Genomic DNA, 55,718 nt, shown 5'->3' on the forward strand with positions numbered 1-55,718 from the left:
CCTAAATAATATTTAGAACGAACTATATCTGGCGTAAACAAAACTTCAAAACCTTCTTCGCGTAGTAAATCTAGCGTATAAGTTATTAAAGCTAGTTCTAACATTGCGCCTTCATTTTTTAAATAGAAAAATTGGCTACCGGCAACTTTGGCGCCCGCTTCAAAATCTACCATGCCCAAACTTTCAGCCAACTCTAAATGGTCTTTGGGTTTAAAAGAAAATTCTGGAATATTGCCAACAGCTCTTATTTCTTTATTGCCCTTATCGCCCACGCCTTCTGGAACTTCATCAAATGCGGGGTTTGGTATTTGCGAAAATTTTTCCGCAAGATCACTGGCTACAACATCTAATTCTTTTTCCTTAACTTTTATTTTTTCTTTTAAGCTTCTGCCCTTTTCTCTATCTTCTTCGGAGGTCTCTTGACCTAAAGCAGATATTTCTTTAGCCATACGCCTAATCTCTTCGGTTTCCTGTATAAGAGCGCGGCGACGCTTATCGATTTCTAAAATTTCATCAACATCAATTTTATAACCCTTTCTGCGAATGGCTTCTTTAATATAGTCTGGTTTTTCTCGTAATAACTTAATGTCTATCATATTATTTTTTCATAAACGCTTGCTCTCCGAAGCTAATGCCCTACTACGCTCCTCCTTCGCCAAGGCTACGGAAGGACACGGTAAAGCTTCGCAGGGCTCTCCTTCGCTATTGTATTAAATATCTTTATTTTTGGGGCGAAGGAGAGGGAATAATATCACATCTCTAATATTGGTATGTTCACCTATTATCATAGCTAACCTGTCGATACCAATACCCAAACCAGCCGCTGGGGGCATCCCATATTCTAACGCTTCCAAAAAATTCTCGTCTAGGCGTGTAACTTCTTTATTGCCACCTCTGAAAGCCTGTTCTTGGCGTTCCATTTGTTCGCGCTGTATTAAAGGATCATTCATTTCCGAAAAACCTTTAACAACTTCCGAACCATTTAAAACCAATTGAAAGCTTTCGGTTAATTTTGGATCGCCTTCTTTTAATTTAGCCAGAGGCATTATGCTTTCTGGATAATGCGTAATAAACATCGGGCCTGCTATTTTGGCTCTAACTTCTTTTTTATAAAATTCGTCTAATTCGGACGGATCAACCTCGGTATATTTTTTGCCAGTTTTTTCTTTAAATATTTTAGAAAAATCTTTAGTTTGCCATTGGCCCTTTATCCATTTTTTAAGAAGCTTTTGAGTAAACTTCATTAAACCTTTGTAATCTTGGTAGGCCCAATAAAGTTCTAACATAGTAAACTCTGGATTATGTACTGGGCTTATGCCTTCGTTTCTAAAACATCGGCCTATTTCGAATATTTTTTCAAAACCCCCCACCAATAAGCGCTTTAAATAAAGTTCGGGCGCCACGCGTAAATATAAATCTATATCTAGCGCGTTTAAATGAGTTTTAAATGGTTCGGCCAAAGCGCCACCAGCCAATGGTTGCAACATCGGAGTTTCTACTTCCATAAAGCCTGCTTTGGCTAAAAACTTTCTGATATCGCTTATTAGTTGCGAACGATTTTTAAAAGATGCCTTAACGCCTTTGTTTAGAATTAAATCTATATAACGATGGCGCATTCTTTCTTCTATATCTTTTAAGCCAAACCATTCTTCGGGCAGTGGACGCAAGGTTTTTACCACAATTTTAAAGCTATCAACTTCTAAAGTTTTGGTGTCTTGCTTAGTTTTAAATAATTTGCCGCCAACTTCTATAAAATCGCCCACATCGGTAGTGGTTTCGAATAATTTAAAAACTTCCTCGCCTAAGCGATCTTTCTGTAAAAAAACCTGCACTTCGCCGGTATTATCTTCTAAATCTAAAAAAGCCGATCCGCCGTGTAAGCGCATAGCTTTAATACGCCCGGCCAAAAATACAGGTGTGGCCGAAGCTATTAAAGAATCAAAATTTTCGTGAATATAAGAATTCGTATAATCCTTACGCACCCGAGCGGGATAAGGGTATTTACCCGCGTCTTTTAGAGCTTTAAGTTTGGATATTCTAGTATCCCTAAGTTCATCTAATGATGCCATTAATGTATTTTAGCTTTTAAAGCAACTTGGGTCAAAGTCATTTAAACAAAAAGACCGAGGAAAGTTATTCTTTCCTCGGTCAAAACTCTATATCCTCCTCGGTTTGTTCTGAGAAGGGTTATCGGTCATGGTGTTCTGGGTAAGTTCTCCCTCTGGCGGACGCAGTGAAGGATCAATGTGAGACAAACTCGCACGAAGCGAGTTCAACTCCCCAATCGAAAGCGGCCGTTGCATTTCTCTGCTCCCGAATATGCTGTTATCCATATAGCCTTCTCCCCAGAAGGTTGAGTGGAATTGATAAAAGAACACTAGCCAAGCTAGTTTTTATATTATACAAAATCCATTTAAAAAGACAAATTTAACAAATCCTCACTTTATCGCTAAGATTTTATATTTTAGCTTACCCATTGGCGTTACAGCTTCAACCTCTTCGCCGGGTAATCTAAAAAGAAACGCTTTACCTAACGGCGATTCGTTGGATATTTTATTTTGCATAGGGTCGGCACCATTCGAACCCACAATAGTATAAATTATTTTATCGCCTTTTTCGTTTTTGACTTCTATAGTATCGCCTACTTCTATGGCAACCCTAGCTCCCGCCTTGTTTTTGTTTTCATCTATAATAACCGAAGTTTTTACCAATTCTTCTAGTTCTCTTATTCTGCCTTCATTAAAAGCTTGAGCTTCGCGAGATTCTAAATATTCGGCGTTTTCGGAAAGATCTCCCAACGACTTAGCTTCTTCGATACGTTCTGCAATTTCGTGGCGTTTAACTGTTTTTAATTCGTGTAATTCTTCTTTAAATGTATCTAAATCGGCTTGAGAAATATATTTTTGCATATTTGTCTGTGAGCGTAGCGAATAGCTACAAATATGCAACCCCGCTCCAATTTTGCCGTGATAATTTGTTTGATCTTAAAAAAATAACAAAGTTGATCTAATTTCTGTGAAGCGCGTGTGCGAATAGCACATGCCTTGATGGGCGAAGCGCTTCGCCATAAACTATTTTGCAAAATTGGCGTGGGGTTGCTTACATTTATTTATTAATAAAACACCAATGTGATTGGTGTTAGTTTTTAAATTTAGTTGAATACTTAAATAATTTTGCTACATTAGAAAAAAGCCGAGCTACCGTAATTGGGCCTACGCCACCCGGAACTGGAGTAATTAACGAAATTTTGTCTTTCACAGAGTCTAAGTCTACATCACCTACTATCTTTCCGTCAACCCCGCCCTTGCCTGCAAGGGCGGGGTCAAGGATGGAAAACCCAGCATCTATAACTACGGCACCGCTTTTTAGCATATCCCCCTTTATTAAATTTGCCTCACCCACAGCGCTTATAACAATATCCGAACCCAAAGAAATTTGTTTAACCTGCTCTTTTGGCGTATTTTTATCTATGATAGATACTGTTGCACCTTCCTTTATAAGCATCGGCACTAAAAACCTGCCCACGAGCCTGCCGTAGCCAAGTAAAGCTATTTTTTTGCCAGACAAACTAATATTTTCCTCTTTTAAAATATCTAAAATAGCTTCAGCTGTTGGCGGGTTAACTAAAGAATGCTCATTAAAAAACATACCCACCGATCTATCAGAAAGCAGATCGGGATCTTTCTCTGGCGGTATAACATTTAAAATAGAGGTGTTAATTTCGGCAGGTAATGGCATCTGAACCACCACAGCCGAAACATTTTCCATTTTTACTATTTTATTTAAATATACCCTAGCTTTTGAAAAATCATCTTTAGAATAATGATAATGCTTAAAACCAAAACCTAAACTTTCGGCGGTTTTTCTTTTTTGAATTATATAAGAAGAATTATCTTTTTTGGCACCAAAACTAACCACAGCCACGCTTGGTTTTTGTGGCCATAAATTAGTTTCTTTTTTAATTTCTTCTAAAATTTTATTGGCTAATTGCCTACCATCAAAAATCACAATAGCTTTTAGCTTATAGCTTATAGCTTATTAGGTAAATTCCTAAAAAGCTAATAACCTAGAAAGCTAGTTACCTAGTTAAATACCATTCTAACACTTCTCGCGCTATTGGTGCTGCTATATTCGAACCCTCGCCACCGTTTTCTACTAAAACTATTAAAACAATTTCTGGGTTTTCGTATGGCGCAAAAACAGAAAACCAAGCATGCGTATTATTACCCACACCGGTTTGAGCTGTGCCTGTTTTGCCACCTGCACTGCCTGGTAAAGATGAAAGAGCTTACCCGAACCCGAAACAATTGTTTCATGCATGGCCTTACGAATTATTTCTAAAGATTCTTGATCTACAAAATTTTTGCTTAAAACTTCGGGCTCAATATTTTTTATAACCTTGCCCGAAGCATCTGTTACATTCTTAACCACTCTTGGTTTAAATAAAGTACCATGGTTTGCGATGGCCGAAGTAGCGAGAGACAATTGCACAGGGGTTGTCTGCACAAAACCTTGCCCAATAGACATATTATAAGTATCGCCCGAAAACCAACCTTCACGCTTGTTTAAACGTTTCCAGTTTGGCGTAGGAATAAAACCATCGGCCTCACCCGGCAAATCTATTTCTGTTAATTTTGAAAAACCAAATTTTTTATAATATTCCGCCAGTTTTTCTGGCCCTAAACCCGGAATATCACCATAACCACCGCCCACAGTATAAAAAAAGATGTTAGAAGACATGGCAATCGCCTTATAAACATCCACTAGGCCCAAAACTTTCCAGCCTTTAAATATTTGGTTGCCTACCGTTATAAAACCTTTATCATTTATTAAAGTTTTATCGCTAACAATTTTTTCTTGAAGCGCGCCTATGCCAATAAATGGCTTAATGGTAGAACCCGGCGGGTAAACTCCGCCAATGGCACGGTTAAACATGGGCTGGCTATTACTTTCAAAAAGATTTTTAAAAGTTTCTAGGCTTAAACGTGTTGTAAAAACATTGCTATCGAATAAGGGAAAACTTTGTAAAGCCAATACTCCACCGCCCCTTGGATCGATTGCAATTGCAGCGCCCCTACCTAAACCAATAGCATTTAAATGCCTAGCCATAATCTCCGTTAACTTGGCTTGTAAATCGGCATCTAAAAATAAATTTAAATTATTACCCGCCACAGCTTGCCTACTGCCCACCACCCTACCGATGCCACCCTGGGCATAGCTTTCTAACATCGTTACGCCGTTTTGGCCTCTTAAATAATTTTCGTACTGAAGTTCTGCGCCATCTTTGCCAATAACATCTGTTAACAAAAAATCATTTTGTTTTTTGATATCCTTTTCCGTAACTCGGCCGGTATAACCTAAAACATGACTAAACACTCCTCGGTCTTCGTATTCTCTTTTAAAATTTTCTTCCAAGCGGAAACCCGGCAAGTTTTCTATTTGGCTTTTAAAAGCTAAAAGTTCGTTATGATCCAAATCTTCTAAAACTAGCACCGGGCGAAAAGAAAATCTATTTATATCTTGATATTGTTCTTTTATGGCATCGGGCGATTGTTGCAAAAGCTCGCTTAAAATTTTTACTATTTTTTCTTGAGCTTCCTTGTTTCTAGGTAGCTCGGCCGGAATCATCACCAAGTTAAAAGACAAAACATTTTTTACCAAGGTTTTACCCTTAGCATCGTAAATTATGCCCCGAGGCGCCCGATCCCAAATTTCTTTTATATAGTTAGCTTTAGCTAGCGCGGTATATTCTTTATTTTTAAAAATAACTATATACAGATTTCTAAATAAAACCACACCAAAAATAAGCAGAAGGACCAAACCCAATTTTTTTATGGCTGAATCCGAAATGGTTTTAGAAATTCTGTTCTCCCACTTAAAGCTATTTTCGGCCAGCTGATGTTTATCAAAAAAAATCTCATCTATTTCTAAATGGTCTAGGTTTTTTATTCTTTTTTTTCTAAACATTATTAAAATCTTTAGCTAAAAATTTATTAAATAAAAAACTGCTGGCGGCCGATGTAAATATTAAAAGCACTATTGGGCCAATTCTATTTACGCCTTCGCTTATATTACCCAAGCCCAGCGCCCAATTTAAAGAAAATATAGTTAAATAAAAAACTAAAATCCCGAACCCAGAAAATACTAAAGTTTGCCAAGCCGAGCGGTGGAAGAAATTGGTAAGAAACCATCTTTCAAAAACCAGCATCAACATTAAAGCTATAAATATTATACCTAAGTTAAAAGGGGTGGTAATTCGTATATATATTAAAGAAAAAAGAAAAAGAATTTTTAAGTGTTTAGTTGGCAAAAATAAAAAGCCGAAAGGTAAAATGGTAAAAAATAGGTTAGGGATTAAGCTTGCGCCCAAAAACCAAGGCAAAATTGCCAGATCCAACAAAACCCCAATAACTAAAGTAAGGTAATACCACTTCATTGTTAGTTATTATTGAATATACTTAGTTAAAATACAAATGCTATAATTAAGCTTAGATGAAAAAGGACTTTTGGAACAATATATTTTCTCAAGATAAGAATTATGTAAAAGTAAGTCCTCTTTTTTTAGACGAACTATTTAAACATATTAATATAAAACCAAATTATAAAGCTCTAGATATCGGTTGTGGTACTGGAGATCTGGTTATTAAATTAGCTAAAAAAGGTTTTCAATCTATTGGCTTAGATGTTTCCGATGCTGCTTTATCTAAGGCAAAAAATAACGCAGAAAAAGAAGGTGTAAAAAATTTAACAAAATTTATAGAGTTTGATATTGATTCTTCCAATTATAAAAATATACCAGATTCCCCTTTTAATTTAATAGCCTGTAAATTAGTTTTTGCTTTTATAAAAGATAAATTCTCTTTTTTAAAAAACATTAAAAACATTCTAACTAAAGATGGGCATTTTGTTTTAATAACACCTGTTTTATACCCCAACGTTGAATACAGTGAACATCTTAAAAAAATATCTGTAGATAAAGAAAGAACATTAGAACTATTGAATGAAGTGTTTAGTAAAGTAGAAATTTTTAAAGAAACTCCAATAAAAGGAAACGGCACCGAAATTATTTTTATAGCTTCTCTATAAAAAAGTTATAAAACAAAAATGCCCGTCTTTTACACGGGCGTAAAGGAGAATTTCGTTTGGCTTTGTTTTAAGCCAAACCCAGTTCTTTTAATTCTGTGAGTGTATGAACTTCCGCCCAAAATTTAAACCCTTCTTCAAGAAGTTCCTCTAATTCTTTAAACATATTCAAACAAAAACGTATAATTTCTTCATCATTATCGGGATCATTTTTTAGCCCTACTACTCTTTCAAATTCTCTTAAATTATCTGGAAAGTTTCTAAACATAAGAGATTCTCGCGCTAAAGCCAGAGTTTCTTCTTTTAGTTTTTCAAATTCTTCGGTGTTCATATTTTTTCTCCTTGTTTTAATGTTTTTAAAAGAACTTATGAATTTAGTAATCCATCTACAAATTTGTAAAAACTCTCTTTTTCCTTTCTTACTTTATCACCTTTTGCTATTTCTGTTTTTTCTCTTAGTTTTATCCTGTCATCTTCACTAAGTCCGACTGGTCTTAAGGGTGTGCTTAGTGTTTTAGCAATTTCTTCTTGTTGTACTTCTTCAAAACCTCTTAACATTTCTAATTTATTCAGTTTTCCTGCTAATTCACCCACAGAATTTGCAAAACGCTGGCGAATTTCTAGCCGTCGTTCTTTTCTTTCTGTTATGTGATCGACTATCAATGACCCAATATCAGCAATAGTTTTTCCTAAAATCGGTTTAACTTCAGCTGGTTCTGTTAAAACATCTTTTTTTGCTTCTTGAACAACTCTTTTTACTTCTACGCCCTTGTCAGCCATAAATAACTTTACTCTTATTCCTAATGCAATAACACCTACTATAGCCTCCGCAGTAGTTATTTTTTTCTCGGCTTGTTCTGGTGTTACTAATGTTTCGTCTTTTTCTGTTTCTGGATTTTCTTTTTGTTCTTGAGCTTCTCTTCCTTCTGGATAGAATTTCCCTAGTTCACTAATTCTCATATTTAAATATATACATGCTGGGTATATTTAAGTAAAGAATTTGAGAGGTCATTTAAAATTATTTATCATTCAATAAAAAATCCTTTCCTTCTTTTATAACTTCATCTATACTCCCCCATTGTTTTGAGGCATATAAATTTCTTAATCCTTTCTCGTTTGGCTTGCCTTTTTGTTCGGGATTAGAAAAATAAGATAAGGACTCTTTAAGTAATTCATATTTTTCATACCCGAGTTTATCTTTAAGATTCAAATAATAAAAATAAAACATAAAATGGTTTAATTCATGCAAAAGAACTTTTATTTGTTTTTCTGGGGTATCGTTTAAATAAATATAAATAAACTTATCTTTGTAGCTATAAGGACATAAAGATAAAGATGTTAAATAAATTGTAATATTATCAAAAGGAAATTCTTTTTTATATAAATTCTCTAATTTTTGTAAAACTAATCCACCTTTTTCTTCCCATTTATTTTCTAAATTTTTAATAACATTTTCTATTTTTTGATGATTTTTTATTTCCCATTCATTTAAAAAAGTTTTTATTCGCACACCTGCGTCTTCTTTGTTTTTAGAATTTTCTATCTCTTTTCTTAATTTTGAATCCAATTGGCTAAGAAGTTTCTCACGAATATTTTCTCTACCATGCTTTAAATGCTTAAACTCAAAAACACCATCTAGGTGGTTTTTGGTGTCTTTCTCTATTGAATATGTTATTTTTAAATTCATTTTTTAAAAAACCCTCAATTCTGTGTATTTTACAGAACTGAGGGTGAACTTCAATCATGATCAATCTCCGTCAATGCAATCGCAATCGCAACTGTCACATTCCACACAATCGTCGCAGTCGTGACAATCGCAATCGCAAGAGCTATCGGGCATGACCGCACTAGCATCATGTCCATGCTTTAGCTGGACAATACCTGCTGGCATTATTCTCACCCCCTTTCATGGTTGAAGTGGAACTAGGATTTTACTACTTACAAGCCTAGAAATCGTTTCCTCTGCTTCTTTTATAATAACACCATATTCCTTAGAAATAACACTAGGGTCAATATTAGATCCAACATTCCTCGATTCCATAAGAATTTTATACATTCTATGATCTATGGATAACCAATTTCTTTGGTTAAAAAATGCTATTGCACCAAAACTTTCTGGCCTAAAACGCACCTCATCAGAAACTCTATATAAAGTATTTCCTTTATTTTTAGTCTTATTTTTTATCACATGGAAATTGCGATTAATACAGCCCAAACAACTAGGGTCCTTACCCCCTAAACCTCTATTATGAGTATAAGCTTCTATTCTACAACCACCTCCACAAAAAAATGGGAAGGCAGAACATTTATCTTTACATAATATGGGTATAAGAGAATCATCCCTCCATGCATGCATATTATTCCAAGCATTTTTTAATCCATCTGCAATATTTCCATACTCCATAGAAGCATGAGAACAAGGACGAATTTCGCCATTAAAACCAATTGAACAAGAAGTTTTAGCAGCCGTACAACTTCTAAAACCAAACGTGGCGCGGGCATCATTGTTTGGAAACACACAAGTTGGATAATGTTCTAAAGAATCAACATTAATATCGTACTTATCTCTAATACGTAAAAGCACTCCAAACATTTCCGTTAACTGGGCTTGATCTATAGAAAACTCACTAAAATCAAGACAATTACTAGGAGCAGAAGCTTTTGTAGCACAAAAAGTTTTAGCTCCTAGTTCTTTAGCTAATTTTCCTGTCTCTTCAATAGTGTGAAAATTATCTTTTGTAACTACCATGTTAACAGAAACACCCAACCCGTTTTGTACAGCAAATCTAATCTTTTTAACAATTATTTTATAAGAACCTTTCCTTTGGGAGATTTTATCATTTATTTGAGGATCAGCCGACATAAGAGATGTTAAAACTGATTTAATACCCAGCTCTCCTAACAAATAAATCATTTTTGGCGTTAATAAAGTTATATTACTATTTAAATTGAAGGTTATTCCTCTTGATCTCATCCTTTTTAATATATTACTGATCCTAGGAATAACAAGCAGGGGTTCCCCACCGGTTAAGGTAATACTAAAAACATTATTTTCAACCACCTCTTTTTCAACAAGACAAAAAATACTATCATTAACCTCAAAAACAGGACTGCCTATCTCTTCCGATCGCCAATAGTTATAACAATGAATACAGTTATGATTACACCAAGATGTAAGCTCCCACTGTACATTTATAGGTCCAGAAAGCCTAGTAAACATGATACTTTCTCCTTGTGATTTGTTTAGTATAAAAAGTACTGTTTAAAGTGTATTACTACATATAACTATTGTCAATTAGTTATATTTTAGGTATAGTTGATTAGAAAAATTATAAAAGTTATGAAAGAAATAGAAGTTAAAATTGAATTAACATCAAAAGAATTTAAAAACCTTACTCCTGTTTCTAGTGGTTTCCACTTGGAAAGAACTTTTGGTTATTTTAAAAAAGATTTTTCAAATATAAAAGAAGGCATATTTCCAAGAATAAAATATATAGATGGAAAGAAAAAAGAAGTTATTTTAACTGTAAAAAGAAAAATAAAAAAGAACGTTAAATTTTTTGAGCGAGAAGAAATGGAAGTTAAAATGACTGGAGGGGAAAAAATAGAAATATTAAGAGAGATGATAAAATCTTTAGGATTTAGTAAAGAAATAATTTTTGAAAAGAAAAGAAAAAATATTTTTAAAAAAGATATAGTGATTTCTTTCGATAAACTCCCTTTTGGTTTTTTTGTTGAGTTTGAAGGTGAACCAGAAAAGATAAACAAGTATCTTGGTAAATTTAATCTTTTAAACCGTCCTAGAATTACTAGAGCATACCTTGGAGTGTGGGAAGATTATAAAAACAAAAATAATATTAAAGAGGAGGATTGTCTTTTTAAATAAGAAGATTGAAATATGTATTCAAAACTTTAAAAACTCAAATTAAAAACCCCTGCTTGTGTTTCAAGCAGGGGGGTTCTATAGAGGCTTAGCCTCTATAGAGATTTGCCGAAGCTGTCGGCGAAGAGGAAGAAATCGCCGAAGCCGATTTCTCCATTCCAATCGAGGTCATATTGCTGAACCTCTTGGGTAAGAGCTTTTCGGCCAAAGTAATCGGCAAAGAGGAAAAAATCTTCGAAATCTACCATGTCGTCGCCAGTAAAATCTGGAATGGGTAAAGAAACAACTTCCCACTCCTTAGAATTTACCAGCAACTTATCGGGATCGTACCGAACGAATTCGGTTGTATCTGTCACTTCCACTTTTACAGTATGCTGACCATAGCCAATACTCGTGTCTGTAACCTGGAAAGTTGTGGCATCATCGGCTATGGGCATAACTACCCCATCCACAAACCATTGGATTCTTAAATTATGATCCGTCGGCTGAGGCATATTCCTTATTGTGAAAGTGGTGGTATGCTCGCCAACATCTACCGCCAAATCCGCCAACGGATTGACGTATTTGTAGATGGCTTTGACGATGGCTTCACGGCAGACCTTGCAGAACTGGGGCCTAGGTTCAACATCTGGATCGTAAGCACCCATAGTGCATTTAAGCTCTGGATGATACCATCCAGATGCAAATCCTCCACCACCTTCAAACAAACCAACCCTACCAGCAAATTCATCTACAGATGGAGTTGGAATAGGAACTGTTGGATCAATCCAATGTTTCCACCTTATGAGATTGAATTTTGTTTCGGTGGTTACATTGATCAAACCAACAGTACTTCCAAAACTTCTTTCGGTTTGACCAGGCTTCATAGCAAGAAGACCTGTGTATTCATCTTGAACACCTGCTAGAGCGTGCGCTAATTCGTGCGCACATGTACTCGCATATAGCTCGGGAACAAAAGGTTTCGGATCACCACGTAACATTCCTGCACCTAAAGTAGCTATACCTATTAAAGATAGGCCAGGAGGCTGCGCAGCCTCAGCACCAGCAAAATCGTTTACAATTAAAACTGAAACAATTGGATCCTCTTTGCCAAAAAAACTTCTGGAAATAGATTCTATTATTTCAAGATTCGGGTTATAACCGCCAAACTGCCCAAAATAAGTTTTGGGTGTCTGGCCGTATTCTACAGCAGAAAGAAGTGAATCTTGAGAAGCTGCCCATATCAGATGCACATTGAAAAACTTCTTGTACTCCTTGTAAGGTGTACGTTCAAACATATTATCAATCGCCAACCTAGCATCGCTGTAGAATCTTTCTCTCATAGAAGCCGTGTAAGCCTCTGAAAGAAAGACTATGTTTACTCTGTTACTGCTGTGGCCGTTTTCCATTATTGCGGTTATGGTTGGTACTTCTTCAGAAAATACAGAAGTTACCCAAGCCATAACAATGGCTAAAGTGAAAATATATTTTTTCAACTTTTTTCCTCCTCTTAAGATTTAAGGTCAGACCTTGTCTTAGGGATTAAGGTCTGACCTTTTTAGGAATTTTTTAAAGGACTAGCCGTGGTTTTGAATGTTTTTATGATACCATAAAAGATAAGCAAAAGCAAGTTAGCAATTATCCACAATAGGAAAAAGAAAAAGGTATACTCGTTAGAGCATACCTTTAAGGAAGGAACACGGAGTTACTGGTCGGCCGACAGAATCAGCTATTGCTGGTATCGGCATCGTCATCGCCGTCATTTCCTTGCTCTTCGGCGGGACCGTCATCCCAGTCTTGGTAATCGGAATCCCCGTCTCCGCCGCCCAAGCGTAGTTGGCTCATTTATATCACCTCCTTTCGCCAGTTTGATATTGAAAGAACTTACTAGTTAGCTTACAACTTTTAAATATATACCTTAAAATATCTACGTCAATGGTTGCCCCCTACTTTTAAACTTTTGGAGTAAAGATTCTATTTTATCTAACGAATCTCTAAGTATCGCGAAACGGAAAACATCATAGTACTTACCATCAAAAAACCTATGTTCCTTAAAACAGCCTTCCTCGCAAAAACCATAGGATGAAACTGCGTTTCTCATTGTTGAAAGGGAAAGGCAGTTATACTCAAAAACTTCAAAACAAATCTTATGGATTGGTAGAAATTTAAATAAATAACGCACTATCACAACGATAGCTTCGGCCCCATAGCCCCTATTCTCATAATTCTCATCAATATAGACATTTACAAATATATATCCATCAATATGGTTGAAATTGAAAGAGAATATTGTTCCTAGAGCCACAACGTCTTTTTTACGCAATACTATGAACTGTAGATGACGATTTCGTTCAAATTCCCTAGCTAGTTCTTTGGTAAAATTCTCCGGACTCACAACTTCTCGTTTCGCTGAAAACAAAGCCAGAAACCGTGATTCATTACGCCATCTGTGTAAAGTGGGATAATCAGAATCCTCAATCGGTTTAAGGGTTATTCTGCTGGTTTCTAGATCTTCGGTGGCCACCACGTTCTCCTTTCTCGTTTATCAAGGTACATTGTTTGATAACCTATATAACCACACTTAACACTATGTAATCAAATCCTATTTTTTATATCTTCTGGACCTAAAATTGTCAATAAACTGTTATCTTTTTTTAAGTATTTTTTACCTGTCTTTACCACTTCTTCAAAAGTGGTTTCTCTAATTATTTTTTTATAGTTCTCCGGTTCAAATAATTTATTGAACAAGCTGAGTCCTTCCCCTAAAAAATTAAGTTCATTTTTTGAGCTTGAATAAAAACGATCAAAAACATTGTATATTTTTTCTTTAGTCTCTTCGATTTCTTGCGGGGATATATTTTGTAAGAAATTATAAATTGAATCAAATATTATTTTTACCGTTTTTGATGGATTAGAAGAAGCTGTTTGGATTTGGAAAATTCCTGCATCTGTATATCTGGTGTTGAAGGTATTTACAGTATAAACTAAGCCTGTTTCGTGTCTCAATTTTTCAGATAAAAAGCTTTTAGTTCCAAAACCTAGGTAGTTACTTATTATTGCCAGCGCGGCTTCTTCTTTTAGGTTCAGTCCTCCTGGGGTATGAAAATTTAATAATATTCTTGTTTGTTCTGTTTGGTTAGATACATATAAATAGTTTTCGTGATTATTTAAAACCAACACAGGTTTTTCTGTTTCTGATTTTGAATTACTACTCCACGATCCAAAATATTGTTCTGTTTCTGCCAGAATTTGTTTATGAGGTAAGTTACTTATTACTATGATAGCGCTCCTTTCCGGTGTGAAATAACTGCGCTGGTATTCTCTTAGTTGTCCTATTGTTGAACCCTTTATTACATCCATAGAGCCGATTGGTTCTTGAGAAAGCGGGTGTGCGCTAAAAAAGTTTTTTAATACTAAAAAATTAAACTTTCTAATTGGTTTGTTTTCGTCTATCAATGCTTCTTCTATAATAATTTTTTTGTTTATTTCAAAATCTTCAGTACTTATTTCAAAATCATTTATTAGCGCGCTTAAAACTTTTATAGAATCATCCATATATTTTATTGGTAACTCTATAATAAAATGAGTATTTTCACGGCTGGTAAAAGCATTGGTGTAAGCGCCTACTTGTTTCCTGCCAGTTTCGTTGTAGAGATTATTTATTTTTTTACAAAGCAAATGTTCTAGAAAATGAGTATAACCCAGCTGATCTTTTTTTTCGTGTCGCGCGCCGGCTTTTACCCACAACGAAACTATAGCAACAGAGGCGCTTTCATTGGTTGAAGTGATTAGTCTTAATCCATTTTTTAGTACGCTTTCTCGGTATTTAGGCATATTTTTGTATAAATTATTATACTAAAAAATATATTATTTGACAATAGATTGATACTCCTAAGCACACTAAGACCAGACCTTGGTTTAGTAAATTAAGGTCTTTTATTGTAAATTATGCCACTACTTGACAAGTAGAGCAATGATATGCTATACTTGTTACAGTACCAAAAATAGTAAGGTTTTTCCTTACTAAATCATCCCTTAAAGGAGGATATCCCGATGGAATCTGCAACCCACATTCAGGACCAACAGGATCAGGCCTTGAGAGGCAGAGTGAAGCGCATAGCGTTCTTTTTCTTCATAATGGGCTTCTGGGGTTGTCTCTTAACCATAGGGGCACTGCGCCAACTGAATCACGATCTGAATCGGTGGGCTGATACCAGAATCCATTATGGTATCGTCGGCACGGAAGAACAATCACCCCCTAGGTGGGTTGGCGAGGCAAGCAAAACAATCAAGGCCGAACTCACAGGGGCCAAGCCCAAGATCGAAGCAGTGATTGATCTGCTGTTCTGAACTATGATCAATCACCAAAATCTTATCTCCCCTCTCTATAACTAGAGAGGGGAATTTTTTTATTTAAATCTTTATCGTGGGTATCCCCGTAGTAGAACTTTGGCAACTTCGACACAAGGTCGAAGTATTAAGAACAGCCAAAGTTCACTAACGGGGCAAGATTTCTTTGAACGAAGGGAGGCTTCGGCCGATGCTTATGTCGGGCAGATTATCGGCAGGATTGTTTTCGTTAGAACCTTTTTCACAAACTAAGCCATCGGAATCTGTAACACGAAGCTTAATATTTTTTGATCCCGGTGTAGAAAAACTAGCCGAAGCCGTAGAAGCATTTGTTGGGCCAATTACCGTAGCTCCAGCTGCTTCCGAAAAATCCCAATTCCAAGCTGTCTTAGTTGCTCCCCCGCTAACTGTGGTTGTGTCTGTAAATGTAATTGGTTCGTCTTTAGATGCCCGCAAAGGCAACATACTAAACGATAAGGCGGGAGCGGCGTGTTTAATTGTTGTAAAACTAGAACCATTGGCTTGGGCGCTTAAACGCGCGGGATCGCTTTCCCAAACCGTTACGCGCCAATCATAAGTTTTATTAAAGTCTAGAGTGGCCAGTGGAATGTTATAAGAACCAGAAGAAGAAACAACTTGCCCCGTATCTTTAACCACGCCACCTGTGCCTTGATCCGTTATTACAGCTTGGTAAGCATATTGCGTATCGCCTCCAGCATCGGAAAAATTCCAACTTAACGTCCAGCCAAATGGAGCCACACAATAATTACTTGGCGCCGATGGAGAAAATGCATTAACTGTTGGCGCAACATTTGGCAGAACAACAATATCTACGTGGGCAGCGCGCGAAATTCCACCACGCTCCACAATAACTTTAGCCGTATAGTTACCAGCCGAAGAGTAATGGCAAGGCCATGCTGGAGGATCGTAATTCATAGAGCTTTCGCCATCTTTTTTGTGAGTCCAACCGCCTGTTACTACAGTGTCGGAATCTGGGCCAGATTTATTGCAATAAAAAGTATAATTATTGCTAACACCTGTTATATTGCTAGAAATTGAAACCGACATATTATTTCCAGAGCCCGGAGTTTCTTTGCCAGCTGGCGAAACAGTAAACGAAGTAATACTTAAGCTTGGATTAACTGTGATATATACATCATTCGAAGCAGTGCGGCCATCTGAACTTGTGCAAGTTATTGTGAATTTAAATTCTCCCGGCACAGAAAGAACTCCTGTAGACTGCGAATACGGAACAGATTCAGCAACAGGTTTAGAGCCACTCCAGTTTGGACCTGTGCCACCAGAAGCCGAACAAGTTACGGCATTGGTTGTTCTCCAAGAAAGCGTAGCCGATGTTCCAGATTCTATAGAAATTGGTCCATCGGAACTGTCGGCTTTAATATCTACGCTTAACGCCGGTAAAACAGTAAAGGCATATCTTCTTTCGGCCACCGCGCCACCACGCTCCACAATAACTTTAGCAGTGTATGTTCCGGGTGTTGTGTAATTACAAGCGTCTACTGCAGTTTTACTTAACGTGCCGGCAGGCACGCCATCGTGTTTTGCGGCGTAACCCGTTATAACATTTGTTCCAGCATCTGAACGATTGCAATAGAATGTAAAGTTACTAGAACTATTAACATTGCTTGTAATGGTTGCGCTTATATCTACACCATTAACTGGCACTGCTTGATTATTAGGATTTGGAGTGAGTGTGATCGGGTCTGTAATAGTTACGTAAGCACTAGAAACAACAACGCTACAGGCATCTAATAACGAACCATTTTTTAAAACGACACTATATGTGCCAGCACTGTTGAATTTAGTTATAAAACTAGTTCCTGTTCCAGTTGCAGGTGAACCACCTGTAACTGACCACGAATAACCAAGAGCTGGGTTTCCAGAATTATCAGATGAAAAAGTTATATTTTGACCAGTTGAGCCTGTAGAAGAAGTTGGACTACAAACAGGAGCGGCTCTGGTGGTAACAGTAACCGAAGCCGTCGTTCCGTTTGACGTGCTAGCTGAAATTAAATTTCCATATTGATCTGTATAATTTGCATATATTGTTGCAGAAGCACTTGTTTGACTATTTGTGCCTTCTCCTGTAGCCAAACCTTTTTGGCTTGTATTGTTTATACTAGCAACAGCCGAATTTGTTGAGCTCCAACTTGCACTATTAGAAACATCGGCCGATCCAGATGTATCACAAACGCCTGATGAGTTGCATCCATACGGATAATATTCACTAACAAGTTGTTGTGTATTATCAATTCTAATAGTAGATAATGGAGGCAAAACTTTTATCCCCGGTGTTCTCACATCAACCGAACTAGAACAATTTACTGTTCTGGTTTGCGAACTAGACGTTACGGTTAAACTTCCAGTTTTTGTTCCAGCAGTTGTGTACGTTGTATCGCCAAGCGCAGAAGTTTGCCCTGCTAAGGGAGCCGTTCCGCCCCAAGAATATGTATATGTTCCAAAACCACCGCCACCAGTTACACTGCTTGTCCAAATAACTCTCTCACCTTTGGTTGTTTTTAATTTTCCCGGAGCACACGAAACACTAAGCCCTGGCAATGAAACCGAAACAGGAATAATCGCTTGAACCGCCGAAGCCGAACCGCGTTCAACAATAACTTTGGCGTTATAATTGCACGTACCCGAAGCGCAAGCATATTGATGAGCCATAGATTGAGGATTTGTATTTACACCCGCACATCTGTAACCACTCAAATTTGAAGCACAATTGCCCGGAGGTACTGGCGGCAAAGTTCCGCAAAAAACTTCTATGCCAGCTATGCTGGTACCGTTATAACCACAATTCCACCAATAATTATAATTTATTGTGCCTATGGCTTGGCCACTTACGCTAGACGAAAACGTGGTATTTAAAGGCGATGAACCAGACGTTGGCGTAACAGAAAAGTTAACGTTTAAAGACGGCGCGGCAACATTAACGGTAACGCTACTGGGAGCAGACGTGGTGCCTCCAGCGCCAGTACAATTTAATGTATACGTTTGAGATTGAGTTAAACTGCCCGTACTTTGACCGTATGTGTTTGAGGTGCCACTCCAACCACCCGGCGACACCGAACAACTGCCGGCATTAGTGGAAAACCATTTTAGATAAGCCGCGGTATTGTAGCTAATACTAGCCGAGCTGGCATAACCGCCATTGGGGTTATTAGATATCTGCAAAGTGGCAGTTGGAGCTGGCGGTTGTGAAACATTAACAGTAACGGTATCTGTTGGACTAGTACCGCCCGTGCCAGAGCAAGAAATAGAGTATGTTCTACCAGAAGTTAAGTTTCCGCTTGATTGAGAACCCGAAGTTCCCGTCCAACCGCTGGGTGAAACAGAACAAGCCGAAGCATTGCCAGAAGACCAAGATATAGTAGCCGCAGTATTATAAGCAATTGTTATAGAAGCATCCGAATTATTGGCTTTAACATCGGCGGTTGGTGTTAGAGCTGTTATAACTAAATTTACAGTAGCACTAGTACCGTTTGGAGAACCGGTAACCGTTATCGGAAAAGTTCCTGCGGGAGTATTTGACGTTGTAGAAATCGTCATACTTATTGAACAGCTAATATTCGGAGCGCAGGGATTAGGACTAAACGAAGCATTTGCTTGGCTGGGCAAACCGCTAACAGATAACGTAATAGGTTGAGTAGTTCCTCCAGTTTTTGTTGTTGTTACCGCAAATATACTCGTGTTTCCTTTCAATATACTTATGTTGCCATCACTCCCCCTTGATACAGAAACCGTATAGGTAAAGGGTATTACTATATTTACAGTTAAACTAGCTGATCCAGAAGTTGTGCCACTAGAATTTGAACAAGACATGGTATATGTTGTGCCAGAGCTTGGAGAAACAGTTGTGGCACCGAATGTATTTGGCTGAACCGAACCAACGTTGGTAACATTACATCTAGAAGCACCCGAAGACGACCAGCTTAATGTTGCCGACGAACCTTGTGTGATTGTTGATGGACTAACAGAAATAGAAACTGTTGGTGGTGCTGGCGAACGCGTAGCTGTGCAAGAAGCATTAGAGCCTCCGTTTGAACCAGAACAACTCCAATTTGTAGAACCACCTTGCGATGGGAACGATGGATTAGATGGACTCGCCGAACCAGAACTACAAAAACTTCCGGAATATCCACCAGCATTATATGCATAATTGGTTGCATTGCTTCCACAAGAGCCATTTACTGGGCAAGCTTGCGTGTTACAAGAAACAGTTTGTGTGGATGGACCGACACAATAATTCGTACCACCGCAAGAAGCCGTGCCTTGGCAAGTTCTAGACTGTGTTTTGGTTCCACCGCCGCAAGATTGCGTACAGCTACTAGTATCGGTCCAGCCACTCCAAGTAGCATTTGTTGGCGAACAACTTGGTGGTGGAGGTGGAGGTGCTGGATTACAAGATCCCCCGGAACAACCATAAGAACAAGTTTGGATATATCTGGTTGAACAATTACGCGCTCTATACCAGCGTTGACTGCCCGAACAATAATACCCCGATGAACAAACTGCGGCTAACTGACTATAGCTAGAATCGGAATCCGAAGTATCACTTATTTGAGCATCTACTTGGCTAGAAAAAAGTATAAAAGCCGAAACCATAACAGCCACAGTAAAAATTAAATAAGGGGCTAACTTAATAAGTTTAATATTTTTTAAATTGGCTTTAGAAAAATTTAGCATTAAAATTATTTAATTTTTTCTATATTGGCCGCGTAAAGCATGCCTATAGATTTTTGAGCATCTATAAAGTTTATTCTAACCTTGGTATCCTTTTTTAAAATAGAATCTTTTTTGCCATCCCACATAGTTTCGGGAAAGGTAGCTACAGTATATTCTTTAGCATCACTGCCTAGCAAAACAAAAGTACTGGCTTTTATATCTATAGAACTAATAACCCCCTCAACTTCGTTTATAGTTTGATCTATTAATTTAACCTTGCTATTTTTTGCGCCAGACCCAGAATCACTGCCAGAAAAAATAAAATAAAAAGCGGCGCCAATTAAAACAACTGCGCCCATAGCCAGCATAATTTTTTCTTTTGATTTCCCAGTAGCAGAATCATAAGGATCTATTACTGGCCCTTTTTGTGAATCGTAATCCATAAACAATATACTAATCTACAAATTGATACGAATTATACTAATGGCTTCACGAATATTTGTAACTTATTCGTAGCATTCGCATACATTCGTATATTGGCATAATTATCTGATTTCGAAGACCACGCTCACGTTAACCGCAACTTCTTGGCTACCCGACTGGATGTCTGGCACGCCTCCACCGCCTATGCCCGCGCCTATACCATAGGCTTTTTCATAAAATATTGGCGGCTGGCCGTTGTAAGATTCGGAAAACGTAGCCACCCTGCCCAAACGCACGCCCGCAAGTTTAGCCATTTCTTTGGCTTTAATTTTGGCTTTATCAAACGCCATCTTTCTGGCTTCAGCTTTAAATTTTTCGGGCTCATCCACAAAAAAATCTATACCTTGAACTTGGTTGGCGCCCCGAGCCACTGTGCCCGTTACTATCTCGCCTACTTTTTTTAAATCGCGCACTTTAATTTCGGCCGATTGCGAAGCCGAAAAACCTGCGGGAACTTGCCGGCCATTTACATAATCGTATCTGGGGTAAAGGTTATAATATGTAGTTTTAATATCTTTAGCTTCCACGCCCAAGCCTTTTACATAATCTATAACCTTATTCATGTTTTCGGTATTATTCTTTTGAACTGCATCGGCGGTTTTGCCATCGGTCACCACGCTTATACTTATTTTAGCAGTATCGGGCGTAACTGTAACTTCGCCCTCGGCATTAACAGTTATGGTTTTAATATCTTGGGCTATGGGGCTAACCCAACCGAGCCTAGCTAATAAATCCCAGAAACTATTTAAGGCAACTATTAAAAGCAAAACTGTTAATATTCCAGCGGCATATTCTGTTATCCGATTCTCGCGCAAAAAAAGCTGTTTGATTTTATTTAGCATTGGCTTAAATCCTAAATCCGAAGCACGAAATACGAAACAATATCTAAATTCCAAATTATAAAAATAAACCGTTTAAAAAATTTGGATTTTGAATATTAAAACTTGTTTAGAATTTCGATATTCGGATTTCGAATTTGTGCTATTATTATAACAATATGTTTAGACTTTTACTATACACAGCCTTAATAGGCGGGGGCACATACCTAGCGGCAACTATTTTGCCAGATACGTACAAAGAAACTATTTTAAAAAAAACCGGCTTGGGCAACATCCAAGGCGAAAGTTTTGCTTTGTTTAATCCTGTGGGCGAACGCGCCAAACTTATAAACGACTTAAAACAAAATATATCGGCTCTGGAAAATTATGCCAAAGGCGACGCGGCTATTGCGCCCGCCATTGAAGAATCCAAAGAGTTATTGGCAGAATTAGAAAAATTAAATCCAAAATCTAGCGTAACCAGCAGTGTTGTTGGAAAAATATTGGGAGTTACGCCTCCTGCCGAAACTGCTAGCGTCGCCAACACAGCTGAATTAACTGCCGAACAAAAAGCCAAAATCTGCAGGTAATTTATCGGAAGGACCGCCCTTCCCAAAAAAAGCGGTCCTTTTTTTATAATTTGATCGGATACCGAGTGTTTAATCAGATTCTTGTCTTATTCTACTCGTCTCTGTTACACTGCCACCAGTTCTTAAACTTACCTAAAAGGAGGTTTTGTTATGATGTGCTTTCGCGAAGGCTGTCATCACGGTATAGATGAACCGGGCGGAGTGGAATTGATCGTTGGGGTTGGCACCAGAGGCAGTATCGGCAGTTCAAGAGCCAGAATTTCGGCAAAGTTCTGTTCTGTCACCTGCACTTCCATTTTTCTGGTACAATATCCTTCTCAATCGGATATTCTGCGAAAAGTGGGAGAGCTTTGCGAGAAGCAAACTCTCGCCTCCTCCTGAACCAACTTGATCGAACACTCGGTGTTTGATCAGGAGAATTTAAACAAAAAATAAAGCGGGTATGCATTATGCATCCCGCTATTTTTATTAAAATATTCTCATATTCTTGAGAATGTGAGAATATTTTTGTGCTTGGTTAAACTGGCCGGCGCTTGTTTCTTAATTCTTCCCGATAAGCGGGAATTTTATTTACGGCGTCGGCCAAGAACTTAGAAAAAATATCCCAACGAACTACCGCCACTGTCAGCCTTCGCTCGCCCCGATAAATTTTACCTTCCAACGTTTGCCCCAAAGCTATCAGACGGCGAGATTCTGCCTTAAGCCAGGCGTCGTCTGCTGGGTGAGCAATCAGACACAGGTAGGGCGAGTAAGGATCTTCGTTTTTTGCTTGGATAATAAGAGCTAAACCGCCAGCCAGACCATACTCTTTATTGTTTTTAACTGACTTTTTTTCAGAGCTGTTTCTGAATTCAACCCAAGCCCCCACGGGCAGAATATTGAAAGCATTAGCGATAGCCGCCAGCGCGTAAGCCATCATCGGCAATTGCTTCTGTCTGTGAAATACTAAATTATAATCGGACGGCATTTCCAGCACGGCTATTAACCGATCCAGAGCCAGCAATTCCGGTCGGCCGATAACCACCTCGTTTATAAAACTTTCGGTGAGCGAGAGTATCAGCGCCGAAGCCATAAATTTGTTGGCTAGGCGTTCCACAAAAGTCTGCGCGTCAACACCACTCTCTGCTGGTCTAGCTTTAGCGCTAGTATGCGGATCAAGCTCATCCAAAATTCGGCGTTCCTGACCAAGAACATCCCGCTGGTGAAAAGAATGAGTAATTATTTCCTCGGTTGATTCTGATTGAACGATGCACTCCGATCTATATACAAACCGGCTCGCCCATATATAGGAGTGGTGAAGAATAAGATCTTCCAGCCCTTCTGGCAAATCACAGCCATGGGTGCGCAATAGCCTGACCACTTGAGCACTTCTGGCTTCGTGCCCAGCCAAATCTTGCCCGCCCCACATACCACTGTTTTCCAGCAGGCCCGCCAAAAAGAAAATCTCCAGATCGGTGGTATCAAACGGAATAAGGTCGCTGTAGCCAGAAACTAAATTCCCCCATTCCACATTTTTTCTAAACCAGTAAGCCACGCGAATTGCGGTGATGGCCAGCTTCAAAGCCTCCCTAGCTTCTTGTTCATTTGGCGCAGGCATGCCTTCCAGTTCACCCAAAATTCTGCCTTCGCCGTTTAAAAGATCATAAGCCGCTTGAAATACTGCCACGCGAAGATCCTTCACGGCTTCACCCAAAGATGCTACTTCTTTGATCAGCTCCGAATCTGGCGGATTTTTTGAAGACAATGCCGCACTATTTATCCCTTTTAAACTTAACAGCACTGCCCGGCAACGCTCGTAGATTTCAATGGCAGAACGGTAGATTGTTTCAGCGCGGGCTTTGGCGCTTTCTGCTGTTTGAGCGCGGGCGCGTTCCAGTTCTTGCGTCAGTTTCCCCAGCGCCACAGCGTCAAAAGCAACTTTATGTGGCCACATCACCACATCCAGATTGGCAATTCCTTTGCCACCGAATAAAATAATTTTATTCGGATCTAACAGTACGCCGGCTTCTATTTTGTTGGGACCGCCCACCCGTCCGGGGAAACTTACCGATTTAGCCGTATAAATATCGTAATCGGCATCGCGTAAACCAATTTCAATTTCGTTTAAACTAGCGCGTCCAATTTGGGCAATCTTATTATCCTCCAAGGCCATTTCCACAAAACCATTTTTGAATTTCATACCAAACCTCCTTTTTTATATAAAAGATCTAGCCGTTATCGGTTAGCTAAGCTTAGCAACATAGCCCAAGAATTAGCAATCCTGCATCTTCTTTGGTTAAAAAGGCGCGGGATAAAAATACCGAACGCTTGTTTGAGCGTTCGGTTTGTTAAATGTGATTGTTTTATATAAACTTAGTTTTTCTGGTTAGGTGATTCCCCTTTTTATCAAAAAATCTATAATCCCAAAAATATTCGCTTTCAGCGCCTGTAACTCTTAAAACAACAACAGAAACATATCCTCCGTTAAGGTGGCTGATTTTAATATTGGCTTTTCCAGAAAAAGCTCTTGCGGAAAAATCAATATTGAATTCGCCTGTTTCGGTTTTCTTGCCTAAAAAAAATTGACACGGCACAGCCATAGCTAACTCTAAAGCTGTCTTACGGATTTTACTTACAACCGAGTCCATAATATACGCCTTTTGATAGAGTTTATTTGTATATAAAGATCTAACTATATATAAACACTATAACCCTATTTACGTCAACCGAGCTGGGGTCAAGCCCGTTGAATATCGCCAAGATTACACAAACACCGATCAACAATTTATGCTATCGCCTAAAAGAGTGACCATACTAACAAAGACTACCCTTATTAGTTGTTAGAGTTGTTAGCTTTACTGCTCCGCGGGCAGGATTCGAACTCAATTCCCGCTAGGAGCGGGATGAGCCATCCGATAAAAATTCTTTTAACAATCTTATTCGTTCTTTATAGCCAAATAGACTCTTGAGAAACTTTTCTCTTCTCATCGCTTCGGATCGTGACTTATATATTTCACTTTTGATGAATAATAATGGTCGCCTGTTTTTCGTAGATTTAACCTTGCCACCAAAATGCTCTTTGAGTCTAATGTCGATTTTACTTGTTTGCCCAATGTAAAGTTTTTTATCTTTTTGGCTATAAAGAATATATACAAAATAGTTCATAAAATACTTTGCTCCGGTGGTAGGATTCGAACCTACAACCATCGCCTTAACAGGGCGCCGCTCTACCGTTGAGCTACACCGGAGCGAAGTATTTTATACAAAGAATTTTTATCGAAATTGGCCTGCAACCATCGCCTTAACAGGGCGCCACACTACCTCCGCCAGCTGGCGGAGAGCTACCGCGGAATATATTTTTTAAGAACAATCATAATATAACCTGTAAATATATAACCTGTAAATCCCTAGTTATCAAGCTTAAGTTTGCGCTGTGTTAAACTCGACCGATAGAAAAACCAATCCCAAAAACGCAGCTCGAGTGGTGGGCTGTTTTTGTTTTAGAAGCGTGGGGTAGACTACATCGAAATAACTCCCGAAATAACGATCAGCGCGGCCCAAACATAGTTGAGCCAGCTGGGCCATTTTAGCTTGGTCGTGAGTGCCATCACCACGCCCAGCACAACCGCTCCCCACCCTGTAAATAATCCTGCGAGTAAATCCATATAGAAATTATACTCCTTTTAATTTACAATTAAATAGTCGTCTGTTGATAACTCACAAACTTTTTAGCTATGCCCGAATTTATTCAAGAACTAGTCTCTCCCATGCTTAGTGGCGTGCTTACCATGTTATTTTTGGTGTGGTTTGTTTTTTATCGCGCCACGCGGAAATTGTTTTTAACTTTTTGGATTGGACTTGTTTTATGGGTTTGGCTGGTTACAGTTTTTTTGCTGGCGCAACAAGACAAATTCTTTTTAAAACTTTCGCTCTCATCATTGCCTAACATTGGCTTACTGTTTGTGCCGATTATAGTAGGCCTAAATTTTTTGGCAAAATCCAGCACTTTCCGAAAAATAGTTGATAACATTTCTCAACCTTGGCTGATCGGAGTGCAGATGACCCGAATGATGGGCGTAATGTTTTTGGCGCTTTATGCCAGAGGTTTAATGCCGGCGGAATTTGCCATTCCGGCTGGCGTAGGCGATGTAATAGTGGGCACCACAGCGCCCCTGGTGGCCGTTATGCTGTTTTTAAATCGGCCCGGTGCCAAAAAAATAGCTATTGTTTGGAACATAGTAGGTTTCGCCGAATTGGTTCTGGCCATAGGTCTTGGTTTTTTAACTTCGCCTACACCTTACCAAACACTAGCGCTTGATAGACCTAATAACTTTCTTTTTGAGTTTCCGCTGGCCTTAATACCCACTTTCGCCGTGCCTTTATCGTTACTGCTTCATATCTTTTCTCTCCGTGTCTTACTTAAACGGAAAACCTTGTCTTGATCTAACCTGCGGCGTTTTTGGGCAGTTATATAGATATGAAGGTCTGCTATTTAAACCACGATCTTAAAGACTCCACCGGCGCCGGGCGGTTTTGTTTATCTTTAATTAAAGAGATAAAAAACATTCTGACGGAAAGCCAAATTACGGTTTTAACTTCCGAAGCCAGCGATCACAATTTAGAAAAACCCATACTCAAGAGCGGTGTGATGGGCGCGGTTTTTTCTTTGCCAAAAATAAGGCGTGTTTTCAAAAAGTGCGATGTTATACATGCTCTAGACGGTTGGCCCTATGGAGTTTTGGCTATGCTAGCGGGCTTTGGCTTAAAAAAGAAAATTATTATAACCGCCATTGGTAGCGGAGCTGTAGCGCCACTATATAGTTTTTGGCGCCGAGTGATTATTAGCTGGGCTTATCGCCGAGCCACCAAACTTACCGCTATTAGCCATAATACAAAAAAAGAAATATTAAAAATTCTGCCTGATCTGAAAATTACTGTCATCAATCACGGAGTTGATTTCAATAAATTTTCCTACTTCGCTAAAGCTTCGCAGGACAAGCAAGTTACAAAATACAAACCATATATCCTTAGCGTCGGCACGCTCAAAAAAAGAAAAGGATACGAATATTCAATCGCGGCTTTTGCCAAGATAGCTCCGGAATTCCTCGATCTTAAATATGTTATTTTTGGTGCGGATAATTCTAAAGAGAAAAAAGAGTATGCCAGATTAAATCAAATTGCGGAGGAATTGGGAGTAAAGAATCAAGTTATATTTTTGTCCAAAAAGATTTCGGATGCCGAACTAACTGCTTTATACAAAAACGCCGAACTTTTTATTTTATTGCCCCAAGACGCGGCTAAAGATATAGAAGGTTTTGGTTTAGTTTTTTTGGAAGCCGCCGCTTGTGGTCTGCCTGTAGTTTCGGCTAAAGACACTAGCGCCGAAGATGCGGTTTTAGATGGTAAAAATGGAATTTTGGTATCGGCCCAAGATACGGCCGCCGCGGCCGAAGCTATAAAACAAATATTATCCGACAAAAAGCTTAGTGAATCGTTTAAACAAGCCTCGCTAGAATTTGCCCAAAAAATGAGCTGGCACAAAACCGCCACCGCTTACGCCGAGCTTTATATTTAATTTATATCGTTTTGACAGTCCCCCTTTAACCCTATATACTTACAGTAAAACAGTAATACCATGCCTATAGTTAAAACCCAAAAAAAGGATGAGACGCTATCTCTTTCTAAGATCAGCACTAAACATCAGGTGACTATTCCCCAAGAAGTGTTTGAAGAATTACAACTAAAAATTGGTGACTTGGTAGAAATAGTAGCCGAAAGAGGTAAAGCCACCCTCGTTCCCAAGAGGGTGGTTTCCCGTCCACTGGCATCTAAACTCTCGGCCCGGGAACAAAAAACTCTCCAGTCTGCCCAAAAAAAGATTGAAGCCATCAATAAAAACATCCTTACCTCAAAAGGGCTGACGCCAGCTGAAGCGGATGTAGCAGTCAAGATTGGACTGATTAACCATGATCAAAAATACTGGTGGCTGGAGGAATGGCAAGAAGGTGAGCGCGAGGTAGAGCGCGATATCAAGGCAGGCCGGGTCTCTGGACCGTTTGAGACCGCAGAGAATCTGCTCGCGCACCTCCACCAGCTATGAGAACCGAAACCACCCCGCGCTTTGACCGGGAGTACACCCGGTTGCCCCAGCACATCCAAGCGCGAGTTGATAAGCAATTTGCGCTCCTTCTTTCTGATCCCCGCCACCCTTCACTGCGAATACGAAAAATGAAAGGCTGGAGAGATATTTGGGAAGGTCATGTGACCCAAAACTGTTGCTTCACTTTTAACATTGTTGGTGATATCTATATATTTAGACGCATAGGCACACATAATATTTATAGGAAACCCTAAAGACAACTATCTTTCTTTATAATATAATAGAATAAAAAAATGGCTTTAACAAAAATAGTAATCGGCGTATTAATAGGCGGGGTTTTGGCTTTGGTGGGCTATGGCATTTACGATTATCGCCAGCCGGGTAAACTAGACGGCTTGGCCCAATGTATAAAAGATAGTGGCGCCATTTTTTACGGCGCTTTCTGGTGTCCGCACTGTCAAAATCAAAAAAAGATGTTTGGTAAATCAGATAGGCTTTTACCATATGTAGAATGTTCCTTACCGAGCGGACAAGGTCAAAATCAAACTTGCGCAGATAAAAAAATAGAAGGCTACCCTACTTGGGAGTTTAAAGATAGCACTCGGGCCACTAAAGTATTTTCTTTAGGAGAACTAGCCGAGAAAACTGCTTGCCCGCTACCCGAACCAAAATAGCCAATGATAGATTCTGTTAACTTTATTCTTTCTGTTTTTGCTGTTATTGCTCAAATAGCCATAGTGTTTTTAATTGTGGCCAAAATAACTAAAAACCAATCTATTTTAAAATTTGTTAACGAAAAAGTTTTAATATTATCTTTGGTAATCGTTTTGGGCGGAATATTTGGCAGTTTATTTTATTCGGAAATTGCCGGTTACGCGCCTTGCTCTTTATGTTGGTGGCAAAGAGTTTTTTTGTATCCGCAAGCTATTATTTTGGGTTTGGCTTTAATAAAAAAGGATTTGGCTGTAACTCGTTATATTAAAACCCTGTCTTTATTTGGATTAGTTATCTCGGCCTATCAATCGCTTTTACAAATGGGTTTGGTGCCATCTATAATATGTGGCACTAGTTCTATAAGTTGCGCTCAAAGATATTTTATAAATTTTGGTTATATAACTTTACCTTTAATGGGCTTTACCGCTTTTTTGCTTTTAACTATCTTAAACTGGAACCCCGCCCTTGAAGACTAATATTCTGACTTGCGATTATAAAAAGTTTGTTTAATTTTCAAAATATTTTTCCGTAACACTTTGAACAATTACCATTTTTAGTCTTCTCTTCAAGGGCGGGGTTGACACGCTTTTGCCTATAAGTTAGACTACTCCAGCTAAGGTGCATAAGGCATCCCAAGCCCCAAACCCAGGTAAGCGCCTAAACGGCCAAAAACCTAAGGTTTCGGGAGTTCTTTCACTCTTATTAGGAGGTTTATCCTAATGGATCAGCAGACCCAGACCCGCCAGAGTCTCCTCGTAGTGGAGTTCAACGAGATCAACCAGCCCGGCTGCTACATCACCCCCAAGGGCGACCTGGTGCGCGTGGTTCCGGAAGGCATCAAGGCCCAGCACTCCCCGCTCATCACCGTGGAGTCGAAGGACGACACGCGGGTGACCAAGATCTCCGACAATGCCTTCGAGCCCATCGGCAAGGCCAGGCTCCTGGCCGCCAACGCCGATCTCGCGGTCAACTTCTAGAACCTGACCTGACGGTCTCGTCTGGAAACAAGCTTCATCCCCGTTCCAACTAAATTGGAACGGGGATTTTTATTTTGGGTTAAAAAGTTGCCATCCATAATAGAAAATCTATCGAAGTGGAACTTCGATAGAAACAAACCCAGCACCTTTTGTTTAAAAAGGTGCTGGGTCTTTTAATAATTACTAACTACTACGTTTACCAGCCATAGTTCGGCAAAAACTTTTGCAGAATGCTGGAACTGAATGGTGCTGGAGCTACCGATCCGCCAGTTGGAGCCGGAGCAAATCCTCCCGAAGATCCTGCTTGCCCGCCAGAGCCTTGCGGCGGCTGGGAGCTTGGCGAGGGGCTACCGCCACCTTGTTGGAGCACCCCCTCTATGTTCTGTCTGATATTTTCACGGATATTCTGCCTGACATTCTGCTGAACGCCCTGCTGTATATTCTGCTTGATACCCTGCTGAATTTGCCTCTGCTGTTGGATATTTTGTTTAACATTCTGTTTTGTGTTTTGCCTCGCCGTTTGCACTGCCTTTCTAGCCGCATTTATTTTAATTTGATATTCCGAACGAATAGCTCGAATTTTTTCTTCCATTTCCCTTTGCAAACGAGAAACCTCGTTACCTACATTGCCACCAGCCTGCCCGGAACTACTTGCCCCGAACCTTGTTGAGGTGTCCCGACCGAAGTGGGGAGGGTAGAGGGAACCGTCCCTATCGTAGTTGTATCTGTTGGAGTTGTGGCTGTGGTGCTATCTTGCGCCATCGCGTCAAACACGGCTAAAGCCAAAGAAAATATAAAAACCGAAAACATTAAAAAAACTTTTTTCATATATTTTTTAAATCAATAAATTTTTAATATATATCAACATTGTATCATTTATCAGTCAAAGACTTTATCCACAATCTAATCTTGGCACATTGCCCACACTAATAATTGTAATAAAAAGAACGATAGATATGGAAATTATTTTACGGGGATTATTGAACAGATAATTATCCCGCATCTTTTTAATCAAAAAGGTGCGGGACTTTACCTAGCACGAGCTTGCGATCGCAAGCTCGTGCTATTTTTAACTTCAATAGATAAACCACCAGTTAAAATCCAGCTGGCGGGCCAGTAGGTATTCCTGCGGGCGGCCCAAATTGAGTTCCGGCTGGTGGACCAAACTGGGTACTGGCAGGCGGGCCAAAAGACCCGCCCGAGGGCGCGCCGCTCTTTTCCATTTGTTCCTTAACTTTTTGCTGTATAATATTTTGAATTTGTTCCTGTGACGGCGGACCGTTCTTCATCATTTCCGGTGTAACTTCTACACCTTTAGGCAACATTTTTTGTATATCTTCGGCAGATGGAGGACCCTTTTTTAACATTTCTGGCGAAACATCAACGCCTTTTGGAATCATCTTTTGTATATCTTCAGCCGAGGGCGGACCACTCTGACCCTCAAACCCTGCGGGGGCACCGCCTTCAAAACCGGCCGGCGGTTTCATTAACTTAGAAAAGCATTGCCCCATCGCTTCACCCACAGATTTATCTGGAATACCGCCCGATTTCATTTTTTCAAATCTATTTTCACCGACAGAACTTTTTATACATTCCAAAACTTCTGGCGTAGCTATGCCCAATCCCTGTTGGAATTGAGCCATGCCTTCTTTCATTTCTTTAACTTGAGCCTCTGGAATTAAACCTTTTTCCGAAGCAAATTTAAAACATTGTTCTTGATTGACTGGATCATTACAGAAAGATTCACATTCATTTTTACCCTTACAACCGCCGGGACCCTTGCCGCCAGTTTTTTTAAACATTTCAACTTCTTCCGGCTTCATAAAACCAGCCTCAACGGCAAAATTGCCGCATTCTTCTATGTGAGAGTCATCTTGGCAATAAGATTCGCACTCTTGCTTGCCTTTGCACCCGCCCGGCATCTTCCCCGCTTTCATTAAAGGAATTATTTTTCTAGCCTGCTCTATTTCCTCTTTGGGAATAAAACCGGCTTTCTCGGCAAAATCAAAACATTGCTCTATGTTATTCGGATCGGAACAATAGTTTTCGCATTCTTTTTTATTTTTACATCCGCCCGGCGGCCGCGCGCCTTTTTTCATGGCCTCCACTGCCTTTCGAGCATCATCAATTTCATCGGGCGGAATAAAACCGGCTTTCTCGGCAAAATCAAAACACTCGCCGGCATTATCTAAATCGTTACAAAAAGATTCGCACTCTGCCTTATTTTTACAACCCCCAGGCAAACTTGCGCCTGATTTTAAGGCTTGAGCCACTTTTTGCGCTTCAGCCAATTCTTCGGCGCTTATAAAACCGTTTTTAGAAGCGAAATCCAAACAGGTATCAATACGGCTTATATCTTCACAGTAAGATTCACATTCGTTCTGGCTTTTACATCCGCCTGGCCCAGCGCCTATTTTAGCAAACTTTCTAGCTTGGTTAGCATCTTCAGCCGACATCAGGCCATTTTTCTCGGCAAAATTGACACAAGAGGTGATATTATCTTTGTTATCACAAAAAGTCTTACATTCCGCTTCATTTTTACAACTTCCTAGTTCTTTGACTGGATAAGAAATTTCCTGCGCACTAACACTGTCTATCACAATAAAATAACTAACAGCCAAAGCCGAACAAACTATCGTGGTAGATAAAAGAAAATTAAAATACTTTTGTCGTTTCATATTATTTTTCAAATGGGTTCTTATATACATCTGAAAAAGGATTAGCTTTTTCAAAAGGATTGGTTTCGGCTTTATAAGGATTAACATCGGGTACAGCATCACTAGGCGCTTTAACTTCATCCGATATTTTTTGTCCCAAAGTAGGCACAGTTTCCTCTTGTTGTGGACGGCCTTTATACTTCCACCAAAGAAATCCTATTAGAACAACCACGACAATACCCAAAATCATCATGCCTAATTTTGGCTTTTTTTCTGGTTCCATATTTTTTAAAAAATTATAACTTACTTTTAGCATACTCTTAAAAAATAAGTCCGCAAGTGCTTGTTGTGGACATTTTTATTTTGTAATGGTATCATTATAAACAATGAGGTTTTATCTAACGTTATTTACACTTCTTTCTTTTGTAAGTATCGCTGTTTTTGGTGTTTTTGGTATGGACACAAACGACCATCATTATTCTATCAATTCTTGCGTTGGCTCACTAACTCAAGGCACTGTTTGCCCAAATACCGGCGCTGTTGATTCCATTGTTTTCCACTTAAATTCTTTTAAATTTTTCTCTAATTCCACTTTAGCGCAAAATATAAGCCTGCTTCTTTATGCTTTTCTATTTTTGTTTTTATCTCTTTGGGTATCCAAAAAAATCAAACCTGATTTTTCTAAGCAAGTTTTAATAGATACTCAAAAATTAAAAATGTATAAAATATTTGATTCTTTAGATCTGCCTTTCAAACAAGAGAAAATATTTTGGAACTCTTTGCACGAAAATAGCCCTGCTAACTTTACCTAGCTTCCGGCTGTTAGTTTTTTATTTGTCTTTAATTTACTAACAACAGGAAGCCCGCCACGTATGACGTGGTTTTTTAGTGCTTGTTTATGAGCAAAAGCTAATAAAAATTAAATTTATGCCTATAAAAAACATAATAATTTACATTCTAACCGTAGTCGCTATAGTCGGCGGAGTTATTTGGATGGCCCGTCCCGACAAAAATAACAACACTGACCCCACCGCTTCTATTATTAGTGTTCTAAACTTTTCCGAAACTCAATATGATTTTGGAACTATTTCTATGGCCAATGGCAATGTTAGTAAGATTTTTAAAATTACTAATTCTTCAAACAAATCCATAGAAATTGAAAAAATCTATACCTCTTGTATGTGCACTGAAGCTGAATTAAATATTAACAACAAGAAACTAGGGCCTTTTGGCATGCCCGGACACAACCTAGTGCCTAAAGTTAATCAAACCCTAAATGTCGGGGAAACTGCCGAAATAAAAGTAATCTATAACCCTAACGCTCATGGTCCAGCCGGAGTTGGGCCAGTTGATAGAATTGTTTATGTAGAAGAAAAAGGTCGTCAACCCTTAGAGTTTAGGATAAAAGCAGTAGTAACACCTTAAAAATAAAAATGAAAAGTAAACTCATAATTCTCGTTCTAGCCATAACAGTCTTAATGGGCACAGCTGTTTTTTTGGGCAACAGCTCCGATAGTTCTCGCTGGTTATGGGATTTGTCGCAAAACGGAAAATGGCTATTGCCCTTGGTAACAATCTCGGCCTTGATAGACAGTATCAATCCTTGCGCCTTTTCTATACTACTGCTGACAATAGCCTTTCTTTTTAACCTAGGCAAAATGCGCGGCAGTATTCTTAAAATCGGCGGGTCATACATATTTGGCCTTTTTACAGTCTATGTCCTGATTGGTTTAGGAATTCTTCAGGCGCTTCACATCTTTAATACGCCCCACTTTATGGCTAAAGTTGGCGCCAGCTTGCTTATTATTTTGGGATTAATTAACTTAATCAATCAATTTTTTCCAAAATTTCCTATAAAGTTAAAAATTCCGGATGCCGCACATCACAAAATGGCTCAACTTATGGAAAAAGCATTATTACCGACAGCTTTTGCGCTGGGAATTTTGGTGGGGCTTTGCGAATTCCCTTGCACCGGCGGACCTTATTTGATGGTACTGGGCTTGCTTCACGATAAAGTAACATTCACCAGCGGTTTAAGTTATCTGTTTTTGTACAATTTAATATTTATTCTGCCGCTCGTAATAATTTTAGCGATTGCCAGCAATAAAGTTTTATTAGAAAAAGTACAAAACTGGAAAAAAGAAAAGACAGGTCAGATGCGCTTATACGGCGGTATGGCGATGATTCTGCTTGGATTATTAATGTTTTTGCTATAAAAATTTAAAAATTATTAATTGTCGGATAAGTTAAGGACGGGGTTTTAAAAACAACGCTAAAAACTTATCCGACAAACAAAAAATGGGAAAAGAATATTTATCGGTAGATACCGAACTATCCTCAAAAACGTTTGAAAATATAATGGCTAAAATAACCGAGCTAAAAAAGAATAGCGCGCTAGATTTATCTACCGAAGAAGATTTGGCTATAGCCATAATGAATCTTGTAAGTTTAGAGGAGCATTTTTACTTTACTGGCGTTAAAACAGAAAAAGATAGCTATTTTGACCTTATGAATGAAATACGTAATCTAAGAAAAAGTTTAATGGAAAAAATGATTCCCCAGAATGAGGGCGAAACTTGGTGCATATGCAAACATTTATTGGCCGCTACTATGAGAATGATTGAAGTTGGCAGTAAATTAAATGCCGAAGGCAAAAAAGACGAAGCCAAAAAAATATTTGAATCGGCTCATAAAGCTTTCTCTATGTTTTGGGCCTTAAGGCTTAAGTTGATAAATACAGACGATTTAAAAAAGGTCGCCAGTAATGAAAAACCATGGACACTTCAAGGCATAATGAATAAATTGGTGGACTGTTGCGATGAACGATAACAAAATTAAAAATCAAACACCAAAATGAAATATCAAAAACTAAAAATTATTTTTGGATTTTTAATTGCAATTTTGATTTTTGCATTTTTATTTTTAATTTTTCGCGACGATAACGCTCAAGCCGGTACCTTAGATGATTTCGCTAAGTGTCTAACCGATAAAAATGTAACAATGTATGGCGCTGCTTGGTGTTCGCATTGTCAGAATCAGAAAAATTTATTTGGAGAAGCGTTCACTTACATAAATTATGTCGAATGCCCCAACGACCCCCAAAAATGTTTAGTGGCTGGAATTGAATCTTATCCCACCTGGCTAATGCCTAATAAAGAAAAGCTGGCAGGCGAACAAAAATTACAAACTTTATCGGAAAAAACGGAATGTGAATTACCTAAAAAATAAACTTAAAAATTTAAATAAAAAAAATATGGAAAATAACGAAGAAATAAAAGAAGAAACTGAACAAAAAGGCGGCTGTGCGGTATAATGATAGTTATTAGTTTTAAAATCAATAAAAATTATGGAATTTGACTACACCATAACCACAACAAAAACTTTTGACGAGGCAGTTCAAAGCGTGCAAGACGAAATTGCTAAAGCCGGTCTGCGGGTTTTGTATATTCATGATGTGCAGAAGACCTTAACCGAGAAAGGTTTTGCCAGAGAGCCATTTAAAATTGTTGAGTTTTGCAATGCAGAGTTTGCCAACGAGTTTTTGAATAAAGACATAAAAATTGGACTTTGTCTGCCCTGTAAGATAAATGTTTATATAAAAGATGGACAAACTTTTATTTCCGGTATGCGGCCGATTATTCTGCCACAGTTTTTCCCGCAGGCCGATTTAGGCGAGCGTCCAAAAGAAATTGATCAAATTATTCAAAACATTATCAATAATGCCAAATAATAATATGATGAACTTTGGATTTGGGACTCTTGGTGGGTTTGGTTGGATTTTTATGATTCTTTGGTGGGTATTGATAATCGCCGGTATTATCGCGCTCATCAAATGGCTCACCAGAGGAACTCTTGGCACGCACAATCACAAAAAATCCGCGCTTGAGATCTTGCAAGAGCGCTATGCCAAAAGCGAGATTGACAAAAAAGAGTTTGAGGAGAGAAAGAAAGATTTAAACTAGACATCCTTTTTTCAATTCTTAACCAATGGTAAGATAATGTTATGGAAAACTCTAAAAAAATTCAGTGGGTTCTGCGTGTGGCTGTGTTCGGAGAATTTCTGGGACATGGCGTTTTTGCCCTGCAAGGTAAGCCGCAATGGCTGGGTTGGATCAGCCAGATGACCGGAGCCAGCGATATACTAGCGGCTAAACTTCTTATGGGCGTTGGCTTATTAGACATATTGGTGGCCATAATTATTTTATTAAAACCCGTCAAACTAGTTCTCCTCTGGGCAATCTTTTGGGGCTTTTGGACGGCTCTGGTGCGGCCGCTGGTCGGCGAACCAATTTGGGATTTTATAGAACGCTGGGCCAACTGGGGCGCGCCACTGGCATTGCTTCTTCTGCTTAATCAAAAAAATCCGCCAAATAAAATATGAAAATAGCTTTTTTTGAGGTTAGACCCGAAGAAGAAATCTTCACCTCTGCCCTACTTAAAGAGGAATGTGTTTTTATCAAAGACAAATTAACAGAAGAAAATATTGATCTCGCTAAAAATGCGGACATAATTTCTATATTTATAAATTCAAAAATAGATAAAGAAATTATAGATTCTTTGCCTAATCTTAAATTGATAACAACCAGATCCACCGGTTTTGATCATATAGACGTTACTTACGCTAAAGAGCAAGGCATAAAAATAACCAACGTGCCTAGTTATGGTTCGGCCACAGTGGCTGAGTTCACGCTCGCCTTAGTCTTAAGTTTGGCTAAAAAAATATTTGAAGCCAAAACAAATGTTCTAGAAAAACAGGGGTTTGATATAACCAATCTTCAGGGTTTTGACTTAAAAGGAAAAACTTTGGGCGTTATAGGCACAGGGCGTATCGGCCAAAATGTAATTAAAATGGCTTCGGCTTTCGGTATGAAAATATTGGCGAGCGACGTAAAACCAAATAATGAAATTGCTTCAAAACTTGGTTTTGAATATACCAATCTAGAAACTCTGCTTAAAAATTCCGATATCGTTACGTTACATGTGCCCTATTTTGCTGAAAATAAACATTTAATAAATTCGGGTAATATTGGCCTAATGAAAAAAGGCGCTTATTTAATAAACACAGCTCGGGGCGAGCTAGTGGAAACAGATGCCCTGCTTAAAGCTCTAGCGTCCAAGCATCTAGCCGGGGCTGGTCTTGATGTTTTAGAAGCCGAAAGAGAACTAAAAGAAGAAGCTGATCTTTTAACTTCTGGGGCAGAAAAAATAAAAGACATAAAAATTTTACTGGAAGATCACGCTCTTATGAATATGCCCAATGTTATAGTTACGCCTCATATAGCTTTTTTCTCTAAAGAAGCCTGTGATGAAATTTCTAAAATAACTGTCCAGAATATCAAATCTTTTATGGCTGGTAGTCCAGAAAATTTAATCTAGTTACTATGGAAAATAACCTAATAAAAAATATAGAAGAGCTATCTACTTCTCCGCTAAGAAAAAAAGCTTTAGAAATAATAAATTCTGGATTATCTGCAGTTAGTACTCAAAAAGTTTTAAAAGAAAATATAACTTTAACTGAAGATACTTTAACAATAAAAAATAATGTTTTTGATTTAACAAAATTTGATAAGTTAATTTTTATAGGTTTAGGCAAAGCTGCTAGTGAAGCCGCTTTGTTTTTTGATGAATTATTGGGACAAAAAATAAGCGCGGGTGCTGTTTTAGACTTAAAAGAAGTAGCTTGCCAATATATTAAAAGTTATAAAGCGGATCATCCGCGACCATCTGCAAAAAATATAATAGCCTCCCAAAAGGTTGTGGATTTAGCCGATGGTATTTCCGAAAAAGATCTTGTTATAGCAGTTATTTCTGGAGGGGGTTCGGCCATGCTGTGCTGGCCAGCCGAAGAATGTGAACAAAGCGTCAAACTTTATGATTCTTTCTTAAAAACAGGCGGCAACATAGAAGAATTAAATACTATAAGAAAACACACCTCGCAGATAAAAGGCGGGGGCTTGGCCAAACTTTTCTACCCAGCAAAAATTGTTGGTTTAATTTTTTCCGATATTCCAGGAGACAACTACGATAAAGTGGCTTCTGGCCCAACTTTTTTAGACGAAAGCTCGGCAGAAGATGCTCAAAAAATATTAAATAAATACGCCATAACAGATATAACATTAAATGAAACTTTGAAGGAAGAAAAATATTTTACTAATGTTTTAAATATTAATCTTGTTTCTAATAAAACTGCGTTAGAAAAAATGAAGGAAACTGCAGAGAATTTAGGTTTTGACGCTTTTATAATGTCTTCATCCGTATACGAAAATACAGATGAAACAATAAGCAACTTTAAAAAATCATCGGCTTCTAAAAAAGCTATAATAGCTGGCGGAGAAATAAGTATTTCTGTAACAAGTTCTGGCGGCAAAGGTGGCAGAAATCAATATATAGCTATAAAATATGCCCCTTTAATTAAAGAGAACGAGGTTTTTGTTTCTGTAGCTTCCGATGGATTAGATAATTCTAACGTAGCTGGCGCTATTATAGACAAAACCACAATGTTAAAGGCCAAAGAAAAAGAATTAAATAACGAAATATATTTAAAAAGTTACGACACTTACGATTTTTTTAACACAACTAAAGATCTAATTTTCACAGGCCCAACCGGAGCCAACGTGGCTGATTTAATGTTATTATTAATAGATTAGCAACTCCCGACATTAAATGAGTGTCCTTACAAAAATAGAAGCGAGGGAAGTTTTAGATTCTCGCGGCAATCCAACCTTAGAAGTTACGGCTCTAGCCGAAAATATTTCGGCTTCTTTTTCGGTGCCATCTGGCGCTAGCACGGGCAGTCACGAGGCCTTAGAAAAAAGAGACGGCGACAAAAACCGTTTTAGGGGTTTAGGCGTTCTTGGGGCTGTAGAAAATATAAATAAAATTATCTCCCCTGCGCTTTCGGGTATAGATCCCAGCGAACAGAAACAAGTAGATAGCGCTTTATTAAAATTAGACGGTACTTCCAATAAATCTAGATTGGGGGGAAATGCCACTATAGGCGTAAGTATTGCCTGTGCTAAATTAGCCGCCCAACTAAAAAATATAGAAGTTTTTGAACATTTAAAAACTTTAGCCAATATAAAAAATTCACATAAAATCCCCTATCTTTATATGAACTTAGTAAACGGGGGTAAGCACGCCCAAAGTAAAATAGCTTTTCAGGAATATCATGTAGTACCAATGGTAGATGATATTGAAACAGCGCTAGATATAGGTACAAAGATTCAATATGCGCTAAAAAAGAAGCTAGCCGAAGGCTTTGGTGTATCTTCGGCTAATTATGGCGATGAAGATGGATTTGTACCTACTTTTTCTGATGTTAAAAAACCACTAGAGATACTATTACAAATAATAGAAGAAAATAAACTTTTAGATAAAGTTAAATTGGCGCTCGATGTCGCCGCTTCATCGTTTTATGAAAAAGGTAAATATAATTTTAACGAAAAAAACCATACCAGTGATGAACTTTTAGATTTTTATCAAACCTTAACCAATTCTTTTCCTATGCTTTCCATAGAAGACCCTTTTTACGAAGAAGATTTTGGGCGATTTGCCGAACTGCTGGCCCAAAAAAAGGTTAAAGTTGTGGGTGATGACCTAACTGTTACTAATCCTGCCCGCTTAAAAGAAGCTATAAATCAGAAAAGCATAAATGCTATAATTATAAAGCCGAACCAAATTGGCACGCTGACCGAAACACTGGAAACAATGAAGCTAGCTCGCGAAAATAATGTGGAATGTATAGTTAGCCACCGCAGCGGAGAAACCACGGATGATTTTATTGCAGATTTAGCATACGCTTTTGGAACTTTTGGTATTAAAACCGGCGCGCCCCACGGTGGCGAAAGAGTTTCAAAATATAATAGATTATTAAAGATAACGAAAGCTTTTTAGCTTTCTAGGAAGCTAGTCCCTAAGAAGCTAAAACCTAAAACATGAACTATTCCCAAGCCCAAATCGTGGCTACCATTGGCCCCGCTTCTAAAGAAAAGGAAATTATAAAACAAATGGTGGCCCATCATATGGATATAGTCAGGCTTAATTTTTCGTGGGGCAGTTACGATGAGCACGCCTACTATATTGCGACTGTGCGCGAATGTGCTAAAGAATTAAACCGCAGAATACCTATTTTACAAGATCTTTCTGGCCCGCGCACCAAAACAGAAACTGGCCACGAAATAAACCCCAATGCTGTTAAAGCCGTAACCGAAAAAGATTTAAAAGATCTTGAATTTGGCTTAAAACAAAACGTGGATTATATTGCTATGTCTTATGTTGGCAATAAAAACGATGTTTTAGAAATCAAACATCATATTAAAGAAGCGGGCTATAAAACCCCGGTTATCGCTAAAATAGAAAGGCGAGTCGCCGTAGAAAAAGCCGATGAAATTATAGATGTGGCCGATGGTATAATGATAGCGAGGGGCGACTTAGGCCACGAAGTTCCTTTAGAACAAATTCCCTTTATTCAAAATATGATTATTAAAAAATGCAAAGACGCCGTAAAACCTGTTATTACCGCCACCCAAATGATGTTTTCTATGAAAGATAGCCCTACCCCAACCCGCGCTGAAGTAACCGATGTGGCTTTCGCTATAATTTCGGGTTCAGACGCTGTTATGCTTTCCGACGAAACTGCCAACGGCCAATACCCCGTAGAAGCTGTTACCATGATGGAAAAGATTATTTTAGAAGCCGAAAAATATTTAAAAATTAATTATTTAAATCTATTAAAATAAATAATAAAAAATATGAATCCACAAAATAAAAATATTATATTTCTCTTAAGAATCGCTTTAGGCTGGATATTCTTTTATGCCGGCATAACCAAAGTCTTAAACCCAGCATGGTCAGCGGAAGGCTTCTTAAAGAATGCCAAAACGTTTCCCGATTTTTATATGAGCCTTATAGATTACCTACCCACCATAAACTTTATAAACAAATGGAGTTTAACTCTTCTGGGAGTATCTTTGATTCTAGGAATCTTTGTAAGATCAAGTTCAGTTTTGGGTGCCACTCTTATGGCTTTGTACTATTTCCCTGCATTAGATTTTCCAATAGCTAGCCAAAACTATTATTTGATTGATTACCATATAATTTTTATACTTGTTCTACTTTATTTTGCCTCTATAAAAGCTGGGCGAATACACGGCTTGGAAAAAAATATTACTGATCTAATTTATAAAAACTATCCTAAACTAAAAGATTACCTAGGCTAAACTATGAAAATGAAAACAATATATATCAAACTGATATTAATAATGTTGTTTTTTATGCCTATTTTAGTATGGGCTCAAACCTCTAACACAGAACTATCGAGACCGTTGCGTTTAGGCACACAAGGAGAAGATGTTAAAACTTTGCAAAAATTTTTAGCGAAATATCCAGAAATATACCCCGAAGGCTTAGCTACTGGATATTTTGGACTTAAAACTCAAATAGCGGTTAAAAAATGGCAACAAAAATATGGAATTGAACCTGTAGGTATTGTAGGGCTAAAAACAATCGCTAAAATAAAAGAAATAAGTTTAGCTAAACAGGCTGAACCAGCATCATCTAAAGTAGCACCACCAGATCCGCAAAATACAACAGAAAAAGTGGTTCAACCAATTATCGTCAACGACACTATACTACCCACAGCAACCCTTAATGTTAAAGTGCCGGCACCTACAAAAATTTATATCGAAACCAACCCCAGCGAAGAAGTGACGGCTGTTTATGAATACGGCCTTAACATAAACTATGGCTTTACTAAAGAATTATCAACCCAATATTTTTCTTCGCTCACTGGAACTTATATAGAAAATTTAACCCCATCAACCACTTACCAAGTTAGAGCTAAAATTACTGATCGCGCTGGTAATATTGGCTATTCTCAAAATTATACTTTTACCACACCTAGCACTGCCCAAGCGCCCTTGCTATCTGCCGGCCCAAGTGTCACAAGCAGTAAAGCCCTACCAGCAACTTCAGTTGCCGTAAGCTGGGAAACAAATATTCCTTGTGCTGGAACACTTTATTATGATACCGGCGCTACCTTTGGTAGTTCTGTCAGAAGCGACGTTACTGCCACCAACCATAACGCAGTTATAACTGGCCTTAGCTCTGGAATAACCTACCTTTATAAATTTACTTGCGCCACTACCGATAAAAAATTTGAAAGCGATAATTATATATTTATAGCAACTAGCTCTTCTTCATCATTAATAAATAATCTTTCTTTGGCAAGTATTATAGAAACACTTAAGGGAATAGTAGAAAAAATAATTACTCTAGCAAAAGAGTAAATTAAAAAATATTTAAGCTAAAAAACTTCTCTGATACAAATCGGAGAAGTTTTTTAAATGTGTCTACAAATTAGGTTCTATCAACGCCGCTATGCGCAAAACTTCTTTGGAATAAAAATTACAAATATATTTAGTGCAATTGGGACTGCCCGAAATATAAGCCTTAGCCGCCCTAAGTTCTTTGTCTCGCGTTTTAGCCGTAGCGCCAGCATCAGCTAAATAAAGCGCGGAGCCTGTAAAAGCGTCTTCCACCCGCCAAGGGTCGGGCGGGTTATGCCCTGTTAAACTAGCCACTCTATCTTCAAAAAGAAGCCAAGTGGAAGGTAAAAATTGAGCCGGCCCCATAGCACCGCCACAACCATAATTAGGCTTTCTGGAAACTGCCATCTTGTCGGGATCATAACCTAGTTTGGATGTGATTTGCATAAAAGCATTCTTTTGTTTTTCGGCAGAACTTGGTTTGCCTAAATTTATATAACACTGATACAAATCTACTCGCCAATCTCCATTGCCTGTATGGCTACCCGCGGTTATAATCCCTTCTTCGTACCTTCGGCCTGTTTCAACTTCTAACAAACCCAAAAGAAAAGCTGTGCGTATGCCAGCCCGTTTGGCCGCCAAAGTAGCATATTTAACTGCGTCTTCGGCTGTAACACCAGCTTTGCCCAAATACTGAATTTGATTTCTGATAGCGGCAATATCTTTTTTCTTGGCTTGTATAATTTTTTGATAATTAGATTCTTGGCCTTTAGTTTGCGTCAGTAATTGATTTTTTTGCCCTTTTTGAGTAGAAACATTTTGTTTTTGAATTTGCGCTAACGCTCTTAAAGACAAAAGTTCTTCTCTTTTGTCTTCTAACTCATCTTTTTCTTTTTGTAACTGCTCTTTTAAAATATGTAAATCATCTAAAGATTGGTTAACATCTTTTTGCACGTTGGCTAAAGCCGAAGCTTCTTCGAAAAACTGGGCTAAATCTTTTTTAACTAACAAAATTTCCACCAAAGACAAGCTGTCTTTTTTATATATTGTCCTTAAATATTCAGATAAAGATTTTTTCTGTTTACTTGTTCTAGCTTCAGCCTCTTTTATACTTTCTATGCGCAAAGCAATATTGCTCTCTGTTTGCCTAACAGAAAGATTTAAGCCTTTTATAGTAAGCTCCGTTTGCTTAATTTGATTATCTAGTTTGGCAACTTCGTTCTGCAAACTGTTTTTCCTGCCTTGTATTTGAACAAGATCCTTGTCTAAACCTGCAATCTCGTTTTCAATGGCCGATATTTGAGATTCCCACAAAGCTTTTTGACCAGCATCTTGAGCCAAAACAAACCCCTCGAATAAACTCGGAGCAAAGCTAGAACTTATAAAAAGCAAACCAAAAACAGCGCATGTGATAGTAAATATGTGCTTTCTTAACATTGATTATATTTTAACACAACATATAAAAAACCAGCTGAAAATTTTAGCGCGGTTCTGCGAATGAGCGGGCATGGTTTCCCCGACCTTGCGTCGGGGAAGAGCGAGTGAGCAGTACCAATGAGCGAGCTCGCTGGGCGAGCGAATGATAGCAAAAATTATTCAGCTGGTTTTTTACTTTCTTGAGAATCAGCTTCAGCCGCCGGAGTTTCCTGTTTAACCACGCCTTCAACTTTAGTAACATCTTCCACCACATCGCCCTTCAAAGATTCTAATTCTTCTTCAGTACGGGGTGGGATGACAGAAGCCAAAATAGTTTCGCTATTATCTAATATTTTAACGCCGGCCGGAATTTTAAGATCGGCTATTTTAATATGGTCTTCAAAAGTTTTTATAAACGAAATATCAACTTCAATATTATGTGGTAAATTTTGGGGTAAAGCTTCTACTTCTACGTGCTGTATACCTCTAATTAAAGTACCATTAAGTTCTTTAACTGCTGGCGAATCGCCCACAAACAAAAGTGGAATTTCGGCCTTAATTTTTCTATCTAAACTAACTTCTAAAAAATCAACATGCGTAAGATTATCTTTTACAGGATCTCTTTGTACGTCGTGAATTAAAACGTGTTTAGGTTTGCCTGCCCCGAGCGAAGTCGAGGGGTCACCCTCAATAGTTAGTTCTAAAAGAGTACTTTCTCCAGCTTTTTGGAGAACTTTTTCTAATATAGGAGCTTCAATAAAAACATTTGTATTTTTAACGCCACGACCATAAACCACACCCGGTACAAAACCATCTTGGCGTAATTGATTTACACCTCCTTTTTCTCTTATTTTTACTTTAATAGTATTAGACATAGTGATAGTTTGACTGAATCCCTACCTCTTTATGAGATAAAAAAACAGCCTTTTCAGCTGGGCTTAGCTTAGCATTGACCCCAACAAAAATCAACGGGTTCATCAATATACATTATATACAGCTAAAAGCCTATCTAAGTAGGTTTTTTCTTCCTAGCAAACTCGTAAAGTGGTCCAATTAACATCCCCCACGAAAAACCCCAAACCATTTCGGTAAGTGGAATGTTTCTTATGATTCTTATATCTAAACCAGATTCATATAATAACCATCCTCTTCTAAGTAACTCATCAACATTTAGAACAAGCAAAGATAGTAAAAAATAAGAAAGGAACATAATACACATAACACCGACACCGCTAAATATAGAATCCAGTAGTAAATCTTTTCTCTGGCTAACTATTAACACTGTACCTAAAATAGCGGCGATTGAGGTAGAAAAAATAGAATCAACTCCAATTTTAAATAACAGATACGAAACAACCGAAACGGTTATTAAGATCGCAACCAAGCTTGTTTTATAATTTATTTTTTTAATTCTTCTTAGGTGTTTTCTAAAAATAGCTTCATATATTACAGAACCTATCCCGCCTACCAAAAAACAAAACAATAAATCCTCAAAAAATATCTTTACAGGGCCTATATTAGTGAACAAAATACTTTCTGGCTTCCAGTAATCTATAAAATATAACATTTCTGAAATAGGTCCAACAGGAGCAAGTAAAAAACTCATAACAAGCTGTTCAAATCTAGTTCGTTTGCTAAATATAAAAAATAAAACCCATATAACAATAAACGGGATAGTAAGAACTAGATAAGCATATTTAAACTCGAGTACCATCAATATAAATTCTACTGTTTAATTTACACTCTGTCCAACACCCAATTCTGTCCAACACCAGGTGTTGGACAGAATATGATAGAATATAAGTATGATTCGAAAACATCTTTTTGCGCCTGGTGAATATTATCATATTTATAGTCGCGGTACAGACAAAAGAAATATATTCCTCAATAGCGATGATTATTGGAGATTTATGACCGCACTTATAATATTTCAGGGTAATGTCCACATACCCCAAGTTTCCAGATTAGTGCCGTTTGTCAAACACCAGATGTTTGACAAAGAGGAGTTTAAAGAGATTTTAGAAAAAAAGACCATTGATTTGGTTTCTTTTTGTTTGATGTCAAATCACTATCATTTACTTTTGAAAGAAAACTTAGAAAATGGGATATCAAATTTTATGCAACGTTTAGGCAACAGTTATACAAAATATTTCAACCTAAAATATCAACGAACGGGGCACCTTTTTGGGAGTGTATTTCAATCAAGACATATTAAAAAAGACAAATATTTAAAACATCTATCAGCTTACATTCATGTCAATCCTTCTGAAATCTATAGTTGGAATAAAAAAGAAACAGTATATCCTTGGTCAAGTTTTCAAGACTACGTTGGAAAGAATCGCTGGTCTGAATTTTTGTGTCCATCAATAGTTTTGGATCAGTTCAAAAACAGCAAAGACTACCAAAAATATGCTCTGGAAAGCGGCGCTAAGAGTAAACCTATTCAAGATATTTTTATAGACTAAACTGTCCAACACCTAATCTGTCCAACACCAGGTGTTGGACAGATTTCAGACCTTACTGATACTCCCAAAAAGCCTTAACTTCTGCCTTACCAACTCTTTGATGTTACCTACGACCTCTTTTTCTAAACGATAAAGCGCGTATTCGCTAGGATTAGACTTGAGTTGCCTCTCCAACCCTTTTCTAAAAAGCACTCTTAATTCGGTGCTGATATGAATGTTGCTTATGCCCAAAGATATAGCTTTTTTAATATCGGCATCGGGTATGCCAGAACCCGCGTGCAAAACCAAACTAACATGCTTAGGCACAACTTTTCTTATGTCTTCTAAAATTTCAAAATCCAGTTCTGGCTCGTCAATATTTATACCGTGGACGTTGCCTATAACAATCGCCAACCGATCCACCCCAGTTTCATTAACAAACTTTAAAGCTTCTTCGGGCTTAGTATAGTCTTCGGGCGTAACAGCTATTTTTTTGCCAGTTAATTGGGAGTCGCCTTTTAAATAACCTAGCTCACCTTCCACCGAAATATCTTTATTTTTACTTTTAGCGTACCTCACCGCCCTTCTAGTTTCATTTATATTTTCTTTCAAAGATAAATTTGAGCCATCAAAATGCACAGAATCGTAACCCGCCTCCACCGCTTCAAAAATAGCCTCAACCGATTTAGTATGATCCGCATTTAAAAATATATTCGGCCAATCTTCTTGGTAGGATTTTATTAAAGACACCGCGCTTTTTAAACCCAGCCATGCTCTTTCGCCTTCGGAAGTTCCAATCATAACAGGCGAACCTGCCTCCCTAGCCGCCTCCACCACGGCTTTAAGCAATTCTAAATTAGAGACATTAAAATGCCCTATAGCCCAATGATCTTTATTTGCTTGATTAAAAAAATTTTTTAAAATCATCAAAATTATAGAAAATTATCATTCCGAGCAACATTATGGAGAATAGTTTTTATATAAATAGAGAGGCTCCATATCGCTTGCGAGGGATGATAATTTTCGCAAAAAACAATATTCAAAAAACTACAAAATAATATATCCTTTATCAAACCCGTCCAAAACTAATTTTTCTAGCTTTTCTTCCCCACCTGAATATTCAGCAAAAATCTTGGTCCACATGGCCTCACGTTGATGATAAGTTAAAGCTTCTTTTTTCCCTTCCATAAAAGAAACCAAGGACATGGCATTATCTTCTAAGTCAAAACTTACAACTTCTTCACCGCTAACCCCTTGAAAAAGTCCGCCAACCCAATCCAAATTCCACCATAAACTTAAATCCACCTTGCCTCCTGTCTTTTCCGATATACCAACCAAATCCCTCTCGCCTTTGGCCCAATGAATAGATTCCGGGTTAACTCTGGGCTGGAAAAGGCGCGGATCTTGAGAATTTTCTTTAACTAAATAACGCTGAACAATAAGCCAAGCATTTTTTTCTTTTATATCCATAACTTCTTTAACATCTCCTCTTAAGAGCGATTTAAACTTTTCCGCAAAATTTGCTTCGGTAGAATATTTTTTAAAAAGTTTTGAATAAAATTCTATTTCGTGGAAATAATGCAAGAGCAAGGCAAAGTCTCTTAAAAATTTTCCCGGCACATCCATAGTTATGGGGTTCAAAAAAATAACCCCAAACTCTTTTAAATGGCTAACATTATGATGTTTCTTTTCTATAAATTTCTTGGCAATATCGTGCCACTTCGGGCTTAATACCTTAACTTCTATATCTCTTTCTTCAAAATCCGCCTCGGTAAAATTACTATAGGCTTCCTCAAAAGTTTTATGCATCCATTCATTATTTTCTACAAATCTTAAAGCACTAAAAGCCTCTAGCAGATTTTCTTTTTCAAAAATTTCTTCTACCGTAGCATAGCCTAAATAGTTTAAAAGATTTTCGGGTTTTCGTTTTAAAAATATTTCCTTTATAAAATCTTTCTTTAAAAAAAAGCCTTTACCCACCTTAACCAAGGATCTTGAAAGATTGGCCGCTTTTTCAAATTCGTTTGCACCCTCAACAGTATTTAAAAATTCCAAAAAATCTTTTTCGTTTTGAAAAATAGCTTTCTGCAAAGTGCCCCGAGTATGATCAGCACTTCTGTCGTCGCCTGTGTTTAGTTTCTTTATTGTTTCTTCAATTATTTTTTCGTTCTCGTTACACAGCCTTTCTATAATACCGGTTTTGCCTGTAGATTCCCGTAAAGAAAGTTCTAAATTTTCTAATGTTTTTTCGGTTATGCCAAGAATTCTAGCTATTTTTTGATTGGGCGTCATAATTAATTTAAGATTATCTAACTTTCACTTTAAAATCTTGCCATCTTTTGTCATTTATAAATTGATCTTTCGTCAGTATACCATCTTTGGCGCCCAGTCTTTCCACCACGCCTGTAGCATTAGCGCTAGCTAACCTTATAGCATATTGAATATCATTTTTTTCTATTAAACCCGCCACAAACCCCGAACCAAAAGCATCACCGGCTCCAGTTCTATCCACAACATTTTGATTTTTAAATATGCCAGATTCAAAAATACTTTTACCGTCAGAAATCAAAGCACCTTTGTGGCCATCGGTTAAAACAACAATTCCACTTACGTATTCATCCAGCGTTTTAAATATTTTATCCTCTTTTTTATAATCTAGCCCAGTTAAATACGCGCCTTCTTCTCTGTTTATTAATAAAACATCTAACTTTTTTAAAACCTCGCCTAAACCATCGAGACCCATTTTAATTTCTGATTTTGACGGGTTGTAGGCAACCTGGGTGTTTGTTTCTTTGGCTTTATTTAAAATTAAATTCAAAACATCTAGCGGCATAGCACCCGCCATATAAAACCATTTAGCATTTAATGTTCTTAAATTAACATCATCCGGTTTAAAATGTTCCGAGGCGCCCCGATAAACCAAAATAGTTCGCTCGCCGTTGGGCGATAATAATAAAATAGAATATGCAGTTTTATAATCGTCATTTTCTATAACAAAGTTGGTTCCGACTCCTTCAGACTTTAAATTTTGCAAAACTTCTCTGCCAGAAACATCATTGCCTATTTTACAAACACAAGCTGTGTTTAATCCTTGCCTACTAAAAGTAACAGCGGCATTGGTTGCGCCGCCGCCTGTAGCAAAAACGATATCATCTATATCTATTTTTTCGCCTAACGGTAAACACAAAACCTCACCCGTTAAAAACTTAAACGAGGAAGCTCTTTTAAATTCATGGCTTCTGACAAAAGCATCGCGTGTGGCCGTGCCAATGGTAATCACATCGTACATACCTTAATTTTAACAAATAAAAAGAAAAAGGTCAGTCTTTTATAAGACCGACCCATATTAATTGCGTTCTTCGTGAACAGTTTAACTAGGAAGTATTTATAAGAACAGCAGAAGGCTCGTTAAAACCCCGAGAACCTTCAATGCTACCAGGACTCCACCGCCACCTCTTACCACTCCAAAAAAGAAACACTGTGTATAGGCGGCCATCTGGACCATAAAGTTCAGTGCCATCAAAAGAAACAAACAAAGTACGGCCATCAACCTTATTTTTCCATTCTTGTGGAATAAGATCTTTATTTTTCCAAAAAGTTTGAAAAATCTTAATATCAAACCGAACCCGACCCAGTTCTTTTAGACGTTTTATTCTTTCATTACCATCAATTCTTTTTTCTTTATCTTTTAAACAGGTTTCCAAACGAATATTGGTAAGATTTATCTCGGTAAGGCTTAAAGAACATTCATCTTCTTCGCCTAGGCTCCAGTCTTTACCCAAGCCCGAAAAAGACGCTGGATCAAAAGGGCAAGAGCGGTCAATCTTTACGATTGTATCCATAAACCCTCCTTTTAGTTTATTCAAAAGAACAGTACATCTAAACTTTTAACACATAACCCATTAAGACTTCAAGATGAGAATAATTACTTACGCGATAGCACTTTTTTAACCGCTTTTTTTATTGATTCCACACCCATGCCATATTTTTCTATAAGCTCTTCGGGTTTGCCTGATTCCCCAAAACTATCACTGACTCCAATAAATTCCATCGGTACTGGCATTTCTTTGGCTAACAGCTCGGAAATGGCACTACCCAACCCGCCATATATTTGATGTTCTTCTACGCTAACCACAGCGTGCGCGCTATGAACATATCTTAATATTGTATCTTTATCTAAAGGTTTTATGGTATGAATATTTACCACCGCTACTTGTATTCTTTCTTTTTCTAAATCTATTGAAGCTTTAATTGCATTATAAATTAATGGCCCACAACCAAAAATTACAACATCTTTTCCATCTTTAAAAACTTCAGCGCGGCCAATTTTAAAAGGGGTATGAGAAGTTGTAATCATGGCGCTTTTTTCGCGTGTAAAACGTAAATAAACTGGCCCCACTAATTCTGCCGAGGCCACTGTAGCCTTTTTAGCTTCTTCGTAATCGCAGGGCACAACCACTCTCATATTTGGCATCATTCGTGTAAGCCCAATATCTTCTAAAGCCTGATGCGTAGCGCCATCTGGACCGACTGATATGCCAGCGTGCGCGCCTGCAATTTTTACATTGGCTTCGTTGTAAGCAATCGTGGTTCTAATTTGTTCGTTATTTCTACCCGGGCTAAAAGTGGCATAAGAAGATATAAAAGGAATTTTTCCGGCAAGAGCCAATCCTGCCGCCACCGAAGCTAAATTTTGTTCGGCCACGCCCATTTCTATAAATCTTTCGGGAAACTTTTTTTGAAAAGCTAAAGAACGAGTAGATTCGGTTAAATCGGCGCACAATACCACTACATTTTTATTTTTTTCTCCAGCTAAAACTAAGCCATCGCCATAACCATCGCGGGTTGGTTTTTGTTCTGGTTTTAAAATATCTTTTACTAAATATGCATTAGGATTCATCGGGTGATGTCTAATACCTAATTACTAATATCTAATCAATGCCTAATGCTTAATTATCTAATTTCAAAATTTAGTCATTAGACATTTGGATTTGATTAGAAATTAGAAATTTGTCATTAGAAATTTTTAATCAATATGCCCTGCTTCTATCTGCCCCTGCAATGTTCTTAATTCCCGCAAAGCAATATTCGCTTCTTCTTTGTTGGGCGGTTTACCGTGCCATTCAAATTTATTCTCCATAAAATCTACGCCCTTACCCGGAATGGTTCGTGCAATAATTACAGTTGGTTTTTCGTGTATGGCTTCGGCTTTGGCACACGCATCCACAAATTCGCGAATATTATGCCCATCAATTTCTAAAACATACCAATTAAAAGATTCATATTTGGCTTTTAAATCATCTAACGGCATTACGTCTTCGGTGTAACCATCTATTTGAATATTATTTCTATCTATTATTCCAACTAAATTATTTAATTTATATTTAGCCGCAAACATAACTGCTTCCCAAGTTTGGCCAGCATCGTGTTCGCCATCGGACATGGCACAGTAAACGCGATTTGGAAGGTTATCCATTTTAAAAGCCATGGCCATACCAGAGGCTTGAGATAAACCTGACCCGAGCGGACCAGATGTTGTTTCTAAACCGGGTAAAGATAATCTGTGTGGGTGCCCTTGTAAGCGCGTACCGAGCTTACGTAAGGTTTTAAGTTCACTAATGGGAAAATAACCCGCATGCGCCATAGCCACGTAACGTATTGGGCAAATATGACCGTTAGATAATATTAAGCGATCACGCGCCGGCCATTCGGGATGTTTAGGATCGTGTTTTAAAATATGAAAATACAAAGCCGTAAAAATATCGGCCATACCTAACGGACCAGCTGAATGCCCCGAACCCGCTTCCAAAAGCATTTTAATAAGATCTTGCCTTATTTGGTTTGCCTTAAGCTCCAGTTGTTTTAATTTAGTTTCATGAAGCGCTTCCATTTTATAGTGAGTGAAACCGAACTACGCTTTAATTTTAACAAAATAAAACCCCCAGCGCACGTTATGCGCCAGGGATTAGTGAAACAAGATCACAACTTAGGAGGGAGTGAACACGATGGTCGTGATCCTCAACATCATGTATTCACGAGGTGGAGGCGCTGGAGTTGCCGTAGTAACTGCAGAATCTACATAAGCTCCTAAGCGTAGCATTTGGATAACAACTTCTTCTACTGCCTTCTGGTGGTTTATTGTGCCCAACTCAAAAATAGTTTCTACTATACGAATCATTGTTCCAGACATATTTTCCTCCACTGTGATAAATCAGAATGAACAATCCATGATTTAGATTGTTTTAATTATACACTACTAGATATATATTTGTCAACCCAACCCCAAAGCCCAGTATTTAAGCTATATTTTTAAACCTCTCAATCATCTGTTTGGGATCAGTGCTTTCAAATATAGCCGAACCTACCACCGCAGAGTCTACGCCTAGTTCCTTGAGCTTAGATATATTTTCCAAATTAATTCCCCCGTCAACTTCTATGTTCACATTCGGCATTACTTGTTTTAAAGTTTTTATTTTTTCTAAAACCGATTCATTAAATTCTTGCCCTTGGTAACCCGCTTCAACGCTTAAAAATAAAACTCGGCCAGCCGATTGAACCATATCGGCATACGGCGCCCACGGAGTTTCTACTTTAAAAGCCAAAACTATTTCCTTATCTGTGGCAGACCTCGGAGGTTTGCCACTCTTTAAAGATTCTACCTGAACCACGAAACGGCTCGCTGGACTTGCCTGCCATTTTTCAATTTCTGCTATAGGATCAGCTACCATCAAATGAACCTCTATTTTTGATTTTAAATTTAAACCCGAAAGATCGCTGGGATTATTCCAAGTTTCTACGGGCGTAAAAAAACCATCCGAAATATCCAGTTGAATATATTCGGTTAAACTATCTACCAACTTTATCTTCTTTTCAACTTCTAGCCATTCTTTTTCTAATATTGCAGGAATTATATTCATACTATTTAAAATTCTCTTCTTCTTTCTTTTCTATTTTATCTACCCTTCTAATATACTTTTCTTCGTTAATAAACCTAGTTACCAAAAACGCCTTCAAAATCCTTTCAGCCAAACTAAAGTCAGTTTGATCGGCCGATAATACTAAAACATTTAAATTGTCATTTTCACGACCATGTTTAGCAAACCATTCGTCAACCGCCAAACCCGCTCGAATGTTTTTGATTTTGTTAGCCGCCACCACCATGCCTAAACCCGAGCCACATATCATAACACCAAAATTTTCTTTTACATTCTCGGCAACTCTCTCGGCAACTTTAAAAGCAAAATCCGGATAATCATCTTCCGGATCAAATTTATGATTGCCTAAATCTTTAAACGGAATTTTCGCCGCAGTTAAATAACCTTTCAAATATTCTTTTAAATTGTAGCCTCGATGATCTGAACCAATATAAATCATATTAAGATTCTAGCATATTTAACATATCCTAATAAAAAATATGTTAACAATTTCCATACGATCGTATAATGTTTGTTAACATAAAAATGTAAATAAAATTAAATAGTTTCTAAACTACCTAGTTTATTGATACTAACAATTTGAACCTTATTCTTTAACTTCAAGTTATCCAATAATACTATAAAACCTTCAGGCAAAGGTCTATAACCCATCCAGACACTTTTTTGTAATTGTCTATATCCGCAAGCGATTAACTCAAGTCGAACCAAATCACGTTTTTTCCTTTCCAACTCTGGAATATCAAACATTACCAGCCTGGCCACACCATCTTCCTTTGGCAAACCAAGATCAACCACATTAAACGAATCTCTGCCTTGTTGGGTTATTGACCATAGTGACTTTTTGCGTGAACCCGTCCTACTAACCAATCCTTGTTTTTTTAGGCGGGAAAGTATAACGGAGAAAGTTCGGGAAGAAAATTCATAACCTGTTGGCAACCCCAAAACTTGCCGCCATATTTTGCCTTCGATGCGACTTTTAGGAAATATTGCTTCAAGAGTCAGCTCACCAGCTTCTTGAAACTTTTCCAATATGAGATGCGTTAAAGATGTTTTTCTTTCTGACATAAGCCCTAATTAGATGTAAACCCTACTTGGTCTTGATATTTTGATGTTATCTTTATGTTAACACTTATTTCACGATCGTTGAATAGTTGTTAACATAAAGTAATAGTAATAAATAATGGAGGAAAGAGGAGTGCCTAAGGCAAAATATAAACAGACAAGTGAACGTTTTGAGAAAATAAAAATCCCGCTAGTGAATTTCCGATTTGCATCTATTAAATAAAATAAACCACTTGTCCACTTTTAAGGCGATCACATTAAAAGTGGATTTATTAAACTTTATTAAACACCGAGTGTTCATTAAAAAAGCCCCCGACTTTCGCCGAGAGCCGTATCGAGATTGAACATTGATAGTTATTAAAAAAGCGCTACGACTTTTTTGTCGCAACGCCTTATATCACAAATCAAGTGAAAAACTCTTGGATTTCTTCTTTGATGCCTTTCTCTTTCAACCAACGGCGGAAGAGAGGTAATGGTCCAAACCGTAGAGGATATCCTCCTTGATAATTTTCCCTGTTGCCTTGAATCTTAGCGAATCCAAAATGTTCAGTACTAGGTTCGCAAAACAAGGTGTATCCTGCGCATGTTGCTTTCTTTTTCATACCACATACCTCCTATGGTTTTCCAAACCATGCATCTGGATCCAGCATGCGGTTGGTCATCATATTACTGTAACTAGCACGACCACTAGCTACCTGTGCACGCTCTTCCGGGGACATCTCATTTTCCACTTTGGCCCAAGCAGCATGCACAGAGCAGAGTTCCACAGGCTCAAAATTCTTATTGAGCTTGCAACCGCAAGTAGACACATACACACTCCGTTTCACATCAACCTCCTTGATTTAGGTCAGATTTGCCGTCGAACGTATTGTGGCATGAAAACCGCCATCACCCCGATCACTATTGGGATGAAGTAGACCACCCACGCTTCCCAGGGCGAATGACCCATCGCGGTATTCAGAGCTATGATTACCGCGATAGCAGTTTCTTCAGACCGTCCCTGCACCACCAGCAACCTGTCGGCGCAGATGATGTAGATTTGGACGATCATGAGTAACGCTCCGAGAATCCGAGCGTAGGTTCTCATTTTTTCACCTCCTTCTTTGGGGACTAGTTGTTAGGGTACCATCCTTTTTTGATGTCTACATCATAGCATATCGCCCCATATATTGTCAATAGCGAGTATCAAACAGCTAAAAAACGGCCTAAATAAGCCGTTTTTTAAAAGATACTAAACTGGCTATAGCAGACCCTTTAAATTCAAAATATGTTTTATCAAACTACCACAATA

66 protein-coding genes and 1 tRNA gene (2 of these 67 cut by a window edge) are annotated in these 55,718 nt (G+C 38.1%); 26 read left to right on the forward strand and 41 right to left on the reverse strand.

The features are described from left to right. From serS to Q8Q95_00340, 6 genes are all read right to left on the reverse strand, one after another. Positions 1-596, reverse strand: the start of a protein-coding gene (gene serS / locus Q8Q95_00315; GenBank protein ID MDP3764052.1) for a serine--tRNA ligase. It extends 688 nt beyond the left edge of the window; only the first 596 of its 1,284 coding nucleotides appear in the window; its start codon is at positions 594-596; its stop codon lies beyond the left edge, outside the window. A 114-nt stretch (positions 597-710) separates the two neighbouring features. After that, positions 711-2,069 (reverse strand): amino acid--tRNA ligase-related protein, encoded by a 1,359-nt coding sequence (locus tag Q8Q95_00320; protein MDP3764053.1) that lies wholly within the window; start codon positions 2,067-2,069, stop codon positions 711-713. 369 nt (positions 2,070-2,438) lie between these two features. Then, positions 2,439-2,909, reverse strand: a complete 471-nt coding sequence (gene greA / locus Q8Q95_00325; GenBank protein MDP3764054.1) for a transcription elongation factor GreA — start codon at positions 2,907-2,909, stop codon at positions 2,439-2,441. Between the two features lie 229 nt (positions 2,910-3,138). Next, positions 3,139-4,008, reverse strand: coding sequence for a bifunctional 5,10-methylenetetrahydrofolate dehydrogenase/5,10-methenyltetrahydrofolate cyclohydrolase (locus Q8Q95_00330; GenBank protein ID MDP3764055.1), 870 nt, complete (start codon positions 4,006-4,008; stop codon positions 3,139-3,141). Between the two features lie 156 nt (positions 4,009-4,164). Continuing rightward, on the reverse strand, positions 4,165-5,967 hold the full coding sequence (mrdA, locus tag Q8Q95_00335; GenBank protein MDP3764056.1) for a penicillin-binding protein 2: 1,803 nt from the start codon (positions 5,965-5,967) through the stop codon (positions 4,165-4,167). Continuing rightward, positions 5,960-6,436, reverse strand: coding sequence for a hypothetical protein (locus Q8Q95_00340; protein MDP3764057.1), 477 nt, complete (start codon positions 6,434-6,436; stop codon positions 5,960-5,962). Before Q8Q95_00340 ends, mrdA begins: the two co-directional genes overlap by 8 nt. Positions 6,437-6,492: 56 nt before the next feature. On the opposite strand from Q8Q95_00340, the gene Q8Q95_00345 reads away from it, so the two are divergent. Further along, on the forward strand, positions 6,493-7,086 hold the full coding sequence (locus Q8Q95_00345; protein MDP3764058.1) for a class I SAM-dependent methyltransferase: 594 nt from the start codon (positions 6,493-6,495) through the stop codon (positions 7,084-7,086). A gap of 67 nt (positions 7,087-7,153) precedes the next feature. Here Q8Q95_00345 and Q8Q95_00350 read toward each other — a convergent pair whose 3' ends face one another. The 4 genes from Q8Q95_00350 to Q8Q95_00365 form a co-directional block, all read right to left on the reverse strand. Beyond that, positions 7,154-7,414 (reverse strand): hypothetical protein, encoded by a 261-nt coding sequence (locus Q8Q95_00350; protein MDP3764059.1) that lies wholly within the window; start codon positions 7,412-7,414, stop codon positions 7,154-7,156. A gap of 35 nt (positions 7,415-7,449) precedes the next feature. Next, on the reverse strand, positions 7,450-8,043 hold the full coding sequence (locus Q8Q95_00355; protein ID MDP3764060.1) for a hypothetical protein: 594 nt from the start codon (positions 8,041-8,043) through the stop codon (positions 7,450-7,452). Positions 8,044-8,101: 58 nt separating this feature from the next. Then, positions 8,102-8,770, reverse strand: coding sequence for a hypothetical protein (locus Q8Q95_00360; GenBank protein ID MDP3764061.1), 669 nt, complete (start codon positions 8,768-8,770; stop codon positions 8,102-8,104). Positions 8,771-8,989: 219 nt separating this feature from the next. Beyond that, positions 8,990-10,303, reverse strand: a complete 1,314-nt coding sequence (locus Q8Q95_00365; GenBank protein MDP3764062.1) for a radical SAM protein — start codon at positions 10,301-10,303, stop codon at positions 8,990-8,992. 120 nt (positions 10,304-10,423) lie between these two features. On the opposite strand from Q8Q95_00365, the gene Q8Q95_00370 reads away from it, so the two are divergent. After that, a complete protein-coding gene (locus Q8Q95_00370; protein MDP3764063.1) occupies positions 10,424-10,969 on the forward strand; it encodes a hypothetical protein in 546 nt (181 codons plus the stop codon). A 92-nt stretch (positions 10,970-11,061) separates the two neighbouring features. Here Q8Q95_00370 and Q8Q95_00375 read toward each other — a convergent pair whose 3' ends face one another. The 3 genes from Q8Q95_00375 to Q8Q95_00385 all read right to left on the reverse strand — a co-directional run bounded on the left by Q8Q95_00375 (position 11,062) and on the right by Q8Q95_00385 (position 14,779). Beyond that, positions 11,062-12,441 carry a M64 family metallopeptidase gene (locus Q8Q95_00375; protein MDP3764064.1) on the reverse strand — a complete coding sequence of 460 codons (1,380 nt, stop codon included), beginning with the start codon at positions 12,439-12,441 and terminating at the stop codon, positions 11,062-11,064. 431 nt (positions 12,442-12,872) lie between these two features. Further along, positions 12,873-13,469 (reverse strand): GNAT family protein, encoded by a 597-nt coding sequence (locus Q8Q95_00380; GenBank protein ID MDP3764065.1) that lies wholly within the window; start codon positions 13,467-13,469, stop codon positions 12,873-12,875. A 71-nt stretch (positions 13,470-13,540) separates the two neighbouring features. Continuing rightward, a complete protein-coding gene (locus Q8Q95_00385) occupies positions 13,541-14,779 on the reverse strand; it encodes a pitrilysin family protein (protein ID MDP3764066.1) in 1,239 nt (412 codons plus the stop codon). 219 nt (positions 14,780-14,998) lie between these two features. Here Q8Q95_00385 and Q8Q95_00390 point away from each other — a divergent pair, with 219 nt between their 5' ends. Next, on the forward strand, positions 14,999-15,295 hold the full coding sequence (locus tag Q8Q95_00390; protein ID MDP3764067.1) for a hypothetical protein: 297 nt from the start codon (positions 14,999-15,001) through the stop codon (positions 15,293-15,295). A gap of 147 nt (positions 15,296-15,442) precedes the next feature. Here Q8Q95_00390 and Q8Q95_00395 read toward each other — a convergent pair whose 3' ends face one another. The 3 genes from Q8Q95_00395 to Q8Q95_00405 form a co-directional block, all read right to left on the reverse strand. Further along, complete coding sequence (locus Q8Q95_00395) at positions 15,443-20,008, reverse strand: hypothetical protein (GenBank protein ID MDP3764068.1); 4,566 nt, start codon at positions 20,006-20,008, stop codon at positions 15,443-15,445. Between the two features lie 5 nt (positions 20,009-20,013). Beyond that, positions 20,014-20,430, reverse strand: coding sequence for a hypothetical protein (locus Q8Q95_00400; GenBank protein ID MDP3764069.1), 417 nt, complete (start codon positions 20,428-20,430; stop codon positions 20,014-20,016). 102 nt (positions 20,431-20,532) lie between these two features. Then, on the reverse strand, positions 20,533-21,312 hold the full coding sequence (locus Q8Q95_00405; protein ID MDP3764070.1) for an SIMPL domain-containing protein: 780 nt from the start codon (positions 21,310-21,312) through the stop codon (positions 20,533-20,535). Between the two features lie 155 nt (positions 21,313-21,467). Between Q8Q95_00405 and Q8Q95_00410 the strand changes: the two genes are divergently transcribed. Together Q8Q95_00410 and Q8Q95_00415 are read left to right on the forward strand one after the other, a co-directional pair. Beyond that, on the forward strand, positions 21,468-21,878 hold the full coding sequence (locus Q8Q95_00410; GenBank protein MDP3764071.1) for a hypothetical protein: 411 nt from the start codon (positions 21,468-21,470) through the stop codon (positions 21,876-21,878). Positions 21,879-22,028: 150 nt separating this feature from the next. Then, positions 22,029-22,259 carry a hypothetical protein gene (locus tag Q8Q95_00415; GenBank protein MDP3764072.1) on the forward strand — a complete coding sequence of 77 codons (231 nt, stop codon included), beginning with the start codon at positions 22,029-22,031 and terminating at the stop codon, positions 22,257-22,259. Between the two features lie 136 nt (positions 22,260-22,395). Here the strand turns inward: Q8Q95_00415 and Q8Q95_00420 are convergent, their stop codons facing one another. The 5 genes from Q8Q95_00420 to Q8Q95_00440 form a co-directional block, all read right to left on the reverse strand. Beyond that, positions 22,396-24,057: a hypothetical protein gene (locus Q8Q95_00420; GenBank protein MDP3764073.1), complete on the reverse strand. Its 1,662-nt coding sequence runs from the start codon at positions 24,055-24,057 to the stop codon at positions 22,396-22,398. Between the two features lie 163 nt (positions 24,058-24,220). After that, the gene (locus Q8Q95_00425; protein ID MDP3764074.1) at positions 24,221-24,505 is read right to left on the reverse strand and encodes a hypothetical protein; all 285 of its coding nucleotides are present in this window, start codon (positions 24,503-24,505) and stop codon (positions 24,221-24,223) included. A gap of 244 nt (positions 24,506-24,749) precedes the next feature. Next, positions 24,750-25,022 carry a GIY-YIG nuclease family protein gene (locus tag Q8Q95_00430; protein MDP3764075.1) on the reverse strand — a complete coding sequence of 91 codons (273 nt, stop codon included), beginning with the start codon at positions 25,020-25,022 and terminating at the stop codon, positions 24,750-24,752. An 11-nt stretch (positions 25,023-25,033) separates the two neighbouring features. Beyond that, positions 25,034-25,105 (reverse strand) — tRNA-Asn (locus Q8Q95_00435). A gap of 270 nt (positions 25,106-25,375) precedes the next feature. Beyond that, complete coding sequence (locus Q8Q95_00440; protein ID MDP3764076.1) at positions 25,376-25,522, reverse strand: hypothetical protein; 147 nt, start codon at positions 25,520-25,522, stop codon at positions 25,376-25,378. Positions 25,523-25,591: 69 nt separating this feature from the next. On the opposite strand from Q8Q95_00440, the gene Q8Q95_00445 reads away from it, so the two are divergent. The 6 genes from Q8Q95_00445 to Q8Q95_00470 all read left to right on the forward strand — a co-directional run bounded on the left by Q8Q95_00445 (position 25,592) and on the right by Q8Q95_00470 (position 29,648). Then, positions 25,592-26,299 carry a hypothetical protein gene (locus Q8Q95_00445; GenBank protein MDP3764077.1) on the forward strand — a complete coding sequence of 236 codons (708 nt, stop codon included), beginning with the start codon at positions 25,592-25,594 and terminating at the stop codon, positions 26,297-26,299. Positions 26,300-26,334: 35 nt separating this feature from the next. Further along, positions 26,335-27,432, forward strand: a complete 1,098-nt coding sequence (locus Q8Q95_00450) for a glycosyltransferase family 4 protein (protein ID MDP3764078.1) — start codon at positions 26,335-26,337, stop codon at positions 27,430-27,432. Positions 27,433-27,492: 60 nt separating this feature from the next. Further along, complete coding sequence (locus Q8Q95_00455; protein MDP3764079.1) at positions 27,493-27,957, forward strand: AbrB/MazE/SpoVT family DNA-binding domain-containing protein; 465 nt, start codon at positions 27,493-27,495, stop codon at positions 27,955-27,957. A 293-nt stretch (positions 27,958-28,250) separates the two neighbouring features. Continuing rightward, positions 28,251-28,631: a hypothetical protein gene (locus Q8Q95_00460; GenBank protein ID MDP3764080.1), complete on the forward strand. Its 381-nt coding sequence runs from the start codon at positions 28,251-28,253 to the stop codon at positions 28,629-28,631. Between the two features lie 3 nt (positions 28,632-28,634). Then, positions 28,635-29,147 carry a disulfide bond formation protein B gene (locus tag Q8Q95_00465; protein ID MDP3764081.1) on the forward strand — a complete coding sequence of 171 codons (513 nt, stop codon included), beginning with the start codon at positions 28,635-28,637 and terminating at the stop codon, positions 29,145-29,147. 243 nt (positions 29,148-29,390) lie between these two features. After that, positions 29,391-29,648, forward strand: a complete 258-nt coding sequence (locus Q8Q95_00470; protein ID MDP3764082.1) for a hypothetical protein — start codon at positions 29,391-29,393, stop codon at positions 29,646-29,648. 196 nt (positions 29,649-29,844) lie between these two features. Here the strand turns inward: Q8Q95_00470 and Q8Q95_00475 are convergent, their stop codons facing one another. The 4 genes from Q8Q95_00475 to Q8Q95_00490 all read right to left on the reverse strand — a co-directional run bounded on the left by Q8Q95_00475 (position 29,845) and on the right by Q8Q95_00490 (position 32,588). Next, positions 29,845-30,240: a hypothetical protein gene (locus tag Q8Q95_00475; protein ID MDP3764083.1), complete on the reverse strand. Its 396-nt coding sequence runs from the start codon at positions 30,238-30,240 to the stop codon at positions 29,845-29,847. A gap of 29 nt (positions 30,241-30,269) precedes the next feature. Next, the gene (locus tag Q8Q95_00480; GenBank protein MDP3764084.1) at positions 30,270-30,476 is read right to left on the reverse strand and encodes a hypothetical protein; all 207 of its coding nucleotides are present in this window, start codon (positions 30,474-30,476) and stop codon (positions 30,270-30,272) included. 266 nt (positions 30,477-30,742) lie between these two features. Beyond that, on the reverse strand, positions 30,743-32,326 hold the full coding sequence (locus Q8Q95_00485; GenBank protein ID MDP3764085.1) for a hypothetical protein: 1,584 nt from the start codon (positions 32,324-32,326) through the stop codon (positions 30,743-30,745). Position 32,327: 1 nt separating this feature from the next. Continuing rightward, positions 32,328-32,588, reverse strand: coding sequence for a hypothetical protein (locus tag Q8Q95_00490; GenBank protein MDP3764086.1), 261 nt, complete (start codon positions 32,586-32,588; stop codon positions 32,328-32,330). Positions 32,589-32,691: 103 nt separating this feature from the next. Here Q8Q95_00490 and Q8Q95_00495 point away from each other — a divergent pair, with 103 nt between their 5' ends. From Q8Q95_00495 to Q8Q95_00560, 14 genes are all read left to right on the forward strand, one after another. After that, the gene (locus Q8Q95_00495; GenBank protein MDP3764087.1) at positions 32,692-33,117 is read left to right on the forward strand and encodes a hypothetical protein; all 426 of its coding nucleotides are present in this window, start codon (positions 32,692-32,694) and stop codon (positions 33,115-33,117) included. A 115-nt stretch (positions 33,118-33,232) separates the two neighbouring features. Beyond that, positions 33,233-33,730, forward strand: coding sequence for a DUF1573 domain-containing protein (locus tag Q8Q95_00500; protein MDP3764088.1), 498 nt, complete (start codon positions 33,233-33,235; stop codon positions 33,728-33,730). Positions 33,731-33,738: 8 nt separating this feature from the next. Beyond that, entirely contained in the window at positions 33,739-34,521 is a 783-nt protein-coding gene (locus Q8Q95_00505; protein MDP3764089.1) for a cytochrome c biogenesis protein CcdA, read from the forward strand. 82 nt (positions 34,522-34,603) lie between these two features. Further along, positions 34,604-35,134, forward strand: a complete 531-nt coding sequence (locus tag Q8Q95_00510) for a hypothetical protein (GenBank protein MDP3764090.1) — start codon at positions 34,604-34,606, stop codon at positions 35,132-35,134. A gap of 24 nt (positions 35,135-35,158) precedes the next feature. Continuing rightward, positions 35,159-35,533, forward strand: a complete 375-nt coding sequence (locus Q8Q95_00515) for a hypothetical protein (GenBank protein ID MDP3764091.1) — start codon at positions 35,159-35,161, stop codon at positions 35,531-35,533. A gap of 118 nt (positions 35,534-35,651) precedes the next feature. Continuing rightward, positions 35,652-36,035: a DUF302 domain-containing protein gene (locus Q8Q95_00520; protein ID MDP3764092.1), complete on the forward strand. Its 384-nt coding sequence runs from the start codon at positions 35,652-35,654 to the stop codon at positions 36,033-36,035. A gap of 4 nt (positions 36,036-36,039) precedes the next feature. Next, positions 36,040-36,267: an SHOCT domain-containing protein gene (locus tag Q8Q95_00525; protein ID MDP3764093.1), complete on the forward strand. Its 228-nt coding sequence runs from the start codon at positions 36,040-36,042 to the stop codon at positions 36,265-36,267. Between the two features lie 41 nt (positions 36,268-36,308). Further along, positions 36,309-36,686: a hypothetical protein gene (locus Q8Q95_00530; protein MDP3764094.1), complete on the forward strand. Its 378-nt coding sequence runs from the start codon at positions 36,309-36,311 to the stop codon at positions 36,684-36,686. Continuing rightward, entirely contained in the window at positions 36,683-37,681 is a 999-nt protein-coding gene (locus Q8Q95_00535; GenBank protein ID MDP3764095.1) for an NAD(P)-dependent oxidoreductase, read from the forward strand. Before Q8Q95_00530 ends, Q8Q95_00535 begins: the two co-directional genes overlap by 4 nt. 5 nt (positions 37,682-37,686) lie before the next feature. After that, complete coding sequence (locus Q8Q95_00540) at positions 37,687-38,952, forward strand: DUF4147 domain-containing protein (protein MDP3764096.1); 1,266 nt, start codon at positions 37,687-37,689, stop codon at positions 38,950-38,952. A 16-nt stretch (positions 38,953-38,968) separates the two neighbouring features. After that, positions 38,969-40,198 carry a phosphopyruvate hydratase gene (eno, locus tag Q8Q95_00545; protein ID MDP3764097.1) on the forward strand — a complete coding sequence of 410 codons (1,230 nt, stop codon included), beginning with the start codon at positions 38,969-38,971 and terminating at the stop codon, positions 40,196-40,198. Positions 40,199-40,239: 41 nt separating this feature from the next. Next, on the forward strand, positions 40,240-41,043 hold the full coding sequence (locus Q8Q95_00550) for a pyruvate kinase (GenBank protein MDP3764098.1): 804 nt from the start codon (positions 40,240-40,242) through the stop codon (positions 41,041-41,043). Positions 41,044-41,055: 12 nt separating this feature from the next. Further along, positions 41,056-41,523: a DoxX family protein gene (locus tag Q8Q95_00555; protein MDP3764099.1), complete on the forward strand. Its 468-nt coding sequence runs from the start codon at positions 41,056-41,058 to the stop codon at positions 41,521-41,523. Positions 41,524-41,532: 9 nt separating this feature from the next. After that, a complete protein-coding gene (locus Q8Q95_00560) occupies positions 41,533-42,591 on the forward strand; it encodes a peptidoglycan-binding domain-containing protein (protein MDP3764100.1) in 1,059 nt (352 codons plus the stop codon). 63 nt (positions 42,592-42,654) lie between these two features. On the opposite strand, the gene Q8Q95_00565 is transcribed toward Q8Q95_00560, so the two are convergent. The 3 genes from Q8Q95_00565 to Q8Q95_00575 all read right to left on the reverse strand — a co-directional run bounded on the left by Q8Q95_00565 (position 42,655) and on the right by Q8Q95_00575 (position 45,700). Beyond that, positions 42,655-44,007 carry a hypothetical protein gene (locus Q8Q95_00565; GenBank protein MDP3764101.1) on the reverse strand — a complete coding sequence of 451 codons (1,353 nt, stop codon included), beginning with the start codon at positions 44,005-44,007 and terminating at the stop codon, positions 42,655-42,657. A gap of 155 nt (positions 44,008-44,162) precedes the next feature. Further along, positions 44,163-44,861: a 50S ribosomal protein L25 gene (locus Q8Q95_00570; GenBank protein ID MDP3764102.1), complete on the reverse strand. Its 699-nt coding sequence runs from the start codon at positions 44,859-44,861 to the stop codon at positions 44,163-44,165. A 134-nt stretch (positions 44,862-44,995) separates the two neighbouring features. Continuing rightward, positions 44,996-45,700: a lycopene cyclase domain-containing protein gene (locus Q8Q95_00575; GenBank protein ID MDP3764103.1), complete on the reverse strand. Its 705-nt coding sequence runs from the start codon at positions 45,698-45,700 to the stop codon at positions 44,996-44,998. Between the two features lie 91 nt (positions 45,701-45,791). Here Q8Q95_00575 and Q8Q95_00580 point away from each other — a divergent pair, with 91 nt between their 5' ends. Then, positions 45,792-46,451, forward strand: coding sequence for a transposase (locus Q8Q95_00580; GenBank protein ID MDP3764104.1), 660 nt, complete (start codon positions 45,792-45,794; stop codon positions 46,449-46,451). A gap of 45 nt (positions 46,452-46,496) precedes the next feature. Here the strand turns inward: Q8Q95_00580 and Q8Q95_00585 are convergent, their stop codons facing one another. The 13 genes from Q8Q95_00585 to Q8Q95_00645 all read right to left on the reverse strand — a co-directional run. After that, positions 46,497-47,357, reverse strand: a complete 861-nt coding sequence (locus Q8Q95_00585) for a class II fructose-bisphosphate aldolase (GenBank protein ID MDP3764105.1) — start codon at positions 47,355-47,357, stop codon at positions 46,497-46,499. Between the two features lie 120 nt (positions 47,358-47,477). Further along, positions 47,478-48,722, reverse strand: a complete 1,245-nt coding sequence (locus Q8Q95_00590; GenBank protein ID MDP3764106.1) for a hypothetical protein — start codon at positions 48,720-48,722, stop codon at positions 47,478-47,480. 13 nt (positions 48,723-48,735) lie between these two features. Then, the gene (locus tag Q8Q95_00595) at positions 48,736-49,719 is read right to left on the reverse strand and encodes a carbohydrate kinase family protein (protein ID MDP3764107.1); all 984 of its coding nucleotides are present in this window, start codon (positions 49,717-49,719) and stop codon (positions 48,736-48,738) included. 85 nt (positions 49,720-49,804) lie between these two features. Then, entirely contained in the window at positions 49,805-50,272 is a 468-nt protein-coding gene (locus Q8Q95_00600) for a hypothetical protein (protein ID MDP3764108.1), read from the reverse strand. An 83-nt stretch (positions 50,273-50,355) separates the two neighbouring features. Continuing rightward, on the reverse strand, positions 50,356-51,330 hold the full coding sequence (locus Q8Q95_00605) for a transketolase C-terminal domain-containing protein (protein ID MDP3764109.1): 975 nt from the start codon (positions 51,328-51,330) through the stop codon (positions 50,356-50,358). A 126-nt stretch (positions 51,331-51,456) separates the two neighbouring features. Continuing rightward, a complete protein-coding gene (locus Q8Q95_00610; protein MDP3764110.1) occupies positions 51,457-52,320 on the reverse strand; it encodes a transketolase in 864 nt (287 codons plus the stop codon). 96 nt (positions 52,321-52,416) lie between these two features. Then, positions 52,417-52,620, reverse strand: coding sequence for a hypothetical protein (locus tag Q8Q95_00615; protein MDP3764111.1), 204 nt, complete (start codon positions 52,618-52,620; stop codon positions 52,417-52,419). A gap of 106 nt (positions 52,621-52,726) precedes the next feature. Beyond that, positions 52,727-53,347 carry a HisA/HisF-related TIM barrel protein gene (locus Q8Q95_00620; GenBank protein ID MDP3764112.1) on the reverse strand — a complete coding sequence of 207 codons (621 nt, stop codon included), beginning with the start codon at positions 53,345-53,347 and terminating at the stop codon, positions 52,727-52,729. A 1-nt stretch (position 53,348) separates the two neighbouring features. Next, on the reverse strand, positions 53,349-53,804 hold the full coding sequence (locus tag Q8Q95_00625; protein MDP3764113.1) for an RpiB/LacA/LacB family sugar-phosphate isomerase: 456 nt from the start codon (positions 53,802-53,804) through the stop codon (positions 53,349-53,351). Between the two features lie 98 nt (positions 53,805-53,902). Next, complete coding sequence (locus Q8Q95_00630; GenBank protein ID MDP3764114.1) at positions 53,903-54,430, reverse strand: hypothetical protein; 528 nt, start codon at positions 54,428-54,430, stop codon at positions 53,903-53,905. 401 nt (positions 54,431-54,831) lie between these two features. Further along, entirely contained in the window at positions 54,832-55,029 is a 198-nt protein-coding gene (locus tag Q8Q95_00635; GenBank protein MDP3764115.1) for a hypothetical protein, read from the reverse strand. Between the two features lie 245 nt (positions 55,030-55,274). Further along, a complete protein-coding gene (locus tag Q8Q95_00640; protein ID MDP3764116.1) occupies positions 55,275-55,514 on the reverse strand; it encodes a hypothetical protein in 240 nt (79 codons plus the stop codon). Between the two features lie 153 nt (positions 55,515-55,667). Then, positions 55,668-55,718: the final stretch of a glyceraldehyde 3-phosphate dehydrogenase NAD-binding domain-containing protein gene (locus Q8Q95_00645; GenBank protein MDP3764117.1), read on the reverse strand. Its footprint extends 957 nt past the window's final position; 51 of the gene's 1,008 nt are visible here — the last part of the coding sequence; its start codon lies off the right edge, out of view; it ends in the stop codon at positions 55,668-55,670.

Source organism: bacterium, assembly GCA_030697795.1.
Taxonomy (GTDB): Bacteria; Patescibacteriota; Minisyncoccia; order JACQLN01; family JACQLN01; genus JACQLN01.

Excerpts from the sequence above, each read along its gene's own strand:
- Q8Q95_00320 (MDP3764053.1), bottom strand. The coding sequence starts at position 2,069 with ATGGCATCATTAGATGAACTTAGGGATACTAGAATATCCAAACTTAAA.
- greA (MDP3764054.1), bottom strand. The coding sequence starts at position 2,909 with ATGCAAAAATATATTTCTCAAGCCGATTTAGATACATTTAAAGAAGAA.
- mrdA (MDP3764056.1), bottom strand. The coding sequence starts at position 5,967 with ATGTTTAGAAAAAAAAGAATAAAAAACCTAGACCATTTAGAAATAGAT.
- Q8Q95_00340 (MDP3764057.1), bottom strand. The coding sequence starts at position 6,436 with ATGAAGTGGTATTACCTTACTTTAGTTATTGGGGTTTTGTTGGATCTG.
- Q8Q95_00345 (MDP3764058.1), top strand. The coding sequence starts at position 6,493 with ATGAAAAAGGACTTTTGGAACAATATATTTTCTCAAGATAAGAATTAT.
- Q8Q95_00350 (MDP3764059.1), bottom strand. The coding sequence starts at position 7,414 with ATGAACACCGAAGAATTTGAAAAACTAAAAGAAGAAACTCTGGCTTTA.
- Q8Q95_00355 (MDP3764060.1), bottom strand. The coding sequence starts at position 8,043 with ATGAGAATTAGTGAACTAGGGAAATTCTATCCAGAAGGAAGAGAAGCT.
- Q8Q95_00360 (MDP3764061.1), bottom strand. The coding sequence starts at position 8,770 with ATGAATTTAAAAATAACATATTCAATAGAGAAAGACACCAAAAACCAC.
- Q8Q95_00365 (MDP3764062.1), bottom strand. The coding sequence starts at position 10,303 with ATGTTTACTAGGCTTTCTGGACCTATAAATGTACAGTGGGAGCTTACA.
- Q8Q95_00370 (MDP3764063.1), top strand. The coding sequence starts at position 10,424 with ATGAAAGAAATAGAAGTTAAAATTGAATTAACATCAAAAGAATTTAAA.
- Q8Q95_00385 (MDP3764066.1), bottom strand. The coding sequence starts at position 14,779 with ATGCCTAAATACCGAGAAAGCGTACTAAAAAATGGATTAAGACTAATC.
- Q8Q95_00390 (MDP3764067.1), top strand. The coding sequence starts at position 14,999 with ATGGAATCTGCAACCCACATTCAGGACCAACAGGATCAGGCCTTGAGA.
- Q8Q95_00395 (MDP3764068.1), bottom strand. The coding sequence starts at position 20,008 with ATGCTAAATTTTTCTAAAGCCAATTTAAAAAATATTAAACTTATTAAG.
- Q8Q95_00400 (MDP3764069.1), bottom strand. The coding sequence starts at position 20,430 with ATGGATTACGATTCACAAAAAGGGCCAGTAATAGATCCTTATGATTCT.
- Q8Q95_00405 (MDP3764070.1), bottom strand. The coding sequence starts at position 21,312 with ATGCTAAATAAAATCAAACAGCTTTTTTTGCGCGAGAATCGGATAACA.
- Q8Q95_00410 (MDP3764071.1), top strand. The coding sequence starts at position 21,468 with ATGTTTAGACTTTTACTATACACAGCCTTAATAGGCGGGGGCACATAC.
- Q8Q95_00415 (MDP3764072.1), top strand. The coding sequence starts at position 22,029 with ATGATGTGCTTTCGCGAAGGCTGTCATCACGGTATAGATGAACCGGGC.
- Q8Q95_00420 (MDP3764073.1), bottom strand. The coding sequence starts at position 24,057 with ATGAAATTCAAAAATGGTTTTGTGGAAATGGCCTTGGAGGATAATAAG.
- Q8Q95_00425 (MDP3764074.1), bottom strand. The coding sequence starts at position 24,505 with ATGGACTCGGTTGTAAGTAAAATCCGTAAGACAGCTTTAGAGTTAGCT.
- Q8Q95_00430 (MDP3764075.1), bottom strand. The coding sequence starts at position 25,022 with ATGAACTATTTTGTATATATTCTTTATAGCCAAAAAGATAAAAAACTT.
- Q8Q95_00440 (MDP3764076.1), bottom strand. The coding sequence starts at position 25,522 with ATGGATTTACTCGCAGGATTATTTACAGGGTGGGGAGCGGTTGTGCTG.
- Q8Q95_00445 (MDP3764077.1), top strand. The coding sequence starts at position 25,592 with ATGCCCGAATTTATTCAAGAACTAGTCTCTCCCATGCTTAGTGGCGTG.
- Q8Q95_00450 (MDP3764078.1), top strand. The coding sequence starts at position 26,335 with ATGAAGGTCTGCTATTTAAACCACGATCTTAAAGACTCCACCGGCGCC.
- Q8Q95_00455 (MDP3764079.1), top strand. The coding sequence starts at position 27,493 with ATGCCTATAGTTAAAACCCAAAAAAAGGATGAGACGCTATCTCTTTCT.
- Q8Q95_00460 (MDP3764080.1), top strand. The coding sequence starts at position 28,251 with ATGGCTTTAACAAAAATAGTAATCGGCGTATTAATAGGCGGGGTTTTG.
- Q8Q95_00465 (MDP3764081.1), top strand. The coding sequence starts at position 28,635 with ATGATAGATTCTGTTAACTTTATTCTTTCTGTTTTTGCTGTTATTGCT.
- Q8Q95_00470 (MDP3764082.1), top strand. The coding sequence starts at position 29,391 with ATGGATCAGCAGACCCAGACCCGCCAGAGTCTCCTCGTAGTGGAGTTC.
- Q8Q95_00475 (MDP3764083.1), bottom strand. The coding sequence starts at position 30,240 with ATGGAAGAAAAAATTCGAGCTATTCGTTCGGAATATCAAATTAAAATA.
- Q8Q95_00480 (MDP3764084.1), bottom strand. The coding sequence starts at position 30,476 with ATGAAAAAAGTTTTTTTAATGTTTTCGGTTTTTATATTTTCTTTGGCT.
- Q8Q95_00485 (MDP3764085.1), bottom strand. The coding sequence starts at position 32,326 with ATGAAACGACAAAAGTATTTTAATTTTCTTTTATCTACCACGATAGTT.
- Q8Q95_00490 (MDP3764086.1), bottom strand. The coding sequence starts at position 32,588 with ATGGAACCAGAAAAAAAGCCAAAATTAGGCATGATGATTTTGGGTATT.
- Q8Q95_00495 (MDP3764087.1), top strand. The coding sequence starts at position 32,692 with ATGAGGTTTTATCTAACGTTATTTACACTTCTTTCTTTTGTAAGTATC.
- Q8Q95_00500 (MDP3764088.1), top strand. The coding sequence starts at position 33,233 with ATGCCTATAAAAAACATAATAATTTACATTCTAACCGTAGTCGCTATA.
- Q8Q95_00505 (MDP3764089.1), top strand. The coding sequence starts at position 33,739 with ATGAAAAGTAAACTCATAATTCTCGTTCTAGCCATAACAGTCTTAATG.
- Q8Q95_00510 (MDP3764090.1), top strand. The coding sequence starts at position 34,604 with ATGGGAAAAGAATATTTATCGGTAGATACCGAACTATCCTCAAAAACG.
- Q8Q95_00515 (MDP3764091.1), top strand. The coding sequence starts at position 35,159 with ATGAAATATCAAAAACTAAAAATTATTTTTGGATTTTTAATTGCAATT.
- Q8Q95_00520 (MDP3764092.1), top strand. The coding sequence starts at position 35,652 with ATGGAATTTGACTACACCATAACCACAACAAAAACTTTTGACGAGGCA.
- Q8Q95_00525 (MDP3764093.1), top strand. The coding sequence starts at position 36,040 with ATGATGAACTTTGGATTTGGGACTCTTGGTGGGTTTGGTTGGATTTTT.
- Q8Q95_00530 (MDP3764094.1), top strand. The coding sequence starts at position 36,309 with ATGGAAAACTCTAAAAAAATTCAGTGGGTTCTGCGTGTGGCTGTGTTC.
- Q8Q95_00535 (MDP3764095.1), top strand. The coding sequence starts at position 36,683 with ATGAAAATAGCTTTTTTTGAGGTTAGACCCGAAGAAGAAATCTTCACC.
- Q8Q95_00540 (MDP3764096.1), top strand. The coding sequence starts at position 37,687 with ATGGAAAATAACCTAATAAAAAATATAGAAGAGCTATCTACTTCTCCG.
- eno (MDP3764097.1), top strand. The coding sequence starts at position 38,969 with ATGAGTGTCCTTACAAAAATAGAAGCGAGGGAAGTTTTAGATTCTCGC.
- Q8Q95_00550 (MDP3764098.1), top strand. The coding sequence starts at position 40,240 with ATGAACTATTCCCAAGCCCAAATCGTGGCTACCATTGGCCCCGCTTCT.
- Q8Q95_00555 (MDP3764099.1), top strand. The coding sequence starts at position 41,056 with ATGAATCCACAAAATAAAAATATTATATTTCTCTTAAGAATCGCTTTA.
- Q8Q95_00560 (MDP3764100.1), top strand. The coding sequence starts at position 41,533 with ATGAAAACAATATATATCAAACTGATATTAATAATGTTGTTTTTTATG.
- Q8Q95_00565 (MDP3764101.1), bottom strand. The coding sequence starts at position 44,007 with ATGTTAAGAAAGCACATATTTACTATCACATGCGCTGTTTTTGGTTTG.
- Q8Q95_00570 (MDP3764102.1), bottom strand. The coding sequence starts at position 44,861 with ATGTCTAATACTATTAAAGTAAAAATAAGAGAAAAAGGAGGTGTAAAT.
- Q8Q95_00575 (MDP3764103.1), bottom strand. The coding sequence starts at position 45,700 with ATGGTACTCGAGTTTAAATATGCTTATCTAGTTCTTACTATCCCGTTT.
- Q8Q95_00580 (MDP3764104.1), top strand. The coding sequence starts at position 45,792 with ATGATTCGAAAACATCTTTTTGCGCCTGGTGAATATTATCATATTTAT.
- Q8Q95_00585 (MDP3764105.1), bottom strand. The coding sequence starts at position 47,357 with ATGATTTTAAAAAATTTTTTTAATCAAGCAAATAAAGATCATTGGGCT.
- Q8Q95_00590 (MDP3764106.1), bottom strand. The coding sequence starts at position 48,722 with ATGACGCCCAATCAAAAAATAGCTAGAATTCTTGGCATAACCGAAAAA.
- Q8Q95_00595 (MDP3764107.1), bottom strand. The coding sequence starts at position 49,719 with ATGTACGATGTGATTACCATTGGCACGGCCACACGCGATGCTTTTGTC.
- Q8Q95_00600 (MDP3764108.1), bottom strand. The coding sequence starts at position 50,272 with ATGGATACAATCGTAAAGATTGACCGCTCTTGCCCTTTTGATCCAGCG.
- Q8Q95_00605 (MDP3764109.1), bottom strand. The coding sequence starts at position 51,330 with ATGAATCCTAATGCATATTTAGTAAAAGATATTTTAAAACCAGAACAA.
- Q8Q95_00610 (MDP3764110.1), bottom strand. The coding sequence starts at position 52,320 with ATGGAAGCGCTTCATGAAACTAAATTAAAACAACTGGAGCTTAAGGCA.
- Q8Q95_00615 (MDP3764111.1), bottom strand. The coding sequence starts at position 52,620 with ATGTCTGGAACAATGATTCGTATAGTAGAAACTATTTTTGAGTTGGGC.
- Q8Q95_00620 (MDP3764112.1), bottom strand. The coding sequence starts at position 53,347 with ATGAATATAATTCCTGCAATATTAGAAAAAGAATGGCTAGAAGTTGAA.
- Q8Q95_00625 (MDP3764113.1), bottom strand. The coding sequence starts at position 53,804 with ATGATTTATATTGGTTCAGATCATCGAGGCTACAATTTAAAAGAATAT.
- Q8Q95_00630 (MDP3764114.1), bottom strand. The coding sequence starts at position 54,430 with ATGTCAGAAAGAAAAACATCTTTAACGCATCTCATATTGGAAAAGTTT.
- Q8Q95_00635 (MDP3764115.1), bottom strand. The coding sequence starts at position 55,029 with ATGAAAAAGAAAGCAACATGCGCAGGATACACCTTGTTTTGCGAACCT.
- Q8Q95_00640 (MDP3764116.1), bottom strand. The coding sequence starts at position 55,514 with ATGAGAACCTACGCTCGGATTCTCGGAGCGTTACTCATGATCGTCCAA.